The sequence below is a fragment of the Paraburkholderia solisilvae genome, from assembly GCF_902859875.1.
GTDB classification, from domain to species: domain Bacteria; phylum Pseudomonadota; class Gammaproteobacteria; order Burkholderiales; family Burkholderiaceae; genus Paraburkholderia; species Paraburkholderia solisilvae.
In genome coordinates this window covers 1-54,411 of sequence record NZ_CADIKF010000023.1, presented here as the reverse complement: position 1 = coordinate 54,411, position 54,411 = coordinate 1, and the positions used below count along the sequence as shown (strand labels likewise).

At 62.3% G+C, this 54,411-nt stretch carries 63 protein-coding genes and 2 tRNA genes (1 of these 65 only partly in view); 29 read left to right on the top strand and 36 right to left on the bottom strand.

Going from position 1 to position 54,411, the window contains the following annotated elements; genetic code table 11:
- From HV675_RS15895 to HV675_RS15860, 8 genes are all read left to right on the top strand, one after another.
- Positions 1-998, top strand: the 3' portion of a protein-coding gene (locus tag HV675_RS15895) for an MFS transporter (RefSeq protein WP_175111875.1). 304 nt of this gene lie to the left of the window's left edge; the window shows 998 of its 1,302 coding nt (coding positions 305-1,302); its start codon lies beyond the left edge, outside the window; the stop codon is at positions 996-998.
- Positions 999-1,221: 223 nt separating this feature from the next.
- Positions 1,222-2,310 (top strand): porin, encoded by a 1,089-nt coding sequence (locus HV675_RS15890; protein ID WP_175111874.1) that lies wholly within the window; start codon positions 1,222-1,224, stop codon positions 2,308-2,310.
- A gap of 122 nt (positions 2,311-2,432) precedes the next feature.
- A complete protein-coding gene (ribBA, locus tag HV675_RS15885; protein WP_175111873.1) occupies positions 2,433-3,569 on the top strand; it encodes a bifunctional 3,4-dihydroxy-2-butanone-4-phosphate synthase/GTP cyclohydrolase II in 1,137 nt (378 codons plus the stop codon).
- Positions 3,570-3,637: 68 nt separating this feature from the next.
- Positions 3,638-4,156 (top strand): 6,7-dimethyl-8-ribityllumazine synthase, encoded by a 519-nt coding sequence (gene ribH / locus HV675_RS15880; RefSeq protein ID WP_175111872.1) that lies wholly within the window; start codon positions 3,638-3,640, stop codon positions 4,154-4,156.
- The gene (nusB, locus tag HV675_RS15875; protein ID WP_175111871.1) at positions 4,153-4,590 is read left to right on the top strand and encodes a transcription antitermination factor NusB; all 438 of its coding nucleotides are present in this window, start codon (positions 4,153-4,155) and stop codon (positions 4,588-4,590) included. The genes ribH and nusB overlap by 4 nt, the downstream gene beginning before the upstream one ends.
- 56 nt (positions 4,591-4,646) lie before the next feature.
- Positions 4,647-5,840 carry a pyridoxal phosphate-dependent aminotransferase gene (locus tag HV675_RS15870; RefSeq protein ID WP_175111870.1) on the top strand — a complete coding sequence of 398 codons (1,194 nt, stop codon included), beginning with the start codon at positions 4,647-4,649 and terminating at the stop codon, positions 5,838-5,840.
- Between the two features lie 241 nt (positions 5,841-6,081).
- The gene (locus HV675_RS15865) at positions 6,082-6,372 is read left to right on the top strand and encodes a helix-turn-helix transcriptional regulator (protein WP_246270312.1); all 291 of its coding nucleotides are present in this window, start codon (positions 6,082-6,084) and stop codon (positions 6,370-6,372) included.
- On the top strand, positions 6,369-7,670 hold the full coding sequence (locus tag HV675_RS15860) for a type II toxin-antitoxin system HipA family toxin (RefSeq protein WP_175111869.1): 1,302 nt from the start codon (positions 6,369-6,371) through the stop codon (positions 7,668-7,670). The genes HV675_RS15865 and HV675_RS15860 overlap by 4 nt, the downstream gene beginning before the upstream one ends.
- A 114-nt stretch (positions 7,671-7,784) precedes the next feature.
- On the opposite strand, the gene HV675_RS15855 is transcribed toward HV675_RS15860, so the two are convergent.
- Positions 7,785-8,999 (bottom strand): transglycosylase SLT domain-containing protein, encoded by a 1,215-nt coding sequence (locus HV675_RS15855; RefSeq protein ID WP_175111868.1) that lies wholly within the window; start codon positions 8,997-8,999, stop codon positions 7,785-7,787.
- A gap of 657 nt (positions 9,000-9,656) precedes the next feature.
- Here HV675_RS15855 and HV675_RS15850 point away from each other — a divergent pair.
- The 3 genes from HV675_RS15850 to HV675_RS15840 all read left to right on the top strand — a co-directional run bounded on the left by HV675_RS15850 (position 9,657) and on the right by HV675_RS15840 (position 13,688).
- Positions 9,657-11,234 (top strand): UbiD family decarboxylase, encoded by a 1,578-nt coding sequence (locus HV675_RS15850; RefSeq protein ID WP_175111867.1) that lies wholly within the window; start codon positions 9,657-9,659, stop codon positions 11,232-11,234.
- A 119-nt stretch (positions 11,235-11,353) separates the two neighbouring features.
- On the top strand, positions 11,354-12,841 hold the full coding sequence (locus HV675_RS15845) for an NAD-dependent succinate-semialdehyde dehydrogenase (protein WP_175111866.1): 1,488 nt from the start codon (positions 11,354-11,356) through the stop codon (positions 12,839-12,841).
- Between the two features lie 169 nt (positions 12,842-13,010).
- Entirely contained in the window at positions 13,011-13,688 is a 678-nt protein-coding gene (locus HV675_RS15840) for a LysE family translocator (protein ID WP_175111865.1), read from the top strand.
- A 140-nt stretch (positions 13,689-13,828) separates the two neighbouring features.
- On the opposite strand, the gene HV675_RS15835 is transcribed toward HV675_RS15840, so the two are convergent.
- The 3 genes from HV675_RS15835 to HV675_RS15825 form a co-directional block, all read right to left on the bottom strand.
- On the bottom strand, positions 13,829-14,794 hold the full coding sequence (locus tag HV675_RS15835; protein ID WP_175111864.1) for a threo-3-hydroxy-L-aspartate ammonia-lyase: 966 nt from the start codon (positions 14,792-14,794) through the stop codon (positions 13,829-13,831).
- Positions 14,795-15,064: 270 nt separating this feature from the next.
- The gene (locus tag HV675_RS15830) at positions 15,065-15,352 is read right to left on the bottom strand and encodes a hypothetical protein (RefSeq protein WP_175111863.1); all 288 of its coding nucleotides are present in this window, start codon (positions 15,350-15,352) and stop codon (positions 15,065-15,067) included.
- Between the two features lie 370 nt (positions 15,353-15,722).
- Positions 15,723-16,061: a hypothetical protein gene (locus HV675_RS15825; RefSeq protein ID WP_175111819.1), complete on the bottom strand. Its 339-nt coding sequence runs from the start codon at positions 16,059-16,061 to the stop codon at positions 15,723-15,725.
- Positions 16,062-16,521: 460 nt separating this feature from the next.
- Between HV675_RS15825 and HV675_RS15820 the strand changes: the two genes are divergently transcribed.
- From HV675_RS15820 to trmB, 4 genes are all read left to right on the top strand, one after another.
- Positions 16,522-16,842: an EthD family reductase gene (locus tag HV675_RS15820; protein ID WP_175111862.1), complete on the top strand. Its 321-nt coding sequence runs from the start codon at positions 16,522-16,524 to the stop codon at positions 16,840-16,842.
- 223 nt (positions 16,843-17,065) lie between these two features.
- The gene (locus HV675_RS15815; RefSeq protein WP_175111861.1) at positions 17,066-17,629 is read left to right on the top strand and encodes a YggT family protein; all 564 of its coding nucleotides are present in this window, start codon (positions 17,066-17,068) and stop codon (positions 17,627-17,629) included.
- A 94-nt stretch (positions 17,630-17,723) separates the two neighbouring features.
- Positions 17,724-17,798, top strand: a tRNA-Gly gene (locus HV675_RS15810).
- A gap of 298 nt (positions 17,799-18,096) precedes the next feature.
- Positions 18,097-18,954, top strand: a complete 858-nt coding sequence (gene trmB / locus HV675_RS15805; RefSeq protein WP_175111860.1) for a tRNA (guanosine(46)-N7)-methyltransferase TrmB — start codon at positions 18,097-18,099, stop codon at positions 18,952-18,954.
- 130 nt (positions 18,955-19,084) lie between these two features.
- Here trmB and HV675_RS15800 read toward each other — a convergent pair whose 3' ends face one another.
- The 3 genes from HV675_RS15800 to HV675_RS15790 form a co-directional block, all read right to left on the bottom strand.
- Complete coding sequence (locus HV675_RS15800; protein WP_175111859.1) at positions 19,085-19,921, bottom strand: undecaprenyl-diphosphate phosphatase; 837 nt, start codon at positions 19,919-19,921, stop codon at positions 19,085-19,087.
- A gap of 91 nt (positions 19,922-20,012) precedes the next feature.
- Entirely contained in the window at positions 20,013-20,597 is a 585-nt protein-coding gene (locus tag HV675_RS15795) for a DUF1439 domain-containing protein (RefSeq protein WP_175111858.1), read from the bottom strand.
- A 107-nt stretch (positions 20,598-20,704) separates the two neighbouring features.
- On the bottom strand, positions 20,705-21,019 hold the full coding sequence (locus HV675_RS15790) for a YkgJ family cysteine cluster protein (RefSeq protein ID WP_175111857.1): 315 nt from the start codon (positions 21,017-21,019) through the stop codon (positions 20,705-20,707).
- A gap of 182 nt (positions 21,020-21,201) precedes the next feature.
- Between HV675_RS15790 and hemN the strand changes: the two genes are divergently transcribed.
- The 4 genes from hemN to HV675_RS15770 all read left to right on the top strand — a co-directional run bounded on the left by hemN (position 21,202) and on the right by HV675_RS15770 (position 24,519).
- Positions 21,202-22,614, top strand: a complete 1,413-nt coding sequence (hemN, locus tag HV675_RS15785) for an oxygen-independent coproporphyrinogen III oxidase (RefSeq protein ID WP_175111856.1) — start codon at positions 21,202-21,204, stop codon at positions 22,612-22,614.
- A gap of 104 nt (positions 22,615-22,718) precedes the next feature.
- Positions 22,719-22,803 (top strand) — tRNA-Leu (locus HV675_RS15780).
- A 172-nt stretch (positions 22,804-22,975) separates the two neighbouring features.
- On the top strand, positions 22,976-24,196 hold the full coding sequence (locus HV675_RS15775; protein ID WP_175111855.1) for a tyrosine-type recombinase/integrase: 1,221 nt from the start codon (positions 22,976-22,978) through the stop codon (positions 24,194-24,196).
- A gap of 62 nt (positions 24,197-24,258) precedes the next feature.
- Positions 24,259-24,519: a DUF4224 domain-containing protein gene (locus HV675_RS15770; RefSeq protein WP_175111854.1), complete on the top strand. Its 261-nt coding sequence runs from the start codon at positions 24,259-24,261 to the stop codon at positions 24,517-24,519.
- A 147-nt stretch (positions 24,520-24,666) separates the two neighbouring features.
- On the opposite strand, the gene HV675_RS15765 is transcribed toward HV675_RS15770, so the two are convergent.
- The 4 genes from HV675_RS15765 to HV675_RS32490 form a co-directional block, all read right to left on the bottom strand.
- Positions 24,667-25,008 carry a YggL 50S ribosome-binding family protein gene (locus HV675_RS15765; RefSeq protein WP_246270311.1) on the bottom strand — a complete coding sequence of 114 codons (342 nt, stop codon included), beginning with the start codon at positions 25,006-25,008 and terminating at the stop codon, positions 24,667-24,669.
- A complete protein-coding gene (locus HV675_RS15760; protein ID WP_175111922.1) occupies positions 25,005-25,244 on the bottom strand; it encodes a helix-turn-helix transcriptional regulator in 240 nt (79 codons plus the stop codon). Before HV675_RS15760 ends, HV675_RS15765 begins: the two co-directional genes overlap by 4 nt.
- Before the next feature lie 77 nt (positions 25,245-25,321).
- On the bottom strand, positions 25,322-25,591 hold the full coding sequence (locus HV675_RS15755; RefSeq protein WP_175111853.1) for a pyocin activator PrtN family protein: 270 nt from the start codon (positions 25,589-25,591) through the stop codon (positions 25,322-25,324).
- 64 nt (positions 25,592-25,655) lie between these two features.
- Positions 25,656-26,000, bottom strand: a complete 345-nt coding sequence (locus HV675_RS32490; RefSeq protein ID WP_246270309.1) for a hypothetical protein — start codon at positions 25,998-26,000, stop codon at positions 25,656-25,658.
- 149 nt (positions 26,001-26,149) lie between these two features.
- Between HV675_RS32490 and HV675_RS15745 the strand changes: the two genes are divergently transcribed.
- Positions 26,150-26,326 (top strand): DUF3606 domain-containing protein, encoded by a 177-nt coding sequence (locus HV675_RS15745; RefSeq protein WP_175111852.1) that lies wholly within the window; start codon positions 26,150-26,152, stop codon positions 26,324-26,326.
- A gap of 915 nt (positions 26,327-27,241) precedes the next feature.
- Complete coding sequence (locus HV675_RS15740) at positions 27,242-27,988, top strand: hypothetical protein (RefSeq protein WP_175111851.1); 747 nt, start codon at positions 27,242-27,244, stop codon at positions 27,986-27,988.
- Between the two features lie 97 nt (positions 27,989-28,085).
- Here HV675_RS15740 and HV675_RS15735 read toward each other — a convergent pair whose 3' ends face one another.
- The 9 genes from HV675_RS15735 to HV675_RS15695 all read right to left on the bottom strand — a co-directional run bounded on the left by HV675_RS15735 (position 28,086) and on the right by HV675_RS15695 (position 35,301).
- Entirely contained in the window at positions 28,086-28,739 is a 654-nt protein-coding gene (locus HV675_RS15735) for a head decoration protein (protein WP_175111850.1), read from the bottom strand.
- Between the two features lie 141 nt (positions 28,740-28,880).
- On the bottom strand, positions 28,881-29,459 hold the full coding sequence (locus HV675_RS15730; RefSeq protein WP_175111849.1) for a hypothetical protein: 579 nt from the start codon (positions 29,457-29,459) through the stop codon (positions 28,881-28,883).
- Entirely contained in the window at positions 29,446-29,874 is a 429-nt protein-coding gene (locus tag HV675_RS15725) for a hypothetical protein (protein ID WP_175111848.1), read from the bottom strand. The genes HV675_RS15730 and HV675_RS15725 overlap by 14 nt, the downstream gene beginning before the upstream one ends.
- A 388-nt stretch (positions 29,875-30,262) precedes the next feature.
- Positions 30,263-31,282: a tyrosine-type recombinase/integrase gene (locus tag HV675_RS15720; RefSeq protein ID WP_175111847.1), complete on the bottom strand. Its 1,020-nt coding sequence runs from the start codon at positions 31,280-31,282 to the stop codon at positions 30,263-30,265.
- 34 nt (positions 31,283-31,316) lie between these two features.
- Positions 31,317-31,541 (bottom strand): hypothetical protein, encoded by a 225-nt coding sequence (locus HV675_RS15715; protein WP_175111846.1) that lies wholly within the window; start codon positions 31,539-31,541, stop codon positions 31,317-31,319.
- Positions 31,541-33,136, bottom strand: coding sequence for a hypothetical protein (locus tag HV675_RS15710; protein ID WP_175111845.1), 1,596 nt, complete (start codon positions 33,134-33,136; stop codon positions 31,541-31,543). The genes HV675_RS15715 and HV675_RS15710 overlap by 1 nt, the downstream gene beginning before the upstream one ends.
- Positions 33,136-33,300 carry a hypothetical protein gene (locus tag HV675_RS15705; protein WP_175111844.1) on the bottom strand — a complete coding sequence of 55 codons (165 nt, stop codon included), beginning with the start codon at positions 33,298-33,300 and terminating at the stop codon, positions 33,136-33,138. The genes HV675_RS15710 and HV675_RS15705 overlap by 1 nt, the downstream gene beginning before the upstream one ends.
- Positions 33,301-33,361: 61 nt before the next feature.
- On the bottom strand, positions 33,362-34,372 hold the full coding sequence (locus tag HV675_RS15700) for a hypothetical protein (protein ID WP_175111843.1): 1,011 nt from the start codon (positions 34,370-34,372) through the stop codon (positions 33,362-33,364).
- Between the two features lie 380 nt (positions 34,373-34,752).
- Entirely contained in the window at positions 34,753-35,301 is a 549-nt protein-coding gene (locus tag HV675_RS15695; RefSeq protein ID WP_175111842.1) for a hypothetical protein, read from the bottom strand.
- A 180-nt stretch (positions 35,302-35,481) separates the two neighbouring features.
- On the opposite strand from HV675_RS15695, the gene HV675_RS15690 reads away from it, so the two are divergent.
- Positions 35,482-36,591 (top strand): S1 family serine peptidase, encoded by a 1,110-nt coding sequence (locus HV675_RS15690; protein WP_175111841.1) that lies wholly within the window; start codon positions 35,482-35,484, stop codon positions 36,589-36,591.
- 319 nt (positions 36,592-36,910) lie between these two features.
- Here the strand turns inward: HV675_RS15690 and HV675_RS15685 are convergent, their stop codons facing one another.
- The 13 genes from HV675_RS15685 to HV675_RS15625 all read right to left on the bottom strand — a co-directional run bounded on the left by HV675_RS15685 (position 36,911) and on the right by HV675_RS15625 (position 46,024).
- Positions 36,911-39,685, bottom strand: coding sequence for a DUF927 domain-containing protein (locus HV675_RS15685; protein WP_175111840.1), 2,775 nt, complete (start codon positions 39,683-39,685; stop codon positions 36,911-36,913).
- Entirely contained in the window at positions 39,682-40,038 is a 357-nt protein-coding gene (locus HV675_RS15680) for a hypothetical protein (protein WP_246270307.1), read from the bottom strand. Before HV675_RS15680 ends, HV675_RS15685 begins: the two co-directional genes overlap by 4 nt.
- Positions 40,031-40,483, bottom strand: coding sequence for a hypothetical protein (locus HV675_RS15675; RefSeq protein ID WP_175111839.1), 453 nt, complete (start codon positions 40,481-40,483; stop codon positions 40,031-40,033). The genes HV675_RS15680 and HV675_RS15675 overlap by 8 nt, the downstream gene beginning before the upstream one ends.
- The gene (locus HV675_RS15670; RefSeq protein ID WP_175111838.1) at positions 40,449-40,676 is read right to left on the bottom strand and encodes a hypothetical protein; all 228 of its coding nucleotides are present in this window, start codon (positions 40,674-40,676) and stop codon (positions 40,449-40,451) included. The genes HV675_RS15675 and HV675_RS15670 overlap by 35 nt, the downstream gene beginning before the upstream one ends.
- A 35-nt stretch (positions 40,677-40,711) precedes the next feature.
- Entirely contained in the window at positions 40,712-40,990 is a 279-nt protein-coding gene (locus HV675_RS15665) for a hypothetical protein (RefSeq protein WP_175111837.1), read from the bottom strand.
- Entirely contained in the window at positions 40,983-41,228 is a 246-nt protein-coding gene (locus tag HV675_RS15660) for a hypothetical protein (protein ID WP_175111836.1), read from the bottom strand. Before HV675_RS15660 ends, HV675_RS15665 begins: the two co-directional genes overlap by 8 nt.
- Positions 41,221-41,997: a hypothetical protein gene (locus HV675_RS15655; protein ID WP_175111835.1), complete on the bottom strand. Its 777-nt coding sequence runs from the start codon at positions 41,995-41,997 to the stop codon at positions 41,221-41,223. Before HV675_RS15655 ends, HV675_RS15660 begins: the two co-directional genes overlap by 8 nt.
- Before the next feature lies 1 nt (position 41,998).
- Positions 41,999-42,316 carry a transcriptional coactivator p15/PC4 family protein gene (locus HV675_RS15650; protein ID WP_175111834.1) on the bottom strand — a complete coding sequence of 106 codons (318 nt, stop codon included), beginning with the start codon at positions 42,314-42,316 and terminating at the stop codon, positions 41,999-42,001.
- A gap of 3 nt (positions 42,317-42,319) precedes the next feature.
- Positions 42,320-42,529 (bottom strand): helix-turn-helix transcriptional regulator, encoded by a 210-nt coding sequence (locus tag HV675_RS15645; protein ID WP_175111833.1) that lies wholly within the window; start codon positions 42,527-42,529, stop codon positions 42,320-42,322.
- 145 nt (positions 42,530-42,674) lie between these two features.
- Positions 42,675-43,331, bottom strand: a complete 657-nt coding sequence (locus tag HV675_RS15640; RefSeq protein WP_175111832.1) for a hypothetical protein — start codon at positions 43,329-43,331, stop codon at positions 42,675-42,677.
- 456 nt (positions 43,332-43,787) lie between these two features.
- Positions 43,788-44,186 carry a hypothetical protein gene (locus HV675_RS15635; protein WP_175111831.1) on the bottom strand — a complete coding sequence of 133 codons (399 nt, stop codon included), beginning with the start codon at positions 44,184-44,186 and terminating at the stop codon, positions 43,788-43,790.
- On the bottom strand, positions 44,183-44,629 hold the full coding sequence (locus tag HV675_RS15630) for a hypothetical protein (protein WP_175111830.1): 447 nt from the start codon (positions 44,627-44,629) through the stop codon (positions 44,183-44,185). The genes HV675_RS15635 and HV675_RS15630 overlap by 4 nt, the downstream gene beginning before the upstream one ends.
- Before the next feature lie 30 nt (positions 44,630-44,659).
- On the bottom strand, positions 44,660-46,024 hold the full coding sequence (locus tag HV675_RS15625; RefSeq protein ID WP_175111829.1) for an amino acid permease: 1,365 nt from the start codon (positions 46,022-46,024) through the stop codon (positions 44,660-44,662).
- Between the two features lie 234 nt (positions 46,025-46,258).
- Here HV675_RS15625 and HV675_RS15620 point away from each other — a divergent pair, with 234 nt between their 5' ends.
- Positions 46,259-47,056, top strand: coding sequence for an alpha/beta fold hydrolase (locus tag HV675_RS15620; protein ID WP_175111828.1), 798 nt, complete (start codon positions 46,259-46,261; stop codon positions 47,054-47,056).
- A gap of 114 nt (positions 47,057-47,170) precedes the next feature.
- Here HV675_RS15620 and HV675_RS15615 read toward each other — a convergent pair whose 3' ends face one another.
- Positions 47,171-48,181: an isoaspartyl peptidase/L-asparaginase family protein gene (locus HV675_RS15615; RefSeq protein WP_175111827.1), complete on the bottom strand. Its 1,011-nt coding sequence runs from the start codon at positions 48,179-48,181 to the stop codon at positions 47,171-47,173.
- Positions 48,182-48,370: 189 nt separating this feature from the next.
- Here HV675_RS15615 and HV675_RS15610 point away from each other — a divergent pair, with 189 nt between their 5' ends.
- From HV675_RS15610 to HV675_RS15600, 3 genes are all read left to right on the top strand, one after another.
- Positions 48,371-48,571 (top strand): hypothetical protein, encoded by a 201-nt coding sequence (locus tag HV675_RS15610; protein WP_175111826.1) that lies wholly within the window; start codon positions 48,371-48,373, stop codon positions 48,569-48,571.
- A gap of 90 nt (positions 48,572-48,661) precedes the next feature.
- Complete coding sequence (locus HV675_RS15605; RefSeq protein WP_175111825.1) at positions 48,662-49,366, top strand: pseudouridine synthase; 705 nt, start codon at positions 48,662-48,664, stop codon at positions 49,364-49,366.
- A gap of 160 nt (positions 49,367-49,526) precedes the next feature.
- Positions 49,527-49,715 carry a hypothetical protein gene (locus HV675_RS15600; RefSeq protein WP_175111824.1) on the top strand — a complete coding sequence of 63 codons (189 nt, stop codon included), beginning with the start codon at positions 49,527-49,529 and terminating at the stop codon, positions 49,713-49,715.
- A gap of 52 nt (positions 49,716-49,767) precedes the next feature.
- On the opposite strand, the gene HV675_RS15595 is transcribed toward HV675_RS15600, so the two are convergent.
- On the bottom strand, positions 49,768-50,817 hold the full coding sequence (locus HV675_RS15595; protein WP_175111823.1) for an NAD-dependent epimerase/dehydratase family protein: 1,050 nt from the start codon (positions 50,815-50,817) through the stop codon (positions 49,768-49,770).
- Positions 50,818-50,991: 174 nt separating this feature from the next.
- Here HV675_RS15595 and HV675_RS15590 point away from each other — a divergent pair, with 174 nt between their 5' ends.
- The 3 genes from HV675_RS15590 (at position 50,992) to HV675_RS15580 (ending at position 54,011) form a co-directional block, all read left to right on the top strand.
- Positions 50,992-52,023 (top strand): CDP-6-deoxy-delta-3,4-glucoseen reductase, encoded by a 1,032-nt coding sequence (locus HV675_RS15590; RefSeq protein ID WP_175111822.1) that lies wholly within the window; start codon positions 50,992-50,994, stop codon positions 52,021-52,023.
- A 307-nt stretch (positions 52,024-52,330) separates the two neighbouring features.
- Positions 52,331-53,515 (top strand): acetylornithine transaminase, encoded by a 1,185-nt coding sequence (locus tag HV675_RS15585; RefSeq protein WP_175111821.1) that lies wholly within the window; start codon positions 52,331-52,333, stop codon positions 53,513-53,515.
- Positions 53,516-53,534: 19 nt separating this feature from the next.
- Positions 53,535-54,011 carry a GNAT family acetyltransferase gene (locus tag HV675_RS15580; RefSeq protein ID WP_175111820.1) on the top strand — a complete coding sequence of 159 codons (477 nt, stop codon included), beginning with the start codon at positions 53,535-53,537 and terminating at the stop codon, positions 54,009-54,011.
- A gap of 108 nt (positions 54,012-54,119) precedes the next feature.
- Here the strand turns inward: HV675_RS15580 and HV675_RS15575 are convergent.
- Positions 54,120-54,411 (bottom strand): ATP-binding cassette domain-containing protein (locus HV675_RS15575; protein ID WP_484555888.1); only part of this gene is annotated, 292 nt, incomplete at its 5' end.

The window sequence follows — 54,411 nt, the reverse complement described above, 5'->3', positions numbered from 1 at the left end:
CGTTGGTGGCCGCACGGTTTTTCGTCGGCATCGGCGAAGCGCCGATCTACCCGACCGCGGCGCGGATGATCGCCCGCGTGATTCCCGAAGACCGCCGCGGCGCCGCGCAAGGCGTGATGCACGCAACCGGCCGCATCGCGAACGCGCTGGCTCCGCTGATCGTCACCGCGCTGATCGTGTCGTTTTCGTGGCGGCTCACGTTCATCATTCTCGGCGGCGTCACGCTCGTCTATATGGTCGTGATGTATCTGGGCCTCAACGAGGCAAAGAAACATCGCGAAGGCGAACCCGTCAGACAGCCGAGCGCGCCCGCGCCGGCCCGCACGCCGGTCAACTGGCCCGACATGATCCGCCGCGTGTGGCCTGCGACCGCCGCATGCTTCTGTCACGGCTGGGTGCTGTGGTTCTTCCTGAACTGGATTCCGTCGTTCTTCTCGCAGCGTTACGGCATGAAACTCTCGCACAACGCGATCTTCTCCGCGCTCGTGCTGCTCGGCGGTTCGCTCGGCACCGCCGCGGGCGGCATGCTGACCGACTGGCGCTTCAGGTGCACCGGCAACCGGCTGCGCGCGCGGCGCGAGATGATCGTCTGCGGCTTTCTTTCATCGATCGTCTTCCTGGTGCCGCTGCTCTTCACACGCGACATCACGATCAGTTCGATCTGCCTCGGCCTCGCCTTCTTCTGCTCGGAACTCGCCGATTCGCCGCTGTGGGTCGTCGGCACGGAGGTCTCGCGCGAACACTCGGCCACCTCGAGCGCGTGCACGTTCACCGGCATGGCGCTCGCAGGCGCGGTGTCGCCGATCGTCGTCGGCATGCTGCTCGACATTTCGCACGGCCGCTGGGTGGTCGCATTCGCCGCGTCCATCATCGTATTGCTGCTCGGCCCGCTGTTCACGATGAAGATCCGGCTCGACGACGAACCACCCTCCACCGGCAACGCCCATCAGAGAGTGACGGCGCCCGAACCGGACATCGCGCCCGCGCCGTCCCGCTAGCTCACCTCCATCCGCCATACCGAAGTCGTGAACGCAGATGCGCGGCACTGCGTTCACGAGTCCCGCGCGACGTGCGAGCGCGCGCGAAGGACCGCGCACGCCTGTTGATTTCATCGAAACGGGCCGGCGCCTTCAGATAAACGACGTCGATCCGTCGCGTGATCGGCGCCGATCCGGACATACCGCGAGGCAGACCGCTGACCGTTAATTAGAGGAGACGAAAATGAGTACCAGAAAGAGTGCGACCATCATGAAACCGCTTCTGTTCGGCGTTTTTTCAGCATCGGTGAGCGTCGGCGCTTACGCACAATCGAGCGTGACGCTATACGGAATTGCCGATGCCGGCATCGAATTTCTCACCGGCGCGCCCAATGCCCAAGGCAAAGCGTCCAATCTGCTGCGCGAGGAATCGGGCGGCGCCAAGAGCAGCCGGATCGGCCTGAAGGGATCGGAGGACCTCGGCGGCGGCCTGAAGGCGATCTTCCAGCTCGAGGGCGGCATCGACCTCACCAGCGGCAAGTCGCAGCAAAGCGGGCGGCTGTTCGGCCGGCAAGCGTACGTCGGGCTGAGCAGCCGCTACGGGGCGCTCACGTTCGGCCGGCAACGGGTTCCGATGTACGACTTTTCAGTGGCGTACGACCCGCTCGCGTACAACATCTACGGCCTGAAACAGACCGACGGGCAGTTCACGGGCCGGGCCGACAACTCGGTCAAATACAAGGGCCGTGTCGGCCCGGTGAGCTACGAGGCGCTGTACAGCACCGGCTTCGATGCGACGATCGAGAACGGCGGCGAGGTGCCCGGCGCATTCAAGGTGGGGCGCGAAATCGGCGCGGCCGTTCAGTATGCGAGCGGGCCGTTCTCGGCGATGGTGGTCTACGACCTGCGCAACGGCACGTCGGTGCTCACGCAGTCGGAGAAGGAGCAGCATCTCGCGGCCGCGGCGACGTACCAGATCGGCAAGGCCAAAGGATTCGTCGGCTACCGCTGGCTCAGCAGCACGCTGCCGCTCGACCCCACCACACAGGGGCATGCGGATGAGTTCTGGGGCGGTGTGTCGTATCGCGTCATCGCCCCGCTGACGGTGGCCGGCGCCGTCTTCTGGACTGATATCACGTCCGCGGGCCAGCGGCCGATCTACCTCGCGGCAACCGCCAAGTATTCGCTATCCAAGCGCACCGTGCTGTATTCGGAACTCGGCTACGTGAAGAACAGCCACGGCTCGAACCTCGGTCTGAATGGCTACGACACCGATGTCGTCGCCGACCACAACCAGACCGGCGTGATGTTGGGCGTCACCCACTACTTCTGAGTAGACGGGCAGGCATGACCCCGTTGCGCCGCGGCGCACGGGGACAGCCTTTTTCGATCCGCACGAGGGACCTGGCGGGCCGCGTGGCGTAAAATACGCGCTTTCCTGACTCTCTCGCCACCATGACGCTCGCCTCCACCCCCGAGATCATCGCCGAACTGAAAGCCGGCCGGATGGTGATTCTCGTCGACGAAGAAGACCGCGAAAACGAGGGCGACCTCGTCATCGCCGCGGAATTCATCACGCCGGAAGCGATCAACTTCATGGCCCGCTACGGGCGCGGCCTGATCTGCCTCACGCTCACGCAGGAACGCTGCCAGCAGTTGAACCTGCCGCTCATGACGTACCGCAACGGCACCCAGTACGGCACCGCGTTTACCGTCAGCATCGAGGCGGCCTCGGGTGTCACCACCGGCATCTCGGCGGCGGACCGCGCGCGCACGATCGCCGCCGCGGTCGCGCACGACGCGCGCGCCGAGCACATCGTGCAGCCGGGCCACGTGTTTCCGATCATGGCGCAGCCGGGCGGCGTGCTGGTGCGCGCAGGCCACACCGAAGCCGGCTGCGACCTCACCGCGCTCGCCGGTCTGACGCCGGCCGCGGTGATCTGCGAGATCATCAAGGACGACGGCACGATGGCGCGCCTGCCCGATCTCGTCGAATTCGCACGCGAGCACGGCCTGAAAATCGGCACGATCGCCGATCTGATCCACTATCGCAGCCGCACCGAATCGATCGTCGAGCGCGTCGCCGAACGCACGATGCAAACCGCGCACGGCGCGTTTCGCGCGGTGATGTATCTCGATCAGCCGAGCGGCCAGCCGCATATCGCGCTGGTGCGCGGCACGCCGGCGCCGGAGCGCGACACGCCGGTGCGCGTGCACGAGCCGCTGTCGGTGCTCGATCTGCTGGAGGTCGGCACGTCGTGCACGCACTCGTGGACGCTCGACGCGGCGATGCAGGAAATCGCCGCGCGCGACCTCGGCGTGATCGTCATGCTGAACTGCGGCGACTCGAAAGAACATCTGGTCGACCTGTTCAAGGCGTTCGACCAGCAGGAGAAAGCGGAGGCGCTCAAGCGCCGCCCGGTCGACTTCAAAACCTACGGAATCGGCGCGCAGATCCTGCGCGAACTGGGCGTGGGGAAAATGCAGGTGCTGTCGAATCCACGCAAACTCGGCAGCATGTCAGGCTATGGGCTCGAAGTCACCGGCTTCGTGCGCATGCCGGGCCTCGCAGCCGAAAAGCCGTGTCCATGAGCCGTTGACCACCGCAATGACCCGCGCATGCAGGATACTGCGCCCACCCTTCACTTCACGGACCTGATATGGAAATCGGACAATACCAACCGAATCTCGATGGCGACGGGCTGCGCATCGGCATCGTGCAGTCGCGCTTTAACGAACCCGTGTGCAACGGCCTCGCGGATGCCTGCATCGAAGAACTCGAGCGCCTCGGCGTCACCGGCGAAGACGTGCTGCTCGTCACCGTGCCGGGCGCGCTGGAAATTCCGCTCGCGCTGCAAAAGCTCGCGGAAAGCGGCCACTTCGACGCGCTGATCGCGGTCGGCGCGGTGATTCGCGGCGAGACGTATCACTTCGAGCTCGTGTCGAACGAAAACGGCGCGGGCATCACGCGCGTCGGCCTCGACTTCGGCGTACCGATCGCGAACGCGGTGCTGACCACCGACACCGACGAACAGGCTGTCGCGCGAATGACCGAAAAAGGCCGCGACGCGGCGCGCGTCGCCGTCGAAATGGCGAACCTCGCGGTCGCGCTCGAGCAGCTCGACACCGATGACGACGAAGAAGACGAAGACGAGGGTGACGAAGAGGAACGGGCATGAAGAGCGCACGCCGACGTTCGCGCGAACTGGCCACGCAGGGGCTGTATCAGTGGCTGCTGTCGGGTGCGCCCGCCGGTGAGGTCGATACCCAGTTGCGCGGCGCGCAGGGCTATGACAAGGCCGATCACGAGCATCTGGAGGCGCTGCTGCATGGCGTGATTCGCGAAGGCGACGAACTGTCCGCCGCGATCGCGCCGTGCCTCGACCGGCCGCTCGATCAGCTGTCGCCGGTCGAGCGGTCGGTGCTGCTGGTCGCCGCGTATGAGCTCAAGCACCACCTCGATATTCCATATCGCGTCGTGATCAACGAAGCGGTCGAGCTCGCGAAGACATTCGGCGGCTCGGATGGCTACAAGTACGTGAACGGCGTGCTCGACAAACTGTCCGCGCAGTTGCGCGAGGCCGAAACGCAGGCCGCCGCGCGCAAGCGCTAAGCCCGCGGGCACGGCACGCGCGCCGTGCGCAGCATGTTTAGAACTGGACTCGACGAATGACCCGCGTGAGCGAATCCTTGATGCGTCTGGCCGCTCGCGTCGACGCGATTGCGCCGTTCCATGTGATGGAGATGATGAAGGAAGCCGCGCTGCTCGAGCGCGCCGGCCGCGACGTCATTCACATGAGCATCGGCCAGCCCGATTTCACCGCGCCGCAACCGGTGCTCGACGCGGCGGCAGACGCGCTGCGCCGCGGCGACATGCATTACACGAGCGCGGTCGGCATCGATGCGCTGCGCGACGCGATTGCCGGCCACTACGCGCACGCGTATGGCATCGACGTCGATTCGTCGCGAATCGTCATCACGGCGGGCGCATCCGCCGCACTGCTGCTTGCGTGCACGGCGCTCGTCGATCGCGACGACGAAGTGCTGATGCCCGACCCGTGCTATCCGTGCAACCGGCACTTCGTCATCGCGGCCGAAGGCAAGCCGGTGATGGTGCCAAGCGGTCCCGCCGAGCGTTTCCAGTTGACCGCCGACGATGTCGAACGGCTGTGGAGCGCGCGCACCCGCGGCGTACTGCTCGCATCGCCGTCCAATCCGACCGGCACGTCGATCGCGCCGGACGAGTTGAAGCGCATCGTCGAAACGGTGCGGGCCCGCGGCGGCTTTACCGTCGTCGACGAGATCTATCAGGGGCTCAGCTACGACGCGCCGCCGGTCTCCGCGGTATCGCTCGGCGACGACGTGATCACCGTCAACAGCTTCTCGAAGTACTTCAACATGACCGGCTGGCGCCTGGGCTGGCTGGTCGTGCCGCCGTCGCTTGTCAGCGCGTTCGAAAAACTGGCGCAAAACCTGTTTATCTGCGCGTCGGCGCTCGCGCAGCGCGCGGCGCTCGCGTGCTTCGAACCCGCGACGCTGGCAATTTACGACCTGCGCCGGCTCGAGTTCAAACGCCGGCGCGACTTTATCGTGCCGGCGCTCGAATCGCTCGGCTTTGCGGTGCCGGTGATGCCGGACGGCGCGTTCTATGTGTACGCGGATTGTCTGAACGTACCGCATGCGGCGGGCGGCGACAGCACCGCGCTGGCGAACGCGATGCTGCACGACGCGGGCGTCGTGATGGTGCCCGGGATGGATTTCGGCACCGCGGCGCCGCATCAGTATGTGCGGGTGTCGTATGCGACCGCGTATCCGAGGCTCGAGGAGGCGGTGCAGCGGTTGCGTAAATTGTTTGGGCGGTGAGAACGGCGCGCGGTGCGCAGATTGGTGGTGGAATGGCTTCACAGAAGCCCCCTGTGGTCGTCAATGACCTGAAGGGGGCTTTTTTCGTGGAGACAACTGAAACCGGCGCCTCCAATCCGTCCCGATTGATATTTCATACAGATTCGCGTTTTTTATGACATACCATACAGACGACGCGGGATCACTTCGCTCGAGGAGTGTATAATCTGTTAAACAAACTTGGCGAATAGTATGAAATATCATGTCCTTCCTGAGCCAGCTTAAGCAGCGTATCGCGCAACGCAATACGCCGGCGGCGCGCCTTGCGGCACTCGTCGGCATGGCGCGCCCCAATCTTGTGACAACCCTGTCCGGCAAGCACGACACGCGCGGCTCGACCCTTGACGCCATCGCCAGTGCGCTCGATGCCGCATGGGTGTTGATCCCGAAGGAACATCTCGCAGCCGTCCAGCAAATACTGGAAGGACGCGACACCGGGCCTGACCGCGCGGCGAAAAGCGCCGTCGAATTGTTCCTCGAGGCGAAGCAATGAGCGACGGCCCGCACCCGCGATATCTGGAAGTCCATCTATATGGCGAGCTGTCCGGCTACCTTTGCGAGCTCGAAGGCAATTGCCGGTTCGTCCCGTCCGAGCGATTCAAGGCCGCGTCGGGACAACCGACCTTGAGTCTGTCGATGTCGATTCCGGGCGCGCCCGAAGTGGCTGCCGCTATCTTCGCCAACTCGTTTCACCCTGCCCTATACAACACCGGTGGACAGCTTCCGCCGTTCTTCGCGGGGCTCCTGCCCGAAAGCGAGCTGCGTCAACGCCTCGAGCACACGCGACATAACCCCGAAGACCGCGACGACTTCGGTGTGCTCGCGGCCGCGGGAGCCGACCTTCCCGGAGCGGTCGTCGTTACGCCGCCCGCCGACCCTCACGCTATTCCGGAGTACGCGAGGACGTTCGGCGCCACCGGCGGCGCAGACAATCTCGAAGCGGCGGTCATTGAGGGCGCCACGGAGGGCGCCGCGTCGGTATCAGGTGTGCAGAACAAGCTCGCGCTTTCAACGGTGAGAAAAGGCAGGCGCTACACGATGCCGGCGCACGGCAAGCTGTCGGACATCATTGCGAAGCTGCCCGCGCGCAACGACGATACGCAGATCTTCAACGAGTACGCCGCGATGCAGCTAGCGAAAGCCGCAGGCGTCGACGTGGCGGAATGTGAGCCGATGCCGACCGCCGCGCTCGACATACCCGGCGTCGTCGAAGCAGCGGGTACCGCGCGATCATTTCTGGCCGTGCAGCGCTATGACCGCGTCGACAACGTCCGCGTGCACGCGGAGGATGCCTGCCAGGTGCTCGGCCGGATGCCGCGCGCGAAGTACGGCAAGGTCGAGCACTTTCAGACCTTGGTCAGACTGCTCGATCGGCTGAGTCCCAAGGGCGTCGAAGACGTGCGACAGTTCTTCATCCGTCAGGCCGTCAATACGCTGATCGGAAACAGCGACGCGCACCTGAAGAACTTTTCCGTGCTCTACGTCGACGGAAAGTTTCCGCAACTGACGCCCGCGTACGACATCGTCTGCGTGGCGTCGCTGCCGGGCTTCGCCGGATATGGAACCAACCTCGCGATCGACAGGATGCAACGCGCGCAAACACTCGACGACTATAAGATGATGGCGCGCGCGAGCGGTATTGCCGAGCGGATCGTGACCGCCGCGGTGAGATCGGCGGTAGCGGCGGCGCGCTCGACATGGCCTCAGGTGCTGGATCAGCTTCCCACGCCGCCCACGATGAAAAAGGTCGTGCTCGAAAGGCTTGCAGGGCTTCCTTTGGCCCAGGTCTGAGTCGCGCGTCTGCGTCGTGTTTCGCGGCGATTTTTCGCCGCCTGCACAAGACGTGAAAAAGCCCCTGTCAGTCACCGACCGACAGGGGCTTTTTCAACGATGCGTTCGAGCCAATCAGGCGCCCAATTGCTCCGACGGGTTGACGTGCTTTTGCGGGGCGCTCGCATCATCCTGTGCCGGCGCGCCGCTCGCCGCGCCCGTCGTCTTCGTCGCGGCGAGCGCGTGGCCGCCGTCGAGCGTCACCTGCACGCGCTTGTTGCCGCCGTTGTTCGTGGCAGCGGTCTGCGCCGGCGCGGACGCCGTCACCGTGGCGGGCGCCTGCGGCGCATTGATCGGCACCTTGCGGCCGCGTGCGACGTCGCGCAGACGCCCGCGCTCGGCCATCACTTTCGCGCCGTAGCCGCCGTCGTCCTGCGTCGACGAACCGACATAGAGACGCAGACCGCCCGGCAGCGAACCGCCGCGCGCAATGCAATCTTTCAGCACCAGCGCGCCGACCTTGATGTTCGGAAGCGGCTCGAGCGCCGCGCTCTGGCCGCCGAAGTAGCGGAATTTGTCCGAATGGACGGTGGACATCACCTGCATCAGGCCTTTTGCACCGACGCCGCTTTCCGCGTACGGATTGAAGCCCGACTCGATCGCCATCACCGCCAGCAGCAGCAGCGGGTCCAGACCGACCTCGCGACCCGTATCGAAGGCGGCCTTCACGAGTTCGCTGACCGGCTCCTGGGCGACGCGATAGCGCCGTGCAAGAAACGTTGCGACCAGATCCTGCTCACGCGACGACACGAGCACGCGGTCATCGCGCGCATCGGCACTCACGCGTTGCGCCGGAATCAGCCGGGCCAACGAGCCGACGCTCGGCAGCGTGCGCGGATCGAGCCCGTTGAGCGCCGAAGAAGAACCCGCGCCGCCACCGGGATTCGACCCGTTGTTCAGACCCGTGCCCAGGTCGAGCGCGTTGTCGAAGCCGTTCACGCCGGTCAGCGTGACCGCCTGCGACTCGGCGCCGTTCCCGTTCGTGTCGCTCGACAGGGTGTCGTCGGCCGGTGCGCCGCTATGGGCGCCGGGCGGCGCAAAGGACGGCAGCGGATTGCCCTGCAGCAGCCGCGCCGGGCCCGCCTGCACTGCAGCGGACAATACCGGCATCAGCTTCGCGGCGAGCGTGCCGCGCCACGTCGGCATCAGCCACAGTGCGAGCGCCAGCAATACCGCGACACCGCCCACCATGCTGAAAAGATGATGACTCATACGGGTCCCGCGACGTAAAACAGCGCGCACAGCTTGTGCGGCTCGCTCATCGGGACGCCACGATAACCAGGCGTTCATTCGGATCTCCCATGTTGCATGAGTCTGCGCACCCCGCCGATGAACCGGCTTCGACCACTTTGTACGCAGAATCAAGACGTCGCGCGCTCTGGTTAAGGCGGCTGCGGCGTCGGGAATGCAGCGAGGAACGGCAAAAAATACCGTCCTGGGAGCCCAAAACCCGAAAACGGTCCGGCCGCATGCAGTAAAGCATGCAACACGGCGGCTCCCACACGAAAAACCAGCGTCGAATTGCGCTGGCGAGGACAACATAAACCGTCAGTGCCGAGCAGGGAGGCGGCAAATGCGACGCGTTGCGTCTGAAGGACCGGGGGACGGTGGTAAAAACTATCAAGCCCTGCAACCAATGGAGCGGATTCTAGAGCACCCTTTTATAGATCGTCAACACTATAAAAATCCAAATCTATAACCAATTGTAATTATGAACAGCGTTCAGTCGGTCAAGAACCGCGCGGCAAGCGCCTTTCGGGCCATATGACTTTCTGTAACTCAACGTGCGCCAAGTAACGCATGTAAAATCGACAATTCAAAGGACGCGGTGTTCCTGCGTTTTTTGTTGCAGTTTGTTGCTGCTCGCCTGCGGCCGCGTCGAAGGTTTCGCACCTGATGGCGCCCGTCCTCTCAATGCGCCGTGCATCGGCCTTCTCACCGGACACGATGAAATATAAAGACCTGCGCGACTTCGCCGGACGTCTCGAGACGTCAGGCGAATTGCGCCGCATCGCGCAACACGTCTCCCCTGTTCTTGAAATGACCGAACTGTGCGACCGGGTACTGCGAGCCGGCGGCCCGGCGCTGCTGTTCGAGGCGAAGCAAAGCCACGCGTTTGCCGTGCTCGGCAATCTGTTCGGCACGCCGCGGCGCGTCGCGCTCGGCATGGGCATCGACACGGCGGGCGAGGACGGCGTCGGTGGCGAACGCGCGGCGCTGGAGTCGCTGCGCGACGTCGGGCGGCTCCTGTCCGCGCTCAAGGAGCCGGAACCGCCCAAAGGCCTGAAGGACGCCGGCAAGCTGCTGTCGCTCGCAAAGGCGGTCTGGGACATGGCGCCGAAGACAGTCAGCGCGCCGCCGTGTCAGGAGATCGTCTGGGAAGGCGGCGATGTCGATCTCGCGAAGCTGCCCATCCAGACCTGCTGGCCCGGCGACGCCGGCCCGCTGATCACCTGGGGCCTGACCGTCACGCGCGGGCCGAACAAGACGCGCCAGAACCTCGGCATCTACCGGCAGCAGGTCATCGGCCGTAACAAGGTGATCATGCGCTGGCTCGCGCATCGCGGCGGCGCGCTCGATTTCCGCGAGTTCGCGTTGCGCAACCCGGGGCAGCCGTATCCGGTTGCCGTCGTGCTCGGCGCGGACCCGGCGACCACGCTCGGCGCCGTGACGCCGGTGCCGGACACGCTGTCTGAATATCAGTTCGCGGGTCTGCTGCGCGGCAGCCGTACCGAGCTGGCGAAATGCCTGACGCCGGGTGTCGACACGCTGCAGGTGCCCGCCCGCGCCGAAATCGTGCTCGAGGGCTTTATCTACCCGCAGCAGGGCGAACCGGACGCGGCGCCGGCCGGCGCGCCGCCGCGTCCGTCGAAGGGCCCGGCAAGCGCGTACGAACACGCGCTCGAGGGTCCGTACGGCGACCATACCGGCTACTACAACGAACAGGAGTGGTTCCCGGTCTTCACGATCGAGCGGATCACGATGCGCCGCGACGCGATCTATCACTCCACGTATACAGGCAAACCGCCCGACGAACCGGCCGTGCTGGGCGTCGCACTGAACGAAGTGTTCGTGCCGCTGCTGCAAAAGCAGTTTCCCGAGATCACGGACTTCTACCTGCCGCCCGAAGGATGCAGCTACCGGATGGCGATCGTGCAGATGAAGAAGAGCTACCCCGGTCATGCGAAACGGGTCATGTTCGGTGTCTGGAGCTTCCTGCGGCAATTCATGTATACGAAGTTCATCGTCGTGGTCGACGAGGACGTGAATATTCGCGACTGGAAGGAAGTGATCTGGGCAATTACCACACGCATCGATCCGTCGCGCGACACGGTGCTCGTCGATCGCACGCCGATCGATTACCTCGATTTCGCATCGCCGGTCGCCGGCCTCGGTTCGAAGATGGGACTCGACGCGACCAACAAGTGGCCGGGCGAAACCGATCGCGAGTGGGGCCGTCCGATCATGATGGACAATGCCGTCAAACAACGCATCGATCAGCTCTGGAATACACTAGGTCTATGACCTCATCCGCCGGCGCCAGGATGAATGGCGCCAGCGGATGTCCTGATCGCGCGTTCGGTTGAGCTTCCTGCAAGAACATCCGGAACGCATCCGCAAGACGTCACTCAAGGAGTTTACGGATGACTCAAGCATCGACCCCGGCCGCGACCCGGCTCGCGCAACTCAAAGACACCAGCCTGTTTCGCACGCGCGCCTATATCGGCGGCGAGTGGTCCGCGAGCACCGGCACGCAGGACTTCGCGGTGCTGGACCCGGCCGACAACAGCGAAATTGCCCGCGTGCCGAACCTCGGCGCCGACGACGCAAAACGCGCGATCTCCGCGGCGCATGCCGCGCTGCCCGCGTGGCGCGCGAAGACCGGCAAGGAACGCGCGGCGATCCTGCGCCGCTGGTACGACCTGATCGTCGCGAACGCGGACGATCTCGCCGCGATCATGACTGCCGAGCAAGGCAAGCCGCTTGCCGAAGCGCGCGGCGAAGTGGTCTACGGCTCATCGTTTATCGAATGGTTCGCGGAAGAAGCGAAGCGGGTGAACGGCGACGTCGTCGCGAGCCCGATGGCCGACAAGAAGCTCGTCGTGCTCAAGCAGGCGATCGGCGTATGCGCATCGATCACGCCATGGAATTTCCCGATCGCGATGATCACGCGCAAGGTCGCGCCGGCCATCGCCGCGGGCTGCACGATCGTCGTCAAGCCGGCTGAGCAGACGCCGCTTTCGGCGCTCGCGCTGGCCGAACTCGCGCAACGCGCGGGCATTCCGAAAGGCGTGTTCAACGTGATCACCGCGGATTCGGCAAACTCGATCGCGGTCGGCAAGGTACTGTGCGAAAGCGATATCGTCCGGCATCTGTCGTTTACCGGATCGACACCGGTCGGCCGCATCCTGATGCAGCAGTGCGCGCCGACCGTGAAGAAAGTCGCGCTCGAACTCGGCGGCCACGCGCCGTTTATCGTGTTCGACGATGCGGATCTCGACGCCGCCGTCGAAGGCGCGGTGATTTCGAAATACCGCAACGCGGGGCAGACCTGCGTCTGCACCAACCGCTTCTACGTGCATGAATCGGTGTATGACCGCTTTGTCGAGAAGCTCGCCGCCGCGACGCGCGGCATCAAGGTCGGCAACGGCTTCGACGATGGCGTGAACCAGGGCCCGCTGATCGACGACGACGCGACCGCGAAAGTCACACAGCACATCAGCGATGCGACCGCGAAAGGCGCGAAACTCATCGCGGGCGGCAAGGTGATTGCCGGCCGCTTCGTCGAACCGACCGTGCTTTCCGAAGTCACCCGCGACATGCTGATCGCGCGCGAGGAAACCTTCGGCCCGGTCGCCGCGGTGTTCAGGTTCCGCGACGAAGCCGAAGTGATCCGCCTCGCGAACGATACCGAGTTCGGCCTCGCGTCCTACTTCTACAGCCGCGATATCGGCCGCGTGTGGCGCGTCGCCGAAGCGCTCGACTATGGAATGGTCGGCATCAATACCGGCATCATCTCGACCGAAGTCGCGCCGTTCGGCGGCGTCAAGCAGTCGGGACTCGGGCGCGAAGGCTCGAAGTACGGCATCGACGAGTATGTCGAGCTCAAGTATCTGTGTATGGCGGTGTGAGCGCGTCGAGCTTTGATTGACGTCGAGCAGCAGCGGAAGTAAAAGCATGGACGGCCGCGGCGCGCATTCAGCGCCGCGGCCGCGTCGCTCACGGTTCGTCGCGTGGTCCGGTTTATTCAAGCGTGCGCGCACATCGTTTCAACTATAAGAATTCAGGGAAGTCGCGCGGATGCATGCGTTGTCGTTGTTGTCGGATGGTTTTTTTCTCTCGCTGTCGTTGTGCCTCGATATCGGCCTCGTCAATGTCGCGATCATTTCGCTGACGTTGTCGCACGGCTTCCGGCCCGGCTTCTGGCTCGGCCTCGGTTCCTGTTTCGGCGATCTGATCTACGCGGCGCTCGCGCTCGCGGGCATGGCCGCGCTGCTGCAATTCGATGCGGTGCGTTGGGTCGTGTGGATCGGCGGCGCGGCGATCCTGCTCTATCTGACGTGGAAAATGGCGCGCGAGGCGTTGTTTCCGGCCTCGGCGCCGCCGGTGGAAGGGGAAGCCGATGCGCGTGCACCGCATTTGAATGCGTGGCGCGATTTCGCGCGCGGCGTGCTGCTGGCGGTATCGTCGCCGAGCGCAATTTTATGGTTCGCCGCGGTGGGCGGCGCGCTGATCGCGAAAGCCGGCGCGACTTCCGCCGTGACCGCGCCGGTGTTCCTCGGCGGTTTCTTCGCCGGCGGCCTCGTGTGGACGCTATTTATCTGCGGACTCGCGAGCCATGGTCGCAAACGTGCGGGGACGGGACTGCTGCGTGCGTGCCACCTGCTGTCGGCCATCCTGTTCGCGTACTTTTCGTACAGCGTGATGGTGAACGGGTATCACGATCTGATTGTGCCGAACGCGCATGCCGCGCCGTAGCGCAACAGCGGCGCGCGAAGCGTAACGCGCTCGCGCTGCGGCAGCGGACGCGCGCCGCGTGCGGACCTCGCATCGTTTAGCGTGACGCACCGCGCAAGCATCCGCCGCCTCGCCCGCACGCGAGCGCGCGGCGGCGCGCGTCAGCCCAGAAATTCCGCGAGGCGCGCGAGATCCACGTTGCCGCCGCTCACGACCACGCCGACGCGTTTGCCCTGCACCGGCACGATGCCGTTCAGCACGGCGGCCGCCGCCAGACACCCGGTCGGCTCGACGACGATCTTCATCCGCTGCGCGAAGAAGCGCATCGTGTCGATCAGCTGCGCGTCGCTGACCGTGACGATCTGCTCGACGTGGCGCTGGATGATCGGGAACGTGTAGTGGCCGAGATGCGTCGACGCCGCGCCATCCGCGATTGTGTGCGGCACGTCGATCGTGACGATCTCGCCGCGCGCAAGCGACTGTTGCGCGTCGTTGCCCGCCTCCGGCTCGACGCCGATCACGCGGCACGCCGGGCTCAGCGCGGCCGCCGACAGCGCGCTGCCGCCGATCAATCCGCCGCCGCCAAGACAGACAAACAGCAGATCGAGCGGGCCGGTCTCGTCGATCAGTTCCTTCACCGCCGTGCCCTGCCCCGCAATCACATGCGGATGATCGTAAGGCGGAATCAGCGTCATGCCGCGCTCCTGCGCGAGCCGCTGGCCGATCTCCTCGCGGTTTTCCTTGTAGCGGTCATAGGTGATCACTTCGCCGCCGTAGCCCCGGGTCGCGGCCACCTTGGCGGCGGGCGCATCGTGCGGCATCACGATCGTCGCGTGAATGCCGGCAAGACGCGCCGACAGCGCGATTGCCTGCGCGTGATTGCCCGACGAGTAGGTCAGCACGCCCGCCTCGCGTTGCGCGCTGTCGAAATGGGAGATTGCGTTGAACGCGCCGCGAAACTTGAACGCGCCCATGCGCTGGAAGTTTTCGCACTTGAAAAAGAGCGATGCGCCGGAGCGCTCGTTGGCGGTCGTGGACGTGAGCACAGGCGTGCGGTGCGCGATGCCCTCGATGCGCGCGGCAGCATCGAGGACGTCGTCAAAGGTGGGAGCGGGCAGCGATGACATCGACAGAAGACTCCGAAGCGTGAGGAAAAATCGCATTTTCCCAGCTTCCGTGTCGCCATGGAAAGCAAAAAGCCGGCGCCGAATGAATAACGGCGCAACCAGGTGATTAACCTGTGTTGCGCCGCTCTATTGCACTGCTACGCCGGCCGGCTGCGCGAAGCACGCGACCGCCGCGGCATTACACGTAACCGCGCGCAATTACACGCGCAACTACACGCAACTACGCGGCGCGGACCAGCGTCCGCTCGCGCCTCAAAATAACGCCTCCGGTCAATGACGGTAGTAGCCGTGCCCGTAGTAACCGTGTCCGTAATACCCGCGGTATCCGTACGGGCGATAGTAACCGCGATACCCGTAGTAGCCGCCAACCACGACCGGCGGCGCGTACACGACAGGCGGCGGTGCATAGACAACAGGCGGCGGCGGATAGTACGCCGGTGCGGCGTAGACAGGACCCGGCACGCCAATACCGATACCCACGGACACATGTGCTTGCGCGGCGGACATCAGGCCAACCCCCAACGCGGCGGCAACGACAAACGGGACGATCTTCTTCATTTGTTCTCTCCTGGCGGTACATCAAGCCGGTGTACCGCATAACGACATCCTCGATACCAATCTAACGAAAAAGACCAAGGGTCGTCGTATGCATTTGTTGCAAATTGCAATCGAGACTGGCGCGGTGTTTCATGTAGCGCGCCATTCATAGTTCAGAAGTTGGCGCAGGCCGTCGGAAATCAAGGGCTTGCACGCGTTCCGCAGCGCGAACGACAGTCTTTACCGGTCGGCAAACAAAGGGACAGGCCGCGCCGGTAATCTTTGATTACAAATTCGCTGCAGGCATGCGGCCGACTGCGGCGCCACCAAAGAAAATGCCCGGCGTCGAGCCGGGCACAGGTATCGCGGGTACTGTCGTCAATTCAGATCGTCATCCGACTTTCACGTACGTGAACTCTCGGGTGACGCTCGGCGGTACATACGCGCCGCTGATCTTCACGCGCGGCGTTAGCCGTTTTTTCTGATCCCACCAGCGGCGCCGTTGAGAGTGGGTCAAGAACCGCAAGTGCTTTCGGTAAGAAAAGATGCTCATCGCGACCTCCGGAATCTGACTGCAACCTGAAAAATCGACCGGGAATTGCCATTCACTGTTTGCGCGACGAATCAGCAGTTTTCGCGCCCGCGCCTGTCGCGCCGCCTGCACCATCACCTTTTTAACCGGCACCGATAGCGACCATCGGTACGACAGCGAACACAGTGCGTCGGGCACGGTCCGCCGCCTCTCCGATTTCCTCTGCTGCCATTCCTCTGCGTTATCCCGCGCCGATCTGCACTCAACGGCCGTCAAATCCACTTTACCTGTTCGGCGTGAAACTGGCAGGCACGTTCCGCGATGCCCGGTGGATAAGGCCGCCCGCGCCAGCGACGAGGAAAGCGGTGCAACCCGCGCAGGCGACGGACCCGCGCGGCGAGCGCGCGGTAAAAGTGGCTCGTGGCAGAAAAGCAACTACGATGTAGTTGCGCCCGGCCTTGCAACCGGCACCCCGGCCGACAGCCGGTTGCCGTGCAACGAAGGCGCAGACCGACCAGCACGCGAAAACGAGTTCGGCGATCCGCCGGACCGCGTACCCGCAAGTGCCGGCGCCAAGTAAGCCATGGTAATGTGACGACCGGCGCGCAGCGCGACGTCCGCGGCGCTCCACTCCGGGACTAACCGACGAGAACGCACAATGATCAACGTCTACCTGTTCTATCCGTATCGGCCGACCGGCCACTTCGATATGGACTATTACTGCGGCACGCACATGCCGCTGGCCGCGAAGCTGTTCGGCACGGCGCTCAAGGGCTGGTCGGTGGACGCGGGGATCAGCGGCGGACCGCCGGGAACGCCGCCGCCGTATTTCGCGGTCGGACACTTCCTGTTCGACACGGCTGACGCGTTTTTCCAGGTGTTCAATCCGGTAGCCGACCAGCTGCTGGGCGATGTGCCGAATTATTACGACGGCGGCAATCCGCAAGTGATGATCGGCGAGATCAAAGTTTCAGTCTGATCGCGCGGAAAAAGATCAAACACGCGCACGGCGCAACTGGCCGTGCGCCGCTCGCTGTCGGCCGGCGCCGTTGTTTTGTTTTGCCGTATTCAGGTTGTCGCTCACGCAGATCGGGGACGTGAACGGCGGCCTCGTGTGACGCAATCGCACGCCGGACCCGCATGTTCGAGTCCGGCGCCAGGTCCGCACTGTGCCGGACGCATTCAGAAGGAAGGACAACAAGATGTTCGGCGATATCGCCCGTTTTCTGCTCAACACGATCTTCACGCTGTTCGGCGCCGCGCTGCTGCTGCGCGCATGGCTGCAATTCGTCCGGATGCCGCCGTATAACCCGGTGTCGAGCGCGGTGCTGCAAGTCACGAACTGGCTCGTGCTGCCGCTGCGCAAGATCCTGCCGAACGCACGTCGGGTCGACTGGGCAAGTATCGTCGCGACGGTGATCACGGCGCTTGTCTATGTGGTGCTAATGGTGGTGATCGTCGGTGTGGATCCGATCGCGTTGATGCCGTCGCTGCTGATCGTCGCGCTGCTCACCGTGATCAAATGGGCGCTCAATCTGCTGATCTGGCTGACCATTCTGATGGCGCTGCTGTCGTGGCTGAATCCGCGTTCGCCGGCGATGCCGATTCTTTATCAGCTGACCGCGCCGTTTCTCGATCCGCTGCGTAAGATCATTCCGCGCCTCGGCGGCATCGACCTGTCGCCAATCCTGTTGTTCGTGATCGTGCAGGTATTGCTGATGGTGGTGACGCGGGCTGCGGTGTCGCTCACGTTGTTCGGAATCTGAGTCTTGCGTGAATGCGAGGCGTGGCGGCCGGCGATACGGCTGGCGCCGCGCCGTTTGCCTAATTGATGCGAATCCGCGTAAAATGGCGCGCTCCGCGGGCGTCGTATAATGGCTATTACCCTAGCTTCCCAAGCTAGAGACGTGGGTTCGATTCCCATCGCCCGCTCCACTGCGCGTTTCGCTTTATGGCGTGGCGCCAGGCGTCCGCTGACATGGTTGGCAAGCATGCGTGTCCACTGCGCGGCGCGGCCAGACGCGCAAATCAGTCACATTCGCGGCTGACGGTCACGCGTCAAGAGCCACCCAAGCCATTCGCCCAGGTGTCGGTCTTGGATTGCAGCATCCACTCGCCGCACCCGTCGCCCAATGTGTTTGCATCCGTCGCTGCGAATCCATCCACTTGATCGCGACGCACTGACCGTTTCCTGTTGCGCTGCCGTTTAAAGTCACACCCGCATTCACCGACGATGATTCACGATCCGAACGAAGCCGGCTTGCCGCACGACGCTACCGCGCAGTCCGCAAACGACAGTAACAGTCGCACCGGCGCGACGGCGCACGACGCAGACTACGCGGACGAACTCACGAGCGCCCGGGAAGACACAAACGACGCCGATCTCGCCGCGTCGCCGTCGCCGCAAGCGCTGCATCTGCGCCGCATCCGCAGCTTCGTCACGCGCGCGGGGCGCGTCTCCACCGGCCAGCGCCGCGCCATCGATGAACTCGGGCCGCGCTTCGTGCTGCCTTTCGCACAACACCGGCCAGACTGGGACACGGTATTCGGCCGTCGCGCGCCGCGCGTGCTGGAGATCGGCTTCGGCATGGGCGCCACCACCGCCGAAATCGCGGCGCACCGTCCGGACGACAATTTCCTCGGCGTCGAAGTGCACGAGCCGGGTGTCGGCGCGCTGCTCAAGCTGATCGGCGATCAGAATCTGTCGAATATCCGCATCATTCAACACGATGCGGTCGAGGTACTCGAACAGATGATCGCGCCGGAAAGTCTCGACGGCGTGCATATCTTCTTCCCCGATCCGTGGCACAAGGCGCGTCATCACAAGCGCCGGCTGATCCAGCCGAAGTTCGTCGCGCTGCTCGCGTCGCGTTTGAAGCCCGGCGCGTATCTGCATTGCGCGACCGACTGGCAGAACTACGCCGAGCAGATGCTCGAGGTGCTCGGCGCGGAGCCGGCGCTCGAAAACACCGCCGAGAACTATGCGCCGCGTCCGGACTACCGCCCGGTCACCAAGTTCGAGCGGCGCGGCCTGCGCCTTGGCCATGGTGTCTGGGATCTGATCTTCAAACGCCGCGTCCCGGCCGGCTGATAACGGACGAGGCCCACATGCACGTGCATGTGGGCCTCGTCCATGTGTGCTTCCTCAATCGTGACAATCGGCGCGAGCCGCAAGCGACCCGTCATACACGGCCGAATCTCGTAGCGGCCGCGCCGCGTGCCTACTCCGCCCAGCTCAACCCGCCGCTGTACCCGATCACCAGAACGAGCAGGCCGAAACCGATCCGATACCACGCGAACGCGGTGAAATCGTGCGACGCGACATAGCGCAGCAACCAGCGCACACAGCCGAACGCGCTGATAAACGCCGCGATAAAGCCGACTGAGAACATGCCGAGCGTATCCGCCGACAACACGTGCCAGTCCTTGTACATTTCGTAGAAGGTCGCGCCGAACATGATCGGAATGGCGAGAAAGAACGAGAACTCGGTCGCGACGCGCCGGTCGAGCCCGAACAGCATCCCGCCGATAATCGTCGAACCGGAGCGCGACATGCCCGGAATCAGCGCGAAGCACTGCGCGAGACCGACCTTCAGCGCGTCGAGCGGGGCAAGATCGTCGATTGAATGAATGCGCGCGTGCACACCGTTGCCATTGCGCTGACGCGCTTCAACCCAAAGAATGATTACGCCACCGACCGCCAGCGCAACAGCTACCGGCACCGGCGCGAACAGCGCCGCCTTGATGGCCTTTTCGAACAGCAGGCCGAGCACGATCGCGGGAATCGTCGCGATGATCACGTTCAGCGCGAAGCGCCGCGCATCGGCACGCACCGGCAAGCCGACCACCACGTTGACGATGCGCCGCCGGAATTCCCAGCACACGGCGAGAATCGCGCCCAGCTGGATCACGACGTCGAACGTCTTCGCCTGCGGCGCGTTGAATTTGAGAAGTTGCCCGACGATGATCAGGTGCCCCGTGCTCGAGACCGGCAAAAACTCCGTCAAACCCTCGACGATGCCGAGAATCAGCGCCTTGCAGGTGAGTATCCAGTCCATCCGCGACCCTTATTACTGTTGACGTTCGTTTGCGCATCGGGCCAGCGGCGCATCGGCACGCGTGCGGCCCATCCGGCCGCCGCGCCTCCCGTCACTTTTCGACGATCTGCACGCGTATGCCGTTTGTAAGGACCGTGATTGTACCGGGTTCGTACGATACGCCGGCAAATTGCAGCTGTTCGGGCTTGAAGGTGTAGACCGGATAGTTGGCAAGCAGCTGGGTCGCCAGCACCCCGGCGCCCGCGCTGATCTGCTGCGCGTAGGCCTGCGCGTCGCCGCTCACGGCGACGTTGTCGACATTCGGCGACCTCAATACGACCGAACGGCTCGCCGCGTCGTATTCGAGCTGGCTCGACAATGTAAATACCGCTGTCACCGGTTGCGCCAGAAACGGACTCGCGAAACGCGCATCGAGCCGCACCGACACGCGGTTCGTATCCGGCAGCAAGCCGACCACCGGGTTCGTCAGCACGACATCGAATACCTGCGAAACCGTGCGTTGATACGGAAACTTGCGCTGCACCGCGTCCTGCACCTGCTGCTGCGAGAACGTGTAGTGATCGGGAATGAACGGAAAGATCGATGCCGCGCACGCGGACAGCGACAATGCGACAGCGCCGAGCGCAGCCGACGCAAGCAGAAAGCGGCGCCTGATCGACGCTGCGGGTTGGGTCATGCGTATTCTCCTGTTCGGATGTTGAAGCCGGATTCGAGGTCGCCTGGGCGTTTGCACCCGTCAAGCGGTACGGGCCTGTGCGCGAAACTCGGCCCGATCGGCGCTCATCATGCCGCATGCGGCCGCGTGTCGTTCTCGAGCCGCGTCAGCCAGATGAGCGCGTCGGCACGCGACACGCCGCACATGTCCGCCTGCGGTTGCAGCCCGGAACAGCACGCCGGCCGCTCCGGCTTGCCGAAGATCGCGCAACGCAGATCCTCGCCGAGTTGCACGCAGCGTACGCCGGGCGGCTTGCCGTGCGGCATGCCCGGTATCGGGCTCGAAATCGACGGCGCGATGCAGCACGCGCCGCAGCCAGGGCGGCACGCGTGACCGGCCGCATCGGTTGCGTCGGCCGCATGAAGCGAAACGTCGAGCGTCACTGCATTCTTCCTGAAACGTTGAGTCTGCGCCGGCACTTGCACGGCCCACCGCCCGCACGCATACCGGACCCCGCATTGTGCCATTGCGCCGCATGTGACCTTTTCACGCAACGCGCTGCGCTGCCGGCCCCGTACACTCGGTACTGACCATGACACGCTCGAAAGGCGCCTGGAATTCGCCGATGCCGACCGCCGACTCCCTCTTTCGCCCCGATCTGCTCGCCCGATACAGCACGAACGGCCCGCGGTACACGTCCTACCCCACTGCGCTGCAATTTCGCGAAGACTTCGATGCGGCCGACTACCGGCACGCCGCTGCCGACGCCGGCGCCGCGCAGACGGACCTCTCGCTCTACTTCCACATTCCGTTTTGCGACACCGTCTGCTTTTACTGCGGTTGCAACAAGGTCGTGACAAGGAACCGTGCGCGCGCCAGACCGTATCTCGAGCGCCTGAAGCGCGAACTCGCGCTGCAGGCGGCGTGCTTCGACACGTCGCGCGCGGTCTCGCAGCTGCATTGGGGCGGCGGCACACCGACCTTCCTGTCGCACGACGAAATGGCCGAGCTGATGGCGGCCACGCGCGAGCACTTCAGGCTGCCGCCGCCGGCGCAAGCCGATTCGCCGTTGGATACGCAAGCCGAAATCTCGATCGAAGTCGACCCGCGCGAAGCATCGCCGCGCACCATCGAGCACTTGCGCTCGCTCGGCTTCAACCGGCTGAGCCTCGGCGTGCAGGATTTCGACCCGGTTGTGCAGCGTGCGATCAACCGCATCCAGCCGCTCGACATGACCCGCTCCGTGATGGACGCCGCGCGCGCGAACCGATTTCATTCGATCAGCGTGGATCTGATTTATGGCTTGCCGCATCAGAGCGTCGCCAGCTTCGAACGCACGCTCGACATGATTGTCGAGCTCGCGCCGGACCGGCTTTCGGTATTCGGTTACGCGCATATGCCGCAGCGCTTCAAGATGCAACGGCAAATGGACCCGGCGACACTGCCGTCGCCCGACGAACGCGTCGCGATCCTGCAGCGCGTCGTGCAGCGGCTGACGGACGCGGGATATGTGTACATCGGCATGGACCACTTCGCGCTGCCCACCGACGAACTCGCGCGCGCCCAGGCGCAGCGCACACTGCACCGCAATTTCCAGGGCTACAGCACACGCGCGCAATGCGATCTGATCGGTTTTGGCGCATCGTCGATCGGCAAGGTCGGCGACGTGTACGCACAGAACGCGACCGATCTGCAGCGCTACGCGGCGGACATCGACGCGGGCCAGCTCGCAATCCGGCGCGGCCTGCGCCTCACGGCCGACGACCGGTTGCGCGGCGACATCATCATCCAGCTGATGTGCAATCTCGAACTGCGTTTCGACGAATTCGAAGCCACATACGGCATTCGCTTTACCGAAACCTTTGCGCCGGAACTGGACCGCCTGCGTGGATTCGAAGCCGACGGTCTGGTGTCGATGGGTAACCGCAAACTTGAAGTGAATGTGGCCGGGCGGATGCTCGTGCGCAATGTGGCGATGGTGTTCGATCGATATCTCAGCGCGGCGGCACCCCTCCAGCAGTTTTCCCGAACGGTTTGACCTGGCGTGGCCGGGCGGCGCGCAACTTGCCCGGCGCAACGTTTTCAGCGATAATCGGCGTCTTCGCTGCGCGCGGTTTTGCCTTCGTCCGCGCCGCAATGCATGCCCAGGTGGTGAAACAGGTAGACGCAGGGGACTCAAAATCCCCCGCCGCAAGGCGTGCCGGTTCGAGTCCGGCCCTGGGCACCAGCAAGTGTTCTCGGCAGTTCCTTAGAATTCCAAAAACCCGCCACAGCGCTCGGCTCGGCGGGTTTTTTGTTTCCAATGTATTCCGGCCAAGCGCAAGGACAGCCGGTGGTATCGGGTGGTACATTTGGTGGTATTCGGCGCACTCTTGCCCACTTCCGCTGGAAATACCACCATGCCGCTCACCGATGCTCAGGTCAAGAATGCCCGGTACAACCCTGACGGCGAAGGTAACCGTTTGTCCGACGGCGGCAGAATGTATCTGCAGCTCGACAAGTCGGGCGCGAAATACTGGAGGCTCAATTACAGGTTTGCTGGCAAGGACAAAACGCTGGCGTTGGGCGTCTATCCCGACGTGTCGCTTGCGGCCGCACGCAAGAAGCGCGACGTAGCACGCGAGAAACTAGCGGACGGCGTCGATCCGGGCGAGGCAAAGAAAGTCGAGAAGCGTGCGACGCTACTTGCCGCCTCCAATTCGTTCGAAGCCGTCGCTATGGCATGGATGGAAGAGCGCCGCTCGTCTGTCGAGCAGGCCCAATACGACAAAACGCTCGCGCGTTTTAAGGTTGATGCCCTCCCGTGGCTCGGCAAGCGGCCTATTACCGAAATTGACGCGCCGGAAATTCTGGCTGTGCTCAAACGGGTGGATGCGCGGGGCGCTCGTTTTACCTCCCATCGGCTCCGCAGCGAAATCAGCCGCGTCTTTCGTCATGGCATCAAGGAGGGGTACTGTAAGTACGACCCCGCCCGCGACCTGGTCGGAGCCATCCCTCCTTCTGTCACCAAGCATTTTGCGGCCATTACCGAGCCGGACGAGGCAGCGGAGCTACTTCGGGCCTTCGATGGCTTCAAGGGCACGTTCGTCGTACAGTGCGCACTCAAACTGTCTCCGATGCTGTTTCAACGGCCCGGAGAACTGCGCCAGATGGAATGGGCGTCTATCGACTTCGACCGCGCGCAATGGTCATTTTTCGTCAACAAGACGAAAACACACCATCTGGTTCCGCTACCCACCCAGGCGGTTACCATCCTTCTGGAACTCCATGCCCTCACAGGCGACGGACGTTATGTGTTCCCCGGCGCCCGCGACAAGAAACGTCCAATGTCCGATGCGGCCGTCAATGCTGCGTTGCGCAGACTAGGCTATGACACGCAGGAGGAGATTACCGGTCACGGATTCCGTGCGATGGCACGCACTATCCTCCATGAAGAACTGGAACAACAACCCGATACCATTGAACACCAGCTTGCGCACAAAGTGCCGGACGCGCTGGGCACAGCCTACAACCGCACGAAGTTCCTCAAGCAACGCCGAGCGATGATGCAAAAGTGGGCCGATTATCTGGATAAGATTAAAGCCGGCGCTGAGATCATCCCCATCAATGCGGCGCGGTAACGTCCCATTACTCTGCATGTCAACGGGTAGGAACTGAACCCCAGTGGCCCGTAGGAGCGAAAATGCCATTCGAATTGCTATCTCAAGAAGACCTGTGTCGCATTAGTGGCAAGAGCCGGCATTCCGCTCAGAAAGCCTGGTTCAGATTGCATTTTGGGATCGAACCGGTATGTCGTAGCGATGGGTCCATCGTGCTTACGCGCGACTCGTTTGAGGCATTGCTTGCCAAGCGTTTGAACGTGCTCCCAGCGACCAAACAAGGCGAGAGCGCCAAAGAGCGGCCGAAACTCATTCCGCTCAATATTTCGAAGCGCCGCACTTAGAGTTCTTGCAGTTGCGGATAAATGGTTTGACGGCGAAGATCTCGACGGACGAGGATAGACCATGGCGTTGCGGCGCGAAGATAACCGCCCCTCATTGATTCCCGCGTTTTACGCCCGACCGAATTTTCGTAGCGGCCTCAGTCGTTGTCAGTTATGCCCGTACCAAGCATCGGTCAACGGACCAACCGTCACAGCATCGAATTCCGGACGTGCGTGAAGCCATACCAGGACCGCCTGTCGTTGCTGCTCTGTCGCGGAGCCTCGACGCGTATCGGACGTCACGAAGCCATCCAGCATTTCGTTGATGCCGCCGCCGAAGAGCAGCCCATTTCGCTCGATGCAGTCATCAAGCAGCACATCGATCAGCGCGTCCCGATCAGAATCGTCTAGAGGTACGCGTAACGCCGCAGAGACGGAAAACCCGAGTTCCTGGAACTCCCCGATCCGGAGCTTCTTGCGTTGGCGACGGTTGTGCCGGTTTGCCATCATGTCTTTCCCGCAGCGCGCCGACGGTTGGTATGTCCGGTATTCGGTGGAGGAGGCTGGTCCGAAACGGGGCGCACTTCGGCCCATTCATCTAGCTCTCGCACAAGCCATCCGACACGACGCCCGGATAGCAGGCGAGGCTTCGGAAAGCTTCCTTCGCGCACGAGCAACTGCACCGTTGCCTGAGACAGCGATACGGCTTCCGCCGTCGATTCAAGGCTCAGAAAAATCGGACGCATGAAAACGACCGGTTCGCGATCCCTTGCCCGTTTCGTTGGAGTTTGCTTGGTCAAGTCTGTGTGTTTCCCACGTGCATTCAGTGCGGGCCGCGCGTCACCGCTTCTAACTCTTTTCTTGCAGCGACGCGCCGCTCGTCGATGTAGTGCGCCAGATCCTGGATATGGACGCCTTTGGCGCTCTTCTGCGATCGTTCCATGCGCTCAATCGGGAGACGGATCTCACCGGCTTTGATCTTTTGCAGCAGCTTGTCCGGCGCCAGGTGCGCGAAGTAATCGCGGCACACAGCCTCGAACGGAACGACGGCCGTCGCACCGTGTTGCGCCATCAGCAGGAACGCGGTGTTCAACGAGCGTCCGATAGCTTGATTTCTCAATCGGCGCACTACCACTGCGCAAGCCATGAGGCTCTCATCAGTCGTCAATCTCGTCAGGGTCGCCTCCCAACGCGCGCGCCAAATCTCGAAGGAAATCCTCTTCAACGGCAAACCACTCAGGCGAACCGGGCGTGCAGTCTTCGGAGTTTTTTTTCCCGCGCGCCTTTCGTACGGCGCGTACCGAATTTTCGAGCGCCAAGGCTTCAGCGTATCGGGGATGGTCGGGGCCGAACGGGATGTCGTTTGAATTGCTCATTGCCGGGTTGTCGGCATGTCTCAGCTCGATCTTTAGAGGGACATCGATATAGCGTTTCGCACCGATCCAAGGTCCGCGAAAGTTAGACGCTGTGCGCACATCAGTGAACCCGATCAATTTATGCACGGCATCACCTTGATGTAGAAGACGTTTATGCAATTTGGATATGAATCACAGCACTCATGTTGTTCAGCATACAGCCGGGTTTACCACTGCTTTCTTTTAAATCTCCCTACGTCATTATTTCACCGCACTTCAACCAGTGAGAGGGACCTATGACAGACAACCTTAAAATCAAGCAGCCTCAGGATCCAAAACAGGTGAACGTCAACGAGCCGTGGGAGCTGAACTACTGGAGCAACAAGTGGAGCGTCACCCATGCTCAACTGAAGGATGCCGTGAAAGTCGTGGGCCCGCACGTCGACGCTGTGCGTGTGAAACTGGGTAAGTGAGATCGGCGGAACGATGAAAGCGATATTTGCTCTGGTTCTGTGCGCCGCCGTTGTAATGCCGGCGACGTCATTCGCGCGAGGTGGCCACTATGCCGGCGGCCATGGTTCATCTCATAAGGGTGGCCACTACAAGAATGCGCGGACCGGCGACCACTATGAAAAGAGGTCGTAACGCGTCAATGCCAATGGCGGCGCTTGCGGTTACTTCGATCGACGCGCCGGCTACAACTGCTCGCTCAAGAACTCTTCACTGGGCAAAGAACGAAGCACCCCGCGGCGGCTTAAATGGCAACCGCGGGTGCCTGTAGCGAATGATTAATCGTCCAACTTCGTGACTGAACCTAAAAGGCGTATCAGCGTACTGGTGAATATGTCGACCGATAGACCAACGAAGGATGGCACACGGAAAACAATGCCGTTTGCCGAGCGCGCCCCGGAGGCATGGGACGACCTGCTGGATTTTCTGATCGAGCGCGCCATCAGCAGATCGCAGAACCCCGACGTACCAAAGCAGAACGACGAAAAAGACTGAGCTCTAGGCGATCTTTAGGGGAGCGCATTCACGCGTTTGCGCTGTTCTAAGAGTTGGACGACGTTTCCGATCGGTATGCGCTGTATTTCGGAGATTAAGGAAGATTGGCGACATGACGATGCGCACGTCGGGACTCTCCGTTGTGCGGTGGCGTGATGCTGGCACGAAGGGATACTACGTGAACACGCTCTGATCAGAACTTGTGATCGCTTCCGATCGTTTTGAGGATTCCGTTGGCGGTGTGGCGCGACTTGAGATGTCGCGGCACCGTGACTGATTTGCCGAGCTTATCGTTGCGCCATATCACGTGCCCGCGAATCACCGTCGCGCGTTCGCGGCGAGCAGGCCGACCGCTCACGACATTCGAATACTTACGGCTCGATATGGAATCCACAACCTACACGAAGCGCGTCGCAGTCTTTCTAGATATCTTGGGATTCAAAGAGCTGATCAATGCGAATCGAGAAGCCGATATTGTCAAAGCGCTGACGCTTACTAAAGAGGCAGAGTCCGGGCCGTTTCATAACGCCCCGCATATGCGCCTGACCGCTTTTTCCGACTCCGTTGTGGTGTCCGACGAGATCGGGAACGGGTTCGGATACGCGCGGATCCTGCATTTCGCAAGCTATCTTTCGTGGCAATTGCTGGCGATGGGTATTCTCACGCGGGGCGGAGTCGGACATGGACCTCTTCACCATCGTGAAAACGGAATCGTCTTCGGACCCGCGCTCATCCAGGCATATGAGCTCGAAAGTAAACAGGCCGTCTATCCGCGCATTCTCGTTCCCAACGATATTGCGACGGCCTATATCGAAATGGAGGTCTCTCAACGTGGTGAGCAAGCCCGGGCGATCGTGTCGAGCCTTTTCCGCACCGATTTCGACGGCAACGTCCACCTTCACATCCTTGGCCCGTTTGCGCACGCCCCGTCGCTATCCGACGCGCCCGGGAAGTCGGCCGGACAACGCACGCGCACCTCGCAAGACATGGTGTTATCCAAATCGGCCTGCTTATTGAAAGCATTGGATGACAATTCGCCGCCTGCAAATCAGCCTTCTGCCACGGCGAAGCATTACTGGTTTCGAAACTACCTGCGTGAAACGCTGCATGCCTACGGTGTGCGGCAGTGACCACGATTGAAGAGCCCGGCCCGGAAAGATCGCATGCCCGTGAAGGTGCTACGGTCATGCGAATCGACAATCGGACGAGTGCGTGTGCCAGCCGCTCTCAGCGAATGATGATGCCGACTGCCTCGAGCTGCGTGACGCCTTCGGAGATCTGTGCGGCCGTGGCGCCGGTCGGCCAGAAGAGCTCCGAACCGTTCACCTCAGCATCGCGCGACACGATCGTGCCGGGCTGATCAGCCGCGGTGACGTCAACATTCGCAAACGAGAGCGCGACGGCGATCTGCGAACCATCTGTGGCCGCGAGGTTCAGCGGGATATATGCGTTCGATAGTGCGGACACGGTCACGTCGAACTCGTCTCCGACAACAAAGTCCGTGGAGCCATCCCCGATAAAAAACTTGATCTGATCGTTGAACGTGGTGCCGACCGCGACATCGCCGAGTACATCGCCACTCGGATCGAAAACGCGGAACGTACCACCGTTCACCGCGGCCACCGTGCAGCGCACCACGTAGACACCGAGCTGCGCGTTGGCCACCAGCGGCGTGATGGCGTCGAGCGTGAAAACGCCATTGCCAGAATTGCCGGCTTTGGCCGCGGCGGTGACCGTGCCGCCGCCCTTACGGCCGAGGACCTGGCCGGCATTCATCTTTGCGCCACCGCTCAGGGTCGCGCGATCGCGCGATCGATGCCCGCGTGCTTCCGAAACAAGAAAACCAGCATCGTGACGTGCTTCTGTGAGAATCGTAGGCATTGCAAAACTCCGCATGGGATTGAAGGGGGCAGGCGCCTGGCGCGGAACGAGCTGGTAGGGCTCCCAGTGAGCATCCGCTTACGCTTCATCGCCTGCTGCCGGTGTTTTTCCCCACCGCCGGCCGGGGGATGCATCGAACATCTAGGGCGAACGGTCCTCAAAGAAGCTGCCGACATCCCGCCGTGCGCTGGCCTGCAGCTCGTTGATCACGCTTCGTATCGCGGCAACGCCGCCGGCGTCGGCCGCGGCGAAGCGAGCACACAGGTCGTCGCCCAGCTGGTCGAGTCGCTTCCCGATGTGCGTCAACATGATTGTGGTGATGTGCCTCACGTCCTTCGTCAGCACGAGCTCTCCGCGATCGCGGCGTAGCTTCTCCTCGAGTATCTCGGCCTGAACTACATCGCGCCGCTGGCGCGCAGAATGTTCGCCCGCGTGCGTGACTGCCGGTCGTTGCCTTGCCGCGGACGCAGCGTCATCGCACGCGTGGCCCGGTTCGCGCGGCATCCCCTGCTCGAGGCCGATGTCGCCCTGCAGGTAGTCGAGCACCGCCGCGGGATCGAACCGCCAGCCACCGCCCTGCGCGCCCCGCTGCAACACCGGAAAGACGGCATCGGTCTCGAGCCGTAGATCCAGCTTCGGCCTCGACCAGCCGAGCAACCTGCACAGCGCGCTTTTGCCGACCTGCGAGGCCGACGATCCGGACGATTCACCGGTCGCCATGTGGCTCCTCTGCAACCGCGCTGCCGACCTTTGCGCCAGCGCCCAGTTGCATGAGCAGCGCCTCGACTGCCTGTCGCAACGCCCGCATCTCGGAGAGCTCGCGCCGCAGTTCGCCCGAGACATCGTCAGGCATGCCGGCGCGACTGCCCGCTGCCGGCATCCAGCGTCGCTCGGCCGATTCGCCAGCGGCCTCCAGATGCGCGACCACCGCATCGAGGTCGAACTGCCACGGGCCGCTCCGATTGCTGCGCCACAGCACCGGGAAATTTTCATCAGTGCGCAGGCGCCGGTCGAGCTTCGGACGTGACCATCCGAGGCGCTCGCACAGCTGCTTTTTGTCGACGATTTCGCCGCTTTTTGAGGGCCGACTTGTAAGTCCTGGCGTTACACCGTCGGCGCGCGTTACGGGTTGCATGCCGTTGCCTCCCTGCTTTGCGGCGCGGGCGTCTGCCGCGATTCTGGAAAATTCATTCCGTCATTCCTTACAACGGTTTTGCCCCGACTTGTCAGGTGTTTTTTTTGATCAGAAGAACGGGAGAAACGAGCGCGCGCAGTGCCCGTGTCTTTGGGCTCTCCCGGAAGGACCCGCACCATCATGGCGCGGAGCCCGATGAAATTGTTACCTGATTCATCGCCTTTCGACGCTCCCTGACGCGACAAGTTTTGGAGCTTTTTACAACGCATTCGGGCCGTCCAAGGCCGGCGCGCCGTGCCACACTGCACAACTCCCGATAAAGGCAGGCGCATTGCTGCAAACGCCTGTGCGCGGTTTTCTCGCCACTCGTTCGCCACTGACCGCGCCGTCATTGCAGACCACCTTGTTCAGCGATCCGGGCCTGTGCATGGGCAGCATGTGACAGGTCGGATTCGAGGTATCCGAGCGTTGTGCGGACGTCTTTATGGCGCAAGACACGCTGAATCGTCTGGACCGGCGCACCGTGTTCGCTAAGCAGCGTCGCGAAAGTGCCACGTAGCCGGTGCGGGGTGATGTTTCCGATGCCTGTTCGAGCACTCGCCGCTTTGATGGCAACGCGGGTGAAGCCACGGGCGAATGGACCGCCATCGGCATGCGAGACGATCAAGCCTGCGGGCTTACGCAGCGGCCGCAAATAGTCCATCAGCCAACCAGGAACGGGCACTGGATCGGCCTCCCGCCCCTTGGTCTGGCCGGGCGTGTAGGTCTGTCGAACCGCGTCGAGCCATTCCCACCGCGCGCTGCCGGCCTCAGACTCGCGCAGCCCCATGCCGAACATCAGCCGGACGGCGATGCGCACGGGTTCTGAGGCGACGCCATCGAGCGCTTCGAGCCACTGGCGCGACAGGTCGATTGGCAACGTCGCCCGCGGCTTGCGTTGGACCTTCAGCATGCGGACCTTGAAGGGGATCTCGACAATAAAGCCTCGATGCATCGCCCAGCGACATAACAGACGAACCTTGCGCGACCAGTGGTTCGCCGAGCTCGGGGCATGGGTCTGCAGATGCTCATTGCGCGCACTTTCGACGAGCTCGGTCGTCAGTTGGTCAATGCGGACCTCGGCGAGGACGCCGAGGTGCAGGCGGCCGAATGTCTCGATACCGGCGCGATGCGACGCACTGGCGGTCAGCTCGGTTGCGGCAAGCCATAAGCCCGCCAGTTCGCGCAACGTTGGAACTACGCGGCCGCATCTCGACTGCAGTGATGCCGCCCGATAGGCGCGCTCAGCGACAACGATCGCGCGAGCATGTGCTGATTCGCGCGTCGATCGTTGCGTACGCTTCTTGTCGATGGAGAACCGGTAGTGCCAGACCTTGCCGACACGGAACAGGGAAACATCCTTTCGCATCAGGCGATGTCCCGCATATCGGTTACTCAGCGTCTCAACTGGCCGGAGCAGCAGGTGCCGCAAACGACCACGACCCATCGGCAGCCTGCGTCGCAGACCAACCCGCGCAGACCAATGCGAGGTCCTCTGTGCGTTCGACGTAGTAGCCCCATGTCGGATCAGGTTGAGTTTGAGACGGCATGTAACCATCGGCATCGAACGCAGCGACGTTATACACAGTGCCGTCCTTGATTAGAATCAGATCGACTTCGCGCGTCATTACATGTACTCCCAAATAATAAGTTTCCCCTTATTGCCAGCGCCGCCAAGGTTCGCGGCCGTTGACTGCCCAATGCCGGCGCCTGAGCCGCCGCAACCGGCGCCAACGCCTGGTTGACCCGCCGAACCGTTAACCGAGCCGCCGCCGGCAGGGAAAATTCCCTGTCCGCCATATCCGCTAGTCAACGATTGAATGCTCCATGCAACGCCGAATCCGCCGTCCTGTCCCGAGCCCGCAGCAATCATGCCGGTAACGTTCGCGGGCAGCGCGCCGCCATTGCCTTTGCCCGCATATGGCGCAGCACCAGTAAAGGTAACTGCGCCACTAGCAGGGCCGCCAGTTCCACCGGGGCACGACATGCCGCTAAACTGCGTCGCGCCACCAGTGCCGCCAGTTGAACCCGATGTAGGCGTGCCGCCCGACCCGATGCTGACAGACTGAACGCCGGGATTCTGCATATAGAACTCGCACCATGCGCCCGACCCGCCGCCGCCGCCCATCGCAATCTGTCCGCTTCCGGTAACTGGACTAGAGCCGCCCGCTCCGCCGCCGCCAGTCATTTTTCCGTAGATAGCCTTCGTGCGCGGATCAGGCGTCCACGTGCCTGTGAAGTCGATCGACGTCATCTTGATCAGCACACCGCTAGGCAGGCAGCTACCGCCGGTTGCGTCCCATTGATTTGCGCTGTGAACGGTGAGTTCGAGATCAAGACCCGGCGGCACCGTCATCGTGGTAACGCTCGACGGGCCGAACTGGATCGAATCGCCCGAAGCCACCGCAACAGTCAGCATCCCGGTGCCGAGATTCGAGATACGCACCTTCTCGCCAACGCTGAACGTCGATGCATCTGCAAGCGTCAGCGTGCCAACCGCGCCCGTCCATTCGACGATCTGATTGACAACTGCGTTGGTGATCGGCGAACTCGTATTGAACGGTGCTATGGCGCTATAGCCGCCAAGCAAAGCCATCAGCTGCCCCAACTGAACCGCATGATTATTCGCGGTCGCCGCGGCAATGATGAGTGGAATGTTCGCGCCAACCGCGAGGCCTTCGGCAAGCCAGGTTGAGGACGAGGCGCGCGTCAGCCTGACTGCTTGCCCGGACGGAACGCTGATCGTGGAAAGCGACGCCGATCCCATCTGGATCTTGTCAGTGCCACTTGTGTTAATAGTTGTGGCGCCCCCAGCGCCTGCCGTGCTGATGATCGAGAGCGACTCACCATTGGTGAGCGTGCTCAGCGCCATCAACGTGAGCGTGACGTTAGTCGCACCAATCAGCGGGCCGATGTCCGAGGCCGCAAGCGCCGTACTGGTCGAATGACTAACAAAGCCGTCGTACGTATTCAACGAATTCTGCAACATCGCCTGGATTGCAGCCAGAAGCTGGTTCCACGCGTTGCGATTCGGTGTCAGGCCCGCGGCGACGATGACGTTGTAAATCTCGTCCTGTAGTGCATTGAACGCATAGGCCGGCCACAGGGTTGCGGGAATAGCGGCCGCTGGGTTACCGTCGGTCGCATATTGCGGAGTCCCGCTTGCTGGAGCGGTATCCGCTTGCGCAAGCGGGACCGAGTTCGAGGCAATCAATCGATCCATTATTCTTCACCTTCCTTCAGTTGTTCGTTTGCGGACATGTCGTGTTGCGTGATGCCGAACGCCTGACCAAAGCCACTCGCACCGAATGCGAATGGCGGCTGTTTGATGTCCTTGGTCGCGGCATTGCTCGTCTCGAGCTCCGGCGCTTCGTCTTCAGGTTTCATTCCGCTTCTCCGTAGTGCGCGGTAGCGCCGGTTGTGGATTGCTGCCATTGTTGATTGCCGTTTACGGCGTGCCTCGACCGGTATGTTTGCTCGGTGCGCCCCCATCGAGTTGGCTCCAGTCGTCAGCGAGCGGGCCGGATGCATGCATTACGTTGACCTCGCTGGCACGCGAAGTGTGGGAGCCGCCGACGCGGTGGGTGTAACCGCGCTCTTTCGATGGTTCTTTCGCGCGCTCCTGACGCCGGTCGAATTCCTCTTCCGCGAGGCGAATGCGCTTGGCTTGCTCGTCATATCTCCGCTGATCAGCCGCCGATCTCGGTGGCGCTTCCGGCTGCAGCGCCTTCGGCAGTTGAAAATTCTTATGCTGGCTGAGCGCCTTCGAAATGGAAACGATCTCCTGTATCGCGGTTGCAGCGCCAACCGGCAGATCCGGCAACGAGCCATCGCCGGCAAGCAGATCGGTGCCGTGCACACGGACGTGGCCCGAGAGGTGATCAGAGCGATAGTCAACCGGGCTGATCAGCTTGGCGCAGTCGAGCCAGTCGCGCGCGAGGCCACCGTTGGGCATCATCCCGTTCACGGCGGCCACCGCCTGGATAACGGGAATCAGCGGCGAACAAGCCTCGATGAGATCCTCGTTAGCCGCGCATAGGATCTGATTGCAATAGGCCCGCATATCCGTCTGAAGCCGCTTTTTCAGGCTGGAAATCGTTTCGTCAATCGCTCGGGCTTCTGCATGCAGGTGTTCAACCGCCGCAACGCGCCTCTCGTGGATCCGTCGCACATCCGCGAGATCGGCAGCAGCTTTATCGGCCGCTTTCGCTGCCTTCCCAGCGTCGCTTTTCAGGCTGATATCGCCGGCCGCCTTTGCCTCTGCCATGACGGCGCGTGCGTCGAGCTCTTTCGATGCTGCCTCGAGTTCAGCGATACGGAGCTCGCCGGCCGCGATTGCGTCCCTGTTCGCGATCGCGGCCCGGTCCGCATCTGCACGTGAGTCGAGGGCACGTTTGATCTCATCGAGAAGAATCCGCAGCTCAACCGGCAGGTCACTTACTGCCTTGTAGATCCTCATGGCAGTATTCCCGGTCAACCGCCGCTTGCGCGCCGAAATGCAGCATCCCAACCGGCATGCGGCTTCGCAGCAGCGTTCTGCCGACGTCGACGCAGATGCGGATCGGCCGCTTCAGCAAACGCACGTTCCCAGCCATCCGCGACAGTCTGTAGTCTTGCAGCGTTAGCGATAGCGGCCCCGTGACCGGCCAGATGACCAAACGATTGATGTGTAGCGCGCTTCGATCGATTCTTCACAGTGTTCTCCTCCAGCCGGCTCGAGCGAAGTACTCGAAAGCTCCGGTGGGTGACAACAGGATGACGGGAGGTAGCTGGACATGAAACCGGACAATTGCGTGCCTTTACGGGCAAGCCTTTGCCGCATCATCGAGAGAATTCATCCTAGCTGCTGGACAAACCATTTGCCGGGGTGGCGGGGAAGATGGCTGAGGACGCGATTGCAATACGAAGATTCTTCAGCCTCTGTTTTTCCGCATTTTGGGTCGCTCTTTTGCACCGATACTTGACCTGACTTACCGTGATGCCGTACTTCTCCGCGACTTGCTTGTTGTGGCGCCCCTTCCTGTTACCCCCTGCGTTTTTTAGCTCCTCAACTTCCCGAAGGATTTGTTCGTCGGACAGGTGGCCTAGAGGTACGGACGTCACCTCGTCGACTGGCAAACTAACGGCATAGCCGGATGCCGATAACCACGAATTCACATCCACCGCGGCGATTAGCGCGCCGCCAAAGGCAATCGCCGCGAGCAGACAACCTGGGCGGATCTGTCGCAGATTTTCGGGATCGCGGCCGACGACTCGCCCATCGTTGAGAGCATCGTAAAGCTCGCCGAAAAAATTGTCGGCTATAGCACGCCGTCGATCAGCGTCGTTCGGCTCGAGCTCGAGCGCGGCCAGATCCGCGGCTTCCCGCCTTTTGTAGAAACGACTCATTGATGCTCCCGTAGCATCCCGGTCGAGGATCGCGCCAGCGGGCCCGGGTAGCCCGCCTTTCGCCTGGCCGGGCTAGGCGCGACCGAGATATTGTGCATGCCGACGGGATCGTATACAACGTCCAAGTTCGAACGAATGCTCAACGCCTGCCTAGCGCAGCCCTCACTGAGGAACATCTTCATGGCTTTGGACCCGTCAAACGCAGTCGTACACCTCTCGATGAGACGTGGCGAACACGAACTGTCGGTGGGAACCGGTATTCTGTATAGCAGGAACGGAAAGGTCTTCATTGTCACTGCGTGGCACAACCTGTCTGGACGACACGCCATCACGATGAAACCGATCAGTAGCGTCCTGGCGTTTCCCGATACCGTGGTTGCGACGGTCAGCTGCCGGACAGATCTGAACGGAAAGACATATGGCTATTCGAGACTGCCGTTTACCATTCCTCTCGAAGTCAATGACACGCCGACCTACCTTGTGCATGCCCAGGCCTTTCCGCGGGTTGACGTAGCCGCAATACCCTTCGATGTGGGCATCCCGTACCAAATAGAAATGCAGGTATCAAACGGCGGGGTTGCAAAGATGACGTGGTTGCCAAGAGGACCCATTTCTGCCAATGGGATGACGAGCGACGTCGAATGCATTCAGGACGTTGAATCAAGTTATGCACAACCGCAGTCATTTCCCGATCTATGGCTCGGCGACGATTTGTTCATCATGGGATATCCACGCGCGCTTTCTGATCTCTTCGGACAGCCGCTTTGGAAACGCGCGACGGTCGCTTCATCCCCGCAATCCGGCACGCGGGTAAAGCACTTTCTTGTCGACTGCGCATCCCGTGAAGGGATGTCTGGGGCACCTGTCGTTTCGTACAATCGAACGGGACTAACAATGAATGGGGGCGCCATTCAGGTAGGCACCCCCACGACCATTTTCCATGGCATCTATACGAGCCGTGTTGGCAAAGCCGATCTGTTTGAGGCACAGATCGGCACGGTCTGGCAGCGGACCGCTGCCGATGAAATCATTGACGCCGGGGTTCCAGCATCACCATCGGAATCGCTTGAAGCGTATGCAAGCGAAATCGAGGCCGTGATTGAGCAATCGTGGCATACGGATGCCGGATTCGCCGAGAAGATGGTCGAATGGGAAGCTCCGAGAGAGTACTTCTTGCAAAGCGTTATGGAAGCTCTGCACGGCAGGGCGGACCCTTCAGATGTCCGCGAAAGAATCCTTGACGCGGCTCGTCGCAAGCTCGGCGCTCTTTCGGCGAAACAGGCCTCATAAAAAAGCAGCCTCTCGTGCAATGTGCATGAGAGGCCTTCCTATGGATGAGTGCTCGTACGAGGAGCCGAGCAGTTTCAATGTAGGCATACCCACATACATTCCAAAGCGTGTCAGACGTGTCGGGCGCGTCAGGTCCTTATCCAGCAACGGTTTCAGAGCTGACATGAGCCGTTACAGTCATGTCTGTCGCGTCAGGTTTCCGGGTTCCTGACATAAATGACATGCGATATGCAATTCATGTCAGGCGCAAAAGCATTGATGCACAAGGATCTGACACAAATGACATGCATGACATAGGAATATCATCTTCAAAGCTTCATCAATCGCACGCGAGCTTGGTAGAAGTAATGCGGTAAAGTCGCTTCGAGTCCTTCTCGTCGGCAATCCAGACAGTCTTGGGATGGCCCTTATCATCGAGATTCAGCACTGCGCCTGCCTCCCTGAGCGCGCGCACTACGCGATTGATGTCGTACCCCTTCGTGGCCTCCCGCAACGCACCTGACGTGAATAAATACAGTCGTCGGTCGCCGTCCTGCTCCCACCAGCCTGCGCGATCGCGGATGATTTCGGCGCTCCCGTCGCGGTTCGAGAAGCGCGCACTGCCATGGCGGTCGATGAAATCGGACACGGCGCGCAGTATCGCGGCGTGTTCAGCTCCGAGCCCGTTACCGCTGCGCTGTCGTCGCCAAAGATTGAACGCATGGTGCGCCGCTGCGATCGCGACACCGGGCTTCCATAGGGCAATCTCCCACCGCGCCGCCAACTCGCCGGCGAGCCCGCAAATCGCGAATGTACGGGCCGCGCGGCGCTCCTGGCCCTCGACGCCAAAGTCATCGAGAATCGGCCGCAGTTCGTCGGATAGCTGCATTCCTTCGCGCTGGGCCTGAACCAGCGCCTCGACGAAGCGTGGCCCGGCATGGCCGTAGTGCCGCGCAGCGATGTTTCGTACCTCGTCGGACAGTGCGGCGCCCGTTGCGCGACCGTGCAGATCGTCAAACAGCCCATATTTTCCCTGCACGGGGACATCGAGAATCCGCAGTTCCTGTCCGGCCTTCGACTCAATGCCGCCGGCGCTCATACGTGCCGAGATTGTCAGCTCGCCCGTCGACAGCAGGAAGACACGCCAGCGACTCGCCTGACGCGCTTCACCGTGGCGGTTGGCCCGCGTCTTCCCCGTACCGTTAATGAGCGCATAGGCAGCCTCGTAGAGCCCTTTGGGGTCAATTTCACCGAGCTCGTCCAGCGCCAGCAACGTATCGGAATGAAGCGAGCCGGCTCCCTCGAGGCCATTCGCGGTCGCCCGCCATGTCCGCTTGAACTGCGGACCGCCCCAGACGCTCACCGCGGCATGCAGCGCGGTCGTCTTGCCCGACGAGGAATCTCCGTAAAGGTGCGCGCCGCCGCCTTCGACGTTCAGTGGACCGAGCAGCGGCCCAGCGAGCGCCGCCGAAAACGCTAACATCAGGAGCGGATTGCCGACGGCGAGCATGGCGAGCTCACGCCATTCGTCGAATGTGCCCGCCACCGCATATGGCGCGGTGCGGCCTGATGCTTGAAACCAGATGTCGTCGGCGCCAATTACTGCATCCGGCAGCACGAAGGCATCGCCACTCCAGCCCGTCACACTCGCCGCGCGCATCCTCCTTTCTGGGATCTGGGCAGTGATGTAGCGTAGGATCGCGTTCTTGTCGTTCATATCAAACACCAACCCTTCGCTGAGCAGGACGCTCCGGACTTCGCTTCCGTCCCCAGCAAACGCCGCCATCGGCACAGCCCAAGGCTTCCATCTCCCAGCCGGCGACCAGATCTTGAGGAGTCGGCCGTACTCGGCATCCTCGCCATTGCTGGTCGTGGCCAGCACGTGGAGTGGGGTCGAGATCCACTTGTCGATCAGCACAGGCGGCGCATCATTCTTTTCGGCCTTGGTGCCATGCCAGTACACCCCCGGCTTCACCTTCCGGCCGGCGATCTCCTGCCAGCCCTCGTACACGCGATAGCACGGCCGCTCCTCGAGACTCGGGAACCCACTCACTTCCGATCGAAGATCGGCGTGCTGTGCACCCATGTCGACCGTGGTGGCCGACTCGATGGTGCGCTTCACCGCCTCTTCGCCGCGCAGCTGGTGCAGGTCATTGAAGTCCGTCATATCGCCCAGGTGATCGGGACCGAAATCAGGCAGTGCCACCGCGCCGCCGACGGCCTGTGCGGCCTGCAGCGCCTTCTCCTGACCGTTGCCGATGTCCGCGAGCACGACGATCGGCACATCTGGGAAGCTCTTGCGGATTGATTCAGCCACTTTCTTGAGGTTGCCGCAGGACAACGCCGCGACGGCCGCGTCGCCGGTGCATCGATGCGCAGACAGCACCGTGGCGCACCCTTCACCAATCAGAATGCGTTTTGAGGCCTTCGTCGGCTTGGCCGCAATCCAGCAACCGCCCGACTTCACACCGAACGACAGCGCGGCCTTCCTGCCCGCACCGTCGATCATTTCGACCGTCGAGAGCTCCCCGGCTATGTGTACAGGAGCGATCAGAACCCGGCCCCCGAGCTCTTTTCCCAGAGATGCGGGACGGTAACCAATCAGCGCTGCCAGCTTGTCGACGTCGATTTCGCGCAGCGTGCCAATCGCTTCGAGGCCCTTGCTCATGAGATATGGATGATCGTCGCGCGCGTTGCCAGCTTTGGACCAGATCTCCGTTGCGATCGCCGCGGCATTCTTCGCGGCCCTTTGGCGCTTTTCCGTTTCAGCCGACGCTGAGGCCTCCCGACGCGCGCGCCGCCGCTCGATTTCGGAACTGTCGATCACCGGGGCTTTATGCTGGCCCGGGTCATAGCCGTATTCCTTCGCGATCGCGTAGAGCGTGCCGATGGTGACGCCGCCGCCCGATTTGACAGACTTCCATGTCGTGCGCGCCGCCGCAGCCTTGTAGGTCGATCCTTCCGAGCTCCATACGTCGAAAATCTCGAAGCCGTCGTCCCCGAGTTCGCTCTTGATCGCCATCGCAATACGCACCCACGTGTCGCGCTCGATGTCCGGCGGGATGAATGAAAGGGCAGACTGGATCCGTTGACGCTCGTCGACAACTGCATTCACAGTTCGCCCTCCGTCGACAGGCCTGCGTGCCGCAGAATTTCGACAAAAGTCTGCACGTCGCCGACGGCGGCGGCCGCGTCGACAGCAAGCTGATACACACGCGGCGACTTCGTGCCGTTCGCCAGCAGAGTCTCGAGGACGTCCGAATTCGGAAAGCCGCGTGCGGTCGCGGCGCGCAAGACTGCGGTGAGAATGCGCCGCGCAGCGAGGCGCGCAGTTGCCGGCGCGCGCGGCGCCTCATATACGAGAAACCCGGCCATCAACAGATAGTCGGCCGGCGTTGTGACCTCGCCGCCACCGAGGTCAATCCCCGACCGAAGGCCATCCGACGTGGTTGAAGTTCGATTAACCAATGGCTTCCTCCACAACAGCACTGGCTCGACGGCTATCCGACCCGCTACGCGCGACACCGCGCTCGCTGCGTGCCGGCACGCTATGCTGGTTGGTCCAATCGGCGATGTGCTCGATCTCGTCGACCACCAGATCGGATGCGACGCGGGCGAGCTCGAGCAGCGCGCCCATATGACCGTCGCTCAGAGGTGGCTCCATTGCTTTACCGCCTTCACGGTCGGCGTACAGGTCGCCGCGGATCCAGTTCAAGCGGTGCATGCGCAGCACCTCGGCGACGCCGCGCCCGACTACATATGCATGGTCGAGCACGCGCATCATCGGCTCGGCATTCAGCTCGCCGAGCTCGCCAGCCTTTCGTGATGCGTTGTCGAACAGCGACGCAATGCTGTCGCTCTCGAGAAAGTTTTGTTCGTTATTCACGTCCAGCCTCCGGCCGTTCAACAGCAATGTCGATGCGCCGCACGATCTCGGCGAGTTGGGCCTCGATCTCGCTCGCGCCGTCGTTCGCCAGATACACGCTGATACGCGCGAGACGGCACACGAAAGCGCCCTTGTTTTCCGCAAGACTATTGATCGCTTCGCCAAGTGCTGCGGTGTCTGCAAAGCGGTCGAGCGCCGCCGTCCGAACCTCTTCGATCAATTCCCGAAGCTCGAGCAGCGTTTTGGTGTTCGTTTTCATTGCGAATCCCCCGATCTGACCAACGGCCTAGACTCCGAACGGGCTTCCCGAATACCGACGATCGCGAGCAACATGACGTCAAGGAAACGGTCAGCGTCGTATGACTCGATCTGCCAGTCGAAGCGGATCTCGTCATCGGTTCCGATCTCAATATGGAGGTGAGATGCACGTGCGGCCACGGAAGGCACTTGTCGGCACAGCACGCGCTTCATGCGATACGCCTGCAGGTCGGAAACCGAAGCGATGGTGGCCAAAGTGATGTGCTCGCTACTCATGGCGCACCTCGGCTTTCACGATGGCTTCAGCGATGCGACGAGCGAATGCGTCGTTGAACGCGACGCGGCGCGGCTCATCGCCCGGCAGCGTCGGCATGCCGGCCATGAGGTAGTGATAGCGCAGATCTCGAAACTCGCCGGCGCTCATTGGCGCTGCGGCGAGCCATAGCTCGGCCGAGCGACGACCGGCGAGAGCAAATAGCGGAAACTGAACGGAACGCATGGTGACGTCAGCCATGGCACGCCTCCATCCTCGACATGCGGTAAGCAATGCCGGTGAAGGTGCTGTCGAGCGCCTCTGACTGGGAACTCACAAGCGAGCGGCCGATCAGCGCGAGCTCGTTGACGGGCTCGTCGGTGTCGCGCGTCAGACGATCGATTGCAGCGAAGATGCAAGCTGCGCGCTCGAGCGCGCCCAGCGTTTCATCGGCGACGCGTTGGATGGTGCAGAAAATCTCGCGGACCGGTGCCTGTTCGCGCTGGGACGGCTGATCGTCGCGCGCGAGCTGCGCAATGTCGATCAGCGCGGCGCCAGCGACGTCCAGTGCCGCGGCGAGATCAGGGGCGAGCGCTGCAGTGCGCAGCGCTTCGCGAACGATGGTGGAAAGGGATTCGGGTTGCCCAGGACGAGCAGTAGCTTGGCGCAGCATGGTGCGGCCTCCTATTCGGGTCGAACAACCCGGCTCCCAACGCCAATTGGGGTGGCCGGGCACATGACGAGGTTGGCGTACCGGCGAATAGGAAACCGGCGAGCCCGAGGGCTCCCCCGCCAAGGCCCGACCATTAAAGAGGGCGCGCGCTGGCGTGCGGACGTAAAAAAACCGCTCAGCGGCGGTTGTCCGCCTATTCCTTTCTGGACGCCAATCCAGGTTCCCTGTTGTTTCAGGGACGAACGAAGTATAGGCGCTCGGGTTTACCTCGTAAAGGCCGATTTTTCTAGGGCCGCGCGCATACGTTCCCCACCATGCCGGCTCTGAAGCGGGCACGCGATCGATGCATGGCGACATGTCATCGATCTCCCTGCGGAGTTGCGGCGCGCGCCGCCAGCTCAAGGCCTTGCATGAGCTGCGGAATCAGTTGCGGTTTCAACGTGACGCCATTCTTTGTCGGTCGATACTCGCCGGCCGCGTCGACATACCACGTCCGGATGTTGACGTACTCGTGCCCCTTGTATTGATCGATGCTGATACGCACACGCTCGCGTGAGTTCTTCTGCACCTCAAGGATCAGCGTGCCGGGACGCTCATCGTGCCCCGCCTCCGTGTTAACATCGGCTCGCAAGTCTATTTGGCTGGCCTTCAGGTCGGCCCTTTTTTTTGTCCGCATCTTCTACCCTTCCGCACGATAATTGGCAGGGGAAGCGAGAAAAGCGTCGATATCGCCAGCTCGCCAGCCGACCGAGCGCGGACCAAGTTGGATCGCAGGAGGAAATGTCTTGTTGCGAATGCGGGCGTAGATTGTGGAGCGACTGAGCCCCGTGACGGCTTCGACCTGTTTGCGACGCAGGATAGTAAGCGCGGTTTGGATTTGTCCGGCCATGTCTCACTCTTGGTGATCGCTCCCGGCCCTTCCGGGAACACTTGGCCATATTTGCTCCTAGTGGTGTCCATTACGAGCCTCGGCACTGAGTGTAGTGCGCTGTACAGTGAGTCCCGTACACGCAGCACTCACTGTGGCGTGCGTTCTACTCAGTAGATTGCAAAGTGAGCTCGTTTTTCTCTGACTTCTTCTCAGCTCGAATCAGGTCATAGACCTGCCGATACGGAACGCCAATGTTGTCCTGCACCAACTTTTCCGCAGCGCGTGTGGCCGCCCTCGGCTTAGGATTCATTGCGCGATAAGCCGCGAGCACCTTTTCCGCGGCGCGACCAGCGTTACGTTTGTTGGCATCCTGAGTTTTGCGGCCACCCTTCCCTGTTTTATGCTGGGCTAGTCGTAGCTGCCTAAGGTCGGCTTCGGCTATGCCGATCGCGCGCGATGCAGTCACAGTCGAGCTGATTGCCTCTACCAGATCCCCGGATTCGAGTGCCTTAATCGCGGCAGTCAAACAAATGGAAACGAGCGAGAGATCGTTGAGGATCATCTGCTTCGCCGCCTTCGCCCGGTTCCCTGTTTCGATGAGTGCCTTCGCACGCTCCTCCCCTTCGAGCGAACGTGCCGAACTCTCGCGAATCACGGGGCCTCCCAGCGCGACGCTGCATTCGCTCAAGAGAGTTGTAAATGCATGCCCCAATGCAGTTTTATCTTCTTCCAGCTTCCGGCCGAATACCTGCTCGAATATCAGCAACGCTTGGCCATCTATCCACTCGATGTTTTGAGAAATACCCTGTTCGATATCCAAAGTGCCCCCAACGAAGTCCCTGTCAGTCAGACACCGCGCCGGCTGTGTCAGCAACCCGCAGCTTGAAAAGCATCAATAGAACGCGGCGGCGAATCATTCTATTTGATCCCGTACGTTGCAGGAAAGGCCAATATGTTCCGGAAACCAACATCTTCAACTTGGTGGTATTTTTGGTGGTATCCGCTCGACAAAAAATAGACATTCCCTTGTCCGTAAAGCGTTCTACGCAGGTATTCCATTCCGGCCCTGGCACCAGTCATTTCGCGTTCGCGAACGTCGCGTGTCGATCTTCTCCTGCAAGTACACGCAATACACGGTCAGGGCGTCGGCTCAGCTCGCATGAGTCCGATTCGCAGACATCCGCCTACGCGCTCCATCGCACATCAAATGCACAAGACCCGCGACATGCGCGGGTCTCGTTGATCCTTTCGCTCCTCGGAATCGCACCGAGCGATTTCAGCCGACCGCAGTACGCAGTTGTTCTTCCTGCTGCTTGAGCTGCAATAGCAACGTTTCCGTTTGCCGCCGCTTCAGGTGAACGCGCGCGAGCTCCGCAGCCGGCACACGTCCTCTGCGCGCCCAACCTTGTTGCATGCTTTTGCGACGCCGCATCAACTCGGCTTTCGTCTGCCCTGAAAGAGACGATTCTTCGCGTAGCAGCGTGTCGATCATCGCCACGGCATCTTCCACCTGCTGCTTCAGCTCGCGGTCCAGCATCGACGCACTCGCCGCCGCGAGACGACGCTCACGCGCACGCGCCTCATACCGCAAATACAACTGCGTAGCTACCCAACCGACAGCCATCGTCACGATCACGACGCCGTACTCTCTTGCAAATTCGATAACGTAGTTCATTTCGGCAACCTCGCTTTCCACTCCGTGAGCACAGCCCCAAGCAGATAGTAGACACTCGCACCCATTAGTGGGTAGAACGGAATTATTGCGCGAACCTTGTCGCTGAAGGAAGCAGCCAAAAGATATATCCACGCCGCCACACCGCCGACCGCGAACCAGACCCCGGTCTTTGCGACCAGCGCCTGTTGACGGTAACGCTCCGCGCGTTCCTTGCGCTCAACCTGTTCCACTTCACTTTCCCGCGGCTCGGACTGTCTGGGCGCTTCCGGCAGAATCGTCAACGCAACAAAGAGCCCGATGCCCGCGACGATCAGCGAGATGGGAAAGAACTCATCCTTGCCCGGCTGATCGAAGCCCACACGCAGGGTATATTCGATTGCGCCCATCAACAAGGGCAAGACGAACACCAACTGCCGCGCGGTCGCATCGAGTCCGTGTCTCATTCGATTTTTCCTAACAGCGCGCAGCGTTACTCAGACCGCGACCGGTGCGCGCCGCGCCTTGAGCCTATAGCCCGCCCACATCACTAAGAGCCATACAGGAACAAGCGTGACCGACATGTTCAATCCGGGCGTCATCGCAAGAATGACCATCACCATTGCCATGAACGCAAGGCAAATCCAGTTGCTCACCGGGAACCACAATGACTTGAACACGAGTGTCTGCCCTTCTTCCAACATCGCTTTACGCGATTTCAGATGCGTGAGGCTGATCAATGCCCAGTTGAGCACAAGTGCGGCGACCACGAGCGCCATCAACACGTCGAGCGCCTTTGCCGGAATCAGATAGTTGACGATCACGCACGAGAACGCCGCGAGCGCGGACACGCCGATCGCCAGATACGGCACGCCGCGCCGATCGACCTTGAGCAGCGCCTGCGGCGCATTGCCCTGCTCGGCAAGCCCATACAGCATGCGACTATTCGCATACACGCAGCTGTTGTAGACGGAAAGTGCCGCAGTCAACACAACGATGTTAAGTGCGTTCGCAGTCAAACTCGATCCCATCTGCGAAAAGATCATCACGAACGGACTGCCGCCTGCGGCGACCCGACTCCACGGATACAACGACAACAGCACCACCAGCGAGCAGATATAGAAAATCAGGATGCGATAGATCACCTGATTGACGGCCTTCGGAATGCTCTTTCGCGGCTCAGCGGCTTCCGCCGCGGTAATGCCGATCAGTTCGAGTCCACCGAACGAAAACATGATGACCGCGAGCGTCATGAAGAGCCCTTGAAACCCATGCGGAAAGAAGCCTCCGTCGCGCCACAGATTCGTCACCGACGCGTGCGGCCCGCCCTGTCCGCTGAAAAGCAGATAACCGCCGAACACGATCATGCCGATCACCGCGGCCACCTTGACGATTGCAAACCAGAACTCGGTCTCGCCATAGGCCTTCACGTTCGCAAGGTTGATCGCATTGATTGCGACGAAGCAGACGAGCGCCGATAGCCACGCGGGCACGCCGGGCCACCAGAAGTGCACGTACTGGCCGACCGCGGTCAGTTCCGCCATGCTCACGAGCACATACAGAACCCAGTAGTTCCAGCCGGACAGGAAGCCGGGGAAATCGCCCCAGTACTTGTATGCGAAGTGGCTGAACGACCCGGCAACCGGCTCCTGCGCGATCATCTCGCCGAGTTGCCGCATGATCAGGAATGCAATGAATCCGCCGACCGCATAACCGAGGATCATCGATGGTCCCGCCGACTGCAGTACGCTCGACGAGCCGAGAAAAAGGCCCGTGCCGATTGCGCCGCCAAGCGCGATCAACTGGATATGCCGGTTTTTCAGACCACGCTTGAGACCGTCGTGATGAGTTGAACTATGCAAGATGTCTCGCTCTATCGTGTGAATTCGGATCCCTGCCGAATAGGTGGTTCGTCAGAAAAAAAGGCGCCATTGTACCGTTCGTGCGGGCTCCTGCATGTCGGCAGATTCACCCGGCGCCCTGCATCACGCCACGGGTAGCGGTGAAGGACCGCACGCTGATCGACGCATTAGCGGTTGCCACCCATGGCCCGGTTAGGTATGTTGCCGTAATCCCGGCCCAGAAAAGGAGCCAACATGTCGACGAAACGTCTGCTTTGCGCCGTTGTCCTGTGTTTATCCGCTGCGATCGCGCTGGCGCAAGCGCCGCGCGCGCAAACCGACATGCAGCCATCTGAAGGGCGAATCCGTAACATCGTGCTGGTGCACGGCGCGTTCGTCGATGGCTCGAGCTGGAACGGCGTGATTGCCCGTTTGCAGAAGAAGGGCTACCACGTGAGCGCGGTCCAGAACCCGCTGACGTCGCTCGCCGACGATGTCGCCGCCACCCGGCGTGTGCTCGCGCAGCAGGACGGACCCACGGTGCTGGTCGGCCATTCATGGGGCGGCGAGGTCATCACCGAAGCGGGCGCGGACGATCCAAAAGTGGTCGGGCTGGTGTATGTGACGGCCATCGCGCCGGACGTCGGCGAATCGCCGATGGACATCCTGAAGCGCGGCCCGAAAATGCCCGCCGGCGACAATATGATTCGCGACGCGGACGGCTTTCTGTGGCTCGACCGGGACGCCTATCGCGAGAGCATCGCGGCGGATGTGCCGCCGAGCCTGACGCGCGTGCTGTCGGCGGCTCAACAACCGATCGCCGCGGCCGCGTTCGACGAAAAGGTCGACAAGGCGGCCTGGAAGACGCGGCCGTCGTGGTACATCGTGACGACGCAGGACCGCGCAGTGTCGCCGGACATTCAACGGTCGATGGCCAAACGCATCGGCGCGACGATCGTCGAAATTCCGTCGAGCCATCTCGTCACGGTCGCGCACGCAGGCGCGACCGCCGATGCAATCGACAGGGCGGCGCGGGAGTTCAGCAAGCAATAACGGCGCGAGCGCGACGGCGCATAGCGATATGTGCGCCGAGCGGTTATTCGCGGCTTGTACGCGGCGGCGCGAGAGCGCATCAGCTGCGCCTCGTCGCCGGCGCCGGCCGGTGGATCAGCGATAGATCGCCGTAACAGGCGCAGCACCGACGTGCGCAAAGCCGCGATACATTCCTTCCGTGTTGAACGGCAGCGTAACGTTACCCTTCGTATCGACCGCAATCAGCCCACCTCTGCCATCGATACGCGGCAAGCGGTTCATCACGACGTCGGCCGCCGCGTCTTCGAGCGACACGCCGCGGTAGGCGATCTGCGCGGCCACGTCGTACGCGGCGACCATCCGGATGAACATTTCGCCGGAGCCGGTCGTCGATACCGCGCAGGTCGCGTCGTCCGCGTAGCAGCCTGCGCCGATCAACGGCGAATCGCCGACGCGGCCGATCCGCTTGTTCGTGATACCGCCGGTCGAGGTCGCCGCCGCGAGATGGCCGTGCGTGTCGAGTGCGACCGCGCCGACCGTGCCGAACTTGCGATTCGGATCGATCGGCTCATGCGGCAGCGGCGCTTCGCGCGCGACGCTTGCAGCGCCTCGCGGCTGCGCTTTGGCTGCGAGCGTGGCGCCGTCGTGATCGAGCATCGCGCGTTGCTGCTCGCGCGCGAGCTGCCATTGCCGGTAGCGTGTGTCTGTATGAAAGTAAGCCGACTCGACGAGTTCGAGCCCCTGTGCAACCGCGAATGCTTCCGCCCCCTCCCCCGCGAACAGCACGTGCTCGCTGCATTCGAGCACCCGTCGCGCGGCAAGCACCGGATTGCGCACGCGCTTCACGCAACACACCGCGCCGGCTTCGAGCGTGCGGCCGTCCATGATCGACGCATCGAGTTCATGCGTTCCATCCGCGGTGAGCACTGCGCCATGGCCCGCATTGAAGAGTGGACAATCCTCGAGCAGACGCACCGCTTCGGCGACGGCATCGAGCGCACCGCCGCCGTCGGCCAGCACGCGTTGACCGGCCAGCAAAATGTCGCGCAAGGCCTCGTGGTATTGCGCTTCAGCTTCCGGCGAAAGCGACGTGCGCAGGATCGTGCCCGCGCCGCCGTGAATCGCGATGACAGCGGTTGAATTCATGGTGTCTCCTGGTTCGGTCCGAAAGCGGCACGGTCCGCGCGGACCGTCGCTGATGGTAGGCGTTACGTCTCGCGTCTCGCGTCTCGCGTCTCGCGTCTCGCGTCTCGCGTCTCGCGTCTCGCGTCTCGCGTCTCGCGTCTCGCGTCTCGCGTCTCGCGTCTCGCGTCTTCAAAAGGATGTTCGCATGAAATGCTCACGATCGGCGCACAGCGTGCACCCCCGCCCCGCATCGAACTGGCTGTCCGCCCGGCAATTGCGGCGCGCCGCGCGACAGACGACATCACCGCATCGATCGCCTCCTCGTTGCTTCGTTCGATGAGTCCATCGTCGCGATTTGCCCGCGCCACCGTGCTCCGGTTCTTGCGATTTTCATCCGGTGAGAACAGGTGAGCGGCCTGCGGGCACACACAGGTAAAATGCACGCTTTCGCCGCGCAACGTGCGCGCCGGTGCGGTCCCGCACACCGTCTATCACCGGTTCATGTATCTCGAAAGCATTCTTTTCTCGCAGGGTTTCGGCTCGCGCCGGCAATGCCGTGCGCTGATCGCGGACGGCCGCGTCGCGATCGACGGCAATACGCTCCCGGACCCTGACGCCGACCTCGACGTTGCCGGCCTCACATTCACGGTGGACGGCGTCGCGTGGCCGTACCGCGAGTTCGCTTACCTCGTGCTCAACAAGCCGGCGGGCTACGAATGTTCGCGCGACCCGCAACACCATCTGAGCGTATTCAGCCTGTTGCCTGCGCCGTTCGCGACGCGCGGCGTGCAACCCGTCGGCCGGCTCGATCAGGATACGACCGGCTTGCTGCTGCTGTCCGACGACGGCAAGTTCGTTCACGCGTTCACGTCGCCCAGGCGCAAGGTGCCGAAGGTCTATGTCGCAACGACAGGCGATCCGCTCGACGACGCGCAACTCGACGCGTTGCGCAGCGGTGTGCTGCTGCGAGGCGAAACGAAGGCGATCGCGGCGGTCGCGGCGCACGCGCGCAACACGCACACGCTCGAACTGACGGTGCTCGAAGGCAAGTACCATCAGGTGAAGCGGATGGTCGCGGCCGTGGGCAATCGGGTAAACGCGCTGCATCGCGAGCGCGTCGGCGGCCTGCCGCTCCCTGCGGGTTTGCCCGAAGGCGCATGGCAATGGCTCGATGACGCCGATCTCGCGGCACTTCGCAACGGCTGACGCCGCGCAAATGCACGCGATGCGCTGGAACCGCTTCTATGTTGGACTCCGTACCATTTAGCCGAGAAATGCCACTGTGGCGTTGCGACGCAGCATGCCGTCGAACGGCTCGCCTCCTATACTCGTCCCATAAAGAATAGAAAGACGAAGGAGGGGCGCCATGATCCACTACGGCAATTTCACGATTTCCTACGTGATGCTTGGATTCGTCTGTCTCGTCACACTGATGTTGATCGGCGTGATCGCCGCGATGCACGTCAGGCAGAAATACGACCCGAACCTGGTCGCCGCGTTGATCGGCGGCTTTCTATGTTTCCTGCTGCTTGAAGCGCTGCCCGCGCTCACCTGACGTTGCGCACGGCTCAGTGGTGAGACTCGGTCGCGTGCCTTAGTTGCGTGCCTTAGTCGCGTCCTTCCGGATGCGCGTGCGTCGTGCGCAAAAATTCATCGACATCCGGATAGCGCAGACGCAGCTTCAACTCGCGCTTGAGCCGCTGGTTCGCCAGACGCCGCGACTCGCGCATGAACGACAGCATCATCGGCTCGAGCTGCCGCTCCGCTTCGCTGCGCGACACGCGCGGCGCGCGCGCAAGCCCATACGCGTCGGCGACGCGATCGAAGTATTCCCCCATCTTCAGCGAGCTATCGTCCGATGCGTGAATCACGCGCGACGGGCGGCCGTGCGTCGTCATCCGCAACAGGATCGCCGCGAGATCGTCCGCGTGGATATGGTTCGTGTACACGTCGTCTGCGTCGATCAGCGCGGGCGTACGTCTTTCCAGCCGCGCGAGCGGCAGCCGGTTCGCCGCGTAAATGCCCGGAATGCGTGCGATGCACGCGCTCACCGCGCCGCGCGCGGCCGCCTGCCTCAGTTGCCGCTCGGCCGACACGCGCCGCTTCGCGCGCGCGTTGGCCGGCGCAACCGCTTGCGTTTCATCGATCAACGCACCGCCGCAGTCGCCGTACACGCCGCTCGTGCTCGCATAGACGATACGCAGCGGCGCGCGCGCGCGTCGGGCTCGCGACGGCCCGTCGGGTACAATAGAGGCTTGTGCAGACTGGCTTGGCGTCCATGCGGCGCGCAGACGGCGTTGCCTGCCCACGGGCATGTGCGCCGCCGTGTGAGCAGCCATATGGCCACGCATGCGTCGTGCGGTCAGCGTCGCAAGCAGCGCGCGCGTACGCGTATCTTCGTCGCCGGTTTTGGGCGGCGGCGCAAGATGCAGCACCGTCGGCGCAAGGCTTGCGATGCGTGCGAGACTGCGCCGCAGGTCGAGGTCGCCCACGAGCGGCGTCGCGCCGGCCGCGCGCAGTTCGGCGCGGCGCCCGGCGTGGCTGGTGAGCGCAAAGACATGCGCGCGGTGCCGCAGTTGCTCGACGCAGCGCGTCCCGACATCGCCGCACCCGACAATCAGCACGCGCGGTCGGCGCAAGGTTCGTGTCACATTCATCGTGCACGCATTGTAGCCGTCAGCGGCAGCTTGCATGGTGCGCGGCGGCGGCCGGTCCCCGGTGCGCAGGCGGCGTCGTCGCGAGCGCCCCGGCTCACCGGACGCGCTGCGACGGCATGCGGCCCGACGGTCGCGGCCAGCACGACTTACTGACTTTTCGAATTCGATTGATCTATGGCTTTTAACGTGACGATCCGGCAAAGCGGCCGGCAGTTTCAGGTGGAACCGGATGAACCGGTGCTGACCGCCGCGCTGCGCCAGGGCATCGGCCTGCCGTACGGCTGCAAGAACGGTGCGTGCGGGTCATGCAAGGGCACGGTGCTCGCCGGTCAGGTCGAACAGCGCCCGCATTCTTCGTCAGCGCTGTCCAACGATGAAAAAACTCGCGGCATGGCGCTCTTCTGTTGCTCGACGCCGTGTTCGGACCTCGAGATCGACGTGCGGGAAATTGCCGGCGTCGGCGATATGCAGGTGAAGAAGCTGCCCTGCCGTATCAACTCGATCGAGCGCAAGGCCGACGATGTCGTCGTGCTGAAGCTGCAGTTGCCCGCCAACGAGCGTCTGCAATATCTCGCCGGCCAGTACCTCGAATTCATTCTGAAGGACGGCAAGCGCCGCAGCTATTCGATGGCGACGCCACCGCACAGCGACGGTCCGATCGAACTGCACATCCGCCACATGCCGGGCGGCGCATTCACCGATCACGTGTTCGGCGCGATGAAGGAGCGCGACATTCTGCGCTTCGAAGCGCCGCTCGGCACGTTCTTCCTGCGCGAAGATTCGGACAAGCCGATCATCCTGCTCGCTTCGGGCACCGGCTTCGCGCCGATCAAGGCGATCATCGAACACGCGGTGTTCAAGAACCTGCAGCGGCCAATGACGCTCTACTGGGGCGCGCGCCGCAAGCAGGACATCTATATGCTCGAGCTCGCCGCGCAATGGGCGAAAGACATCCCGAACTTCAGGTTCGTGCCGGTGCTCTCCGAGCCGGACGCGAGCGACGCGTGGACCGGCCGCACCGGCTTCGTTCATCGTGCGGTCATCGAAGATCTGCCAGACTTGTCCGGCTATCAGGTGTACGCCTGCGGCGCACCGGTGATGGTCGAATCGGCGCAGCGCGATTTCACGCAGCACCATCGCCTGCCCGAAGATGAGTTCTATGCGGATTCGTTTACGAGCGCTGCCGATCTCGCGCATCCGGTCTGATCGGCCGTTTCACATCACGAAAGCCGGCGCGCACGTCAGTTTCTGCGAATTTATGGTTTACAGCGCCGCCGGCCTTGTCGTATTCTTGCGCGCATGAACCGCATCCCGTCCGAACTCCGACGTCGCCGCTCGCCGCTCCCTTAGGGGCGCGTGGCTTCGTTATGAATTCGCGGCGGTGCATTTCGCGCGGTTCGGATCATGAAAGCCACGGCATGCCGTGGCTTTTTTGTTTGCGCGCCGTTTTAATGCTGGTCGCCTGACCGGTCTCTTACCGTTCCTCTTTTCCTGCTGCCTGGAGCCTGTCGCCATGAATTTCAATGAGTACCCGATCGAGTCGCTGATGTACATCACGAACCGGCCCGAAATCGTCTTTACGCATGGCAAGGGCTCATGGCTGCATGACAACAACGGCAAGCGCTACCTCGATTTCATCCAGGGCTGGGCGGTCAACAGCCTCGGGCATTGCAACGACGGCGTGATCGAAGCGCTGGACAGGCAGGCGCGCACGCTGATCAATCCGTCGCCCGCGTTCTACAACGAGCCGATGGCGAAGCTCGCCGGCCTGCTCACGCAGCACAGCTGCTTCGATAAGGTGTTCTTCGCGAACAGCGGCGCCGAAGCGAACGAAGGCGCAATCAAGCTCGCGCGCAAGTGGGGCAAGAAGTTCAAAAACGGCGCGTACGAGATCATCACGTTCGATCACAGCTTCCACGGCCGCACGCTCGCGACGATGTCCGCGAGCGGCAAACCCGGCTGGGACACGATCTACGCGCCACAGGTGCCGGGCTTCCCGAAAGCCGAGCTCAACGATATCGCGTCGGTCGACAAGCTGATCAACGAGAGAACCGTGGCCGTGATGCTCGAACCGATCCAGGGCGAAGGCGGCGTGATTCCGGCAACCCGCGAGTTCATGCAGCAACTGCGCGCGCTGACGAAGCAGCACAACATGCTGCTGATCGTCGATGAAGTGCAAAGCGGCTGTGGCCGTGCCGGCACGCTGTTCGCGTATGAACTGGCGGGCATCGAGCCGGACGTGATGACGCTCGGCAAAGGCATCGGCGGCGGTGTGCCGCTCGCCGCACTGCTCGCGAAGGCCGAATGCGAAGTGTTCGAAGCCGGCGATCAGGGCGGCACGTACAACGGCAATCCGCTGATGACGGCCGCCGGCTATTCGGTCATCTCGCAACTGACCGCGCCGGGCTTCCTCGAAGGCGTGCGCGAGCGCGGCGCGTATTTGCGTGCGCAACTGCTCGAATTGTCGAAGGAGCGGGGTTTCGAGGGCGAACGCGGCGAAGGCCTGTTGCGCGCGCTGCTGCTCGGCAAGGATATCGGCAACCAGATCGTCGAGAAGGCTCGCCTGCTGCAGCCGGACGGCCTGCTGCTGAACGCCGCGCGGCCGAATCTGCTGCGCTTCATGCCGGCGCTCAACGTCACGACCGGAGAGATCGACCAGATGATGGCGATGCTGCGCACGGTTCTCGATTCGCTCTGATCACCCAGGATATGTGCCTATGACCGCTGCCATACCGATGCCGCCGCGCGACGTGTCGATCCGCGCTTTCGCTGAAAGCGATACCGATCAGGTAGTCGCTTTGTGGCGCGACGCGTTTCCCGAATACCGCGATGCCACCCGGCCGCAGCGCAATCCGCATCTGTCGATTGCGAACAAGCTAGCGACCCAACCGGAGCTGTTCTTCGTTGCGATCGAAAACGATCGCGTGATCGGCACGGTGATGGCCGGCTACGACGGGCACCGCGGCTGGATGTACTCGCTGGCGGTCGATGTTTCGCAGCGACGGCGTGGTGTCGGCACGCAACTCGTGCGCCACGCCGAGGCGGCACTCACGGCGCGCGGTTGTCCGAAGGTGAACCTGCAGGTATTGAACGCGAAAGGCGATGTCCGCGCGTTCTACGAGCGGCTCGGCTACCGGATGGATGAAGTCGTCAGTCTCGGCAAGCGGCTGGGCGCGCTCGCGGATACCGTCTAATCGCGAGTCAGTCGAAGCAGTTCAAACAAAAGGGCTGCGTGCATGATCTGCACGCAGCCCTCTTTCGTATCGGCGCGCGGCACGCAAGCCGGCCGCGCGACGCCCCACTCATTCACCGAGATAAGCCGCCCGCACCTTCGGATCATCAAGCATCTGCTTTGCGTCGCCGGACATCGTGACCGTGCCCGAGTCCATCACATAACCGCGATTGGCCGCCTGCAGCGCGAGCCGCGCATTCTGTTCGACGAGCAGCACCGTGAGACCTTCCTTCGAGATCTCCCGCACCACTTCGAAGATCTTCTCGACCATGATCGGCGACAGCCCCATCGACGGCTCGTCGAGCAACAGCAGCTTCGGCTTGCTGATGATCGCGCGCGCCATCGCCAGCATCTGCTGCTCG

What these genes read in the sequence shown, in the direction of transcription:
- HV675_RS15765 (WP_246270311.1), bottom strand. Translation starts at nt 25,008, where the DNA reads ATGATGGCAAACCGGCACAACCGTCGCCAACGCAAGAAGCTCCGGATC.
- HV675_RS15725 (WP_175111848.1), bottom strand. Translation starts at nt 29,874, where the DNA reads ATGCAACCCGTAACGCGCGCCGACGGTGTAACGCCAGGACTTACAAGT.
- HV675_RS15850 (WP_175111867.1), top strand. Translation starts at nt 9,657, where the DNA reads ATGAAATATAAAGACCTGCGCGACTTCGCCGGACGTCTCGAGACGTCA.
- HV675_RS15655 (WP_175111835.1), bottom strand. Translation starts at nt 41,997, where the DNA reads ATGTCGCCATGCATCGATCGCGTGCCCGCTTCAGAGCCGGCATGGTGG.
- HV675_RS15830 (WP_175111863.1), bottom strand. Translation starts at nt 15,352, where the DNA reads ATGAAGAAGATCGTCCCGTTTGTCGTTGCCGCCGCGTTGGGGGTTGGC.
- HV675_RS15845 (WP_175111866.1), top strand. Translation starts at nt 11,354, where the DNA reads ATGACTCAAGCATCGACCCCGGCCGCGACCCGGCTCGCGCAACTCAAA.
- trmB (WP_175111860.1), top strand. Translation starts at nt 18,097, where the DNA reads ATGATTCACGATCCGAACGAAGCCGGCTTGCCGCACGACGCTACCGCG.
- HV675_RS15870 (WP_175111870.1), top strand. Translation starts at nt 4,647, where the DNA reads ATGACCCGCGTGAGCGAATCCTTGATGCGTCTGGCCGCTCGCGTCGAC.
- HV675_RS15595 (WP_175111823.1), bottom strand. Translation starts at nt 50,817, where the DNA reads ATGAATGTGACACGAACCTTGCGCCGACCGCGCGTGCTGATTGTCGGG.
- HV675_RS15795 (WP_175111858.1), bottom strand. Translation starts at nt 20,597, where the DNA reads ATGACCCAACCCGCAGCGTCGATCAGGCGCCGCTTTCTGCTTGCGTCG.
- HV675_RS15700 (WP_175111843.1), bottom strand. Translation starts at nt 34,372, where the DNA reads ATGAGGATCTACAAGGCAGTAAGTGACCTGCCGGTTGAGCTGCGGATT.
- HV675_RS15735 (WP_175111850.1), bottom strand. Translation starts at nt 28,739, where the DNA reads ATGCCTACGATTCTCACAGAAGCACGTCACGATGCTGGTTTTCTTGTT.
- HV675_RS15705 (WP_175111844.1), bottom strand. Translation starts at nt 33,300, where the DNA reads ATGAAACCTGAAGACGAAGCGCCGGAGCTCGAGACGAGCAATGCCGCG.
- hemN (WP_175111856.1), top strand. Translation starts at nt 21,202, where the DNA reads ATGCCGACCGCCGACTCCCTCTTTCGCCCCGATCTGCTCGCCCGATAC.
- HV675_RS15720 (WP_175111847.1), bottom strand. Translation starts at nt 31,282, where the DNA reads ATGCGAAAGGATGTTTCCCTGTTCCGTGTCGGCAAGGTCTGGCACTAC.
- HV675_RS15645 (WP_175111833.1), bottom strand. Translation starts at nt 42,529, where the DNA reads ATGGCCGGACAAATCCAAACCGCGCTTACTATCCTGCGTCGCAAACAG.
- HV675_RS15730 (WP_175111849.1), bottom strand. Translation starts at nt 29,459, where the DNA reads ATGGCGACCGGTGAATCGTCCGGATCGTCGGCCTCGCAGGTCGGCAAA.
- HV675_RS15770 (WP_175111854.1), top strand. Translation starts at nt 24,259, where the DNA reads ATGCCATTCGAATTGCTATCTCAAGAAGACCTGTGTCGCATTAGTGGC.
- HV675_RS15815 (WP_175111861.1), top strand. Translation starts at nt 17,066, where the DNA reads ATGTTCGGCGATATCGCCCGTTTTCTGCTCAACACGATCTTCACGCTG.
- HV675_RS15820 (WP_175111862.1), top strand. Translation starts at nt 16,522, where the DNA reads ATGATCAACGTCTACCTGTTCTATCCGTATCGGCCGACCGGCCACTTC.
- HV675_RS15740 (WP_175111851.1), top strand. Translation starts at nt 27,242, where the DNA reads ATGGAATCCACAACCTACACGAAGCGCGTCGCAGTCTTTCTAGATATC.
- HV675_RS15745 (WP_175111852.1), top strand. Translation starts at nt 26,150, where the DNA reads ATGACAGACAACCTTAAAATCAAGCAGCCTCAGGATCCAAAACAGGTG.
- HV675_RS15760 (WP_175111922.1), bottom strand. Translation starts at nt 25,244, where the DNA reads ATGCGTCCGATTTTTCTGAGCCTTGAATCGACGGCGGAAGCCGTATCG.
- HV675_RS15650 (WP_175111834.1), bottom strand. Translation starts at nt 42,316, where the DNA reads ATGCGGACAAAAAAAAGGGCCGACCTGAAGGCCAGCCAAATAGACTTG.
- HV675_RS15855 (WP_175111868.1), bottom strand. Translation starts at nt 8,999, where the DNA reads ATGAACGCCTGGTTATCGTGGCGTCCCGATGAGCGAGCCGCACAAGCT.
- HV675_RS15665 (WP_175111837.1), bottom strand. Translation starts at nt 40,990, where the DNA reads ATGAGTAGCGAGCACATCACTTTGGCCACCATCGCTTCGGTTTCCGAC.
- HV675_RS15690 (WP_175111841.1), top strand. Translation starts at nt 35,482, where the DNA reads ATGGCTTTGGACCCGTCAAACGCAGTCGTACACCTCTCGATGAGACGT.
- HV675_RS15710 (WP_175111845.1), bottom strand. Translation starts at nt 33,136, where the DNA reads ATGGATCGATTGATTGCCTCGAACTCGGTCCCGCTTGCGCAAGCGGAT.
- HV675_RS15585 (WP_175111821.1), top strand. Translation starts at nt 52,331, where the DNA reads ATGAATTTCAATGAGTACCCGATCGAGTCGCTGATGTACATCACGAAC.
- HV675_RS15600 (WP_175111824.1), top strand. Translation starts at nt 49,527, where the DNA reads ATGATCCACTACGGCAATTTCACGATTTCCTACGTGATGCTTGGATTC.
- HV675_RS15610 (WP_175111826.1), top strand. Translation starts at nt 48,371, where the DNA reads ATGCTCACGATCGGCGCACAGCGTGCACCCCCGCCCCGCATCGAACTG.
- HV675_RS15580 (WP_175111820.1), top strand. Translation starts at nt 53,535, where the DNA reads ATGACCGCTGCCATACCGATGCCGCCGCGCGACGTGTCGATCCGCGCT.
- HV675_RS15835 (WP_175111864.1), bottom strand. Translation starts at nt 14,794, where the DNA reads ATGTCATCGCTGCCCGCTCCCACCTTTGACGACGTCCTCGATGCTGCC.
- HV675_RS15660 (WP_175111836.1), bottom strand. Translation starts at nt 41,228, where the DNA reads ATGGCTGACGTCACCATGCGTTCCGTTCAGTTTCCGCTATTTGCTCTC.
- HV675_RS15715 (WP_175111846.1), bottom strand. Translation starts at nt 31,541, where the DNA reads ATGACGCGCGAAGTCGATCTGATTCTAATCAAGGACGGCACTGTGTAT.
- HV675_RS15630 (WP_175111830.1), bottom strand. Translation starts at nt 44,629, where the DNA reads ATGAGACACGGACTCGATGCGACCGCGCGGCAGTTGGTGTTCGTCTTG.
- HV675_RS15605 (WP_175111825.1), top strand. Translation starts at nt 48,662, where the DNA reads ATGTATCTCGAAAGCATTCTTTTCTCGCAGGGTTTCGGCTCGCGCCGG.
- HV675_RS15800 (WP_175111859.1), bottom strand. Translation starts at nt 19,921, where the DNA reads ATGGACTGGATACTCACCTGCAAGGCGCTGATTCTCGGCATCGTCGAG.
- HV675_RS15775 (WP_175111855.1), top strand. Translation starts at nt 22,976, where the DNA reads ATGCCGCTCACCGATGCTCAGGTCAAGAATGCCCGGTACAACCCTGAC.
- HV675_RS15840 (WP_175111865.1), top strand. Translation starts at nt 13,011, where the DNA reads ATGCATGCGTTGTCGTTGTTGTCGGATGGTTTTTTTCTCTCGCTGTCG.
- HV675_RS15620 (WP_175111828.1), top strand. Translation starts at nt 46,259, where the DNA reads ATGTCGACGAAACGTCTGCTTTGCGCCGTTGTCCTGTGTTTATCCGCT.
- nusB (WP_175111871.1), top strand. Translation starts at nt 4,153, where the DNA reads ATGAAGAGCGCACGCCGACGTTCGCGCGAACTGGCCACGCAGGGGCTG.
- ribBA (WP_175111873.1), top strand. Translation starts at nt 2,433, where the DNA reads ATGACGCTCGCCTCCACCCCCGAGATCATCGCCGAACTGAAAGCCGGC.
- HV675_RS15615 (WP_175111827.1), bottom strand. Translation starts at nt 48,181, where the DNA reads ATGAATTCAACCGCTGTCATCGCGATTCACGGCGGCGCGGGCACGATC.
- HV675_RS15635 (WP_175111831.1), bottom strand. Translation starts at nt 44,186, where the DNA reads ATGAACTACGTTATCGAATTTGCAAGAGAGTACGGCGTCGTGATCGTG.
- HV675_RS15695 (WP_175111842.1), bottom strand. Translation starts at nt 35,301, where the DNA reads ATGAGTCGTTTCTACAAAAGGCGGGAAGCCGCGGATCTGGCCGCGCTC.
- HV675_RS15590 (WP_175111822.1), top strand. Translation starts at nt 50,992, where the DNA reads ATGGCTTTTAACGTGACGATCCGGCAAAGCGGCCGGCAGTTTCAGGTG.
- ribH (WP_175111872.1), top strand. Translation starts at nt 3,638, where the DNA reads ATGGAAATCGGACAATACCAACCGAATCTCGATGGCGACGGGCTGCGC.
- HV675_RS15865 (WP_246270312.1), top strand. Translation starts at nt 6,082, where the DNA reads ATGTCCTTCCTGAGCCAGCTTAAGCAGCGTATCGCGCAACGCAATACG.
- HV675_RS15890 (WP_175111874.1), top strand. Translation starts at nt 1,222, where the DNA reads ATGAGTACCAGAAAGAGTGCGACCATCATGAAACCGCTTCTGTTCGGC.
- HV675_RS15860 (WP_175111869.1), top strand. Translation starts at nt 6,369, where the DNA reads ATGAGCGACGGCCCGCACCCGCGATATCTGGAAGTCCATCTATATGGC.